Origin of the sequence: Pseudotabrizicola sp. (assembly GCF_030656345.1) — a bacterium.
In the GTDB taxonomy this organism is placed as follows: Bacteria; Pseudomonadota; Alphaproteobacteria; order Rhodobacterales; family Rhodobacteraceae; genus Pseudotabrizicola.
Genome location: NZ_JAUSNR010000015.1, coordinates 340,224 through 396,566 on the forward strand (window position 1 = coordinate 340,224; position 56,343 = coordinate 396,566).

Here is a 56,343-nt window from a genome sequence, read left to right on the forward strand (position 1 = left end):
CCAGATCGGGGTCGGGCAGATCTGCCGTATCCAGCCGCGACCCGATCAGCCGGTCGGTCACCGCATCCGCCGCCAGCCGCCCTTCGGCCACGTCGCGCGCGATGCCCTGCACCACCCGGGTCAGCTCATCGCGGCCGCCGTAATTGATCGCCACAGTCAGGTTCAGCCGCGAAAACGGCGCGGTCCGCGCCTCGATCCCGTCCATCAGCTTGCGCAGTTTCGGGTTCAGCGGGGTGCGGTCGCCGATAAAGCGCATCCGCACGCCCTCAACCGCCAGCCTGTCGGCCTCACGCTCGATATAGCGCGCGAAGATCGACATCAGCCCCACCACCTCTTCGGTGGAGCGTTTCCAGTTTTCGGTGGAAAAGGCATAAATCGTCAGCCAGCGGATGCCCAGATCGGGGGCACAGCGCACGATCTCGCGCACACGTTCTGCGCCTTTGCGATGGCCGACCAGACGCGGCCAGCCGCGGCTTGTCGCCCAGCGACCATTGCCATCCATGATGATGGCGACATGTTCTGCCAGCCGGGGCAGGTTGTGATCTGCCGATATGGTGGAAGCCAAACCCCTGTCCCTTTTCCCGAAACCCGTCCGGACGACCTGTCCGGCTACCAAAACCAACAACGGCCGGTGCCAGAGGCCCCGCCCGTCAGAACTCTTGTGTCAGACCTGCATGATCTCGGCCTGTTTGCCCTCAAGCGTCTGATCGACCAGCTTGATGTACTTGTCTGTCATATCCTGCACTTCGGCTTCCCAGAATTTCACGTCATCTTCCGACAACCCGTCGCTTTTGGCCTTTTTGATCTGGTCCATCCCGTCACGGCGCAGGTTGCGCACCGCTACGCGCGCGTGTTCGGCATAGCCCGCCGCCACCTTGGTCAGTTCCTTGCGGCGCTGCTCGTTCAGCTCGGGGATCGGCAGCATGATGATGGTGCCGTTGGTCTGCGGGTTGATGCCAAGGCCCGACTCCCGGATCGCCTTTTCCACCTTGTTGACCATCGCCTTGTCCCAGACGTTGATCGTCACCATCCGGGGTTCGGGCACGTTGACGGTGCCCAGCTGGTTGACCGGGGTCATCTGGCCATATGCATCGACCTGGATAGGCTCCAGCATAGACCCCGAGGCGCGGCCGGTGCGCAGCGATGCAAATTCGGTGCGCAGGGCGTTGATCGCGCCATCCATGCGGCGGGTCAGATCTTCGGTATCCAGTTCAAAATCGTCAGCCATCGGTTCATTCCTTCGTCAGCGTCCGGCGACCCTTGGGTAAGCCGGGCGTTTTTTACGTTCTATAAGCCATGCCGGGCCATGGGTATAGCCCCGCCAGCGCACGCCGCGCCGCGCGTGTCAGTCGTGCACGATTGTGTAGGTGCCCTGCCCCGCCATGATGCCCTTGAACCCGCCGGGCTCAGAGAGCGCGAACACCACCAGCGGCATACGGTTGTCACGGCACAGGGCGATGGCCGAGGCATCCATCACCTTGAGGTTGCGCTGCAGCACATCGTCATAAGTGATGTCGGCGTAGCGTTTGGCATCGGGGTTCAGCTTGGGGTCACTGTCATAGATGCCATCGACATTCTTGCCCATGAAGATCGCCTCGCAGGCCATTTCGGATGCGCGCAGGGCGGCGGCGGTATCGGTGGTGAAATAAGGGTTGCCGGTGCCGGCGGCGAAAATGCACACCCGCTTTTTCTCAAGGTGGCGCACGGCGCGGCGGCGGATATAGGGCTCACAGACCTGATCCATCGGAATGGCGCTGATGACGCGGGTATACACCCCCAGCGATTCGAGGGCGGCTTGCATCGCAAGCGCGTTCATCACGGTGGCCAGCATCCCCATGTAATCGGCAGTCGTGCGCTCCATCCCTTGCGCAGAGCCTTGCAGGCCCCGGAAGATATTGCCGCCGCCGATCACCATGCAGATCTCGACCCCCAGATCATGCACCGCCTTGATCTCACGCGCGACGCGTTCCACCGTGGGTGGGTGCAGGCCATACGCCTGATCGCCCATCAGCGCCTCACCCGAGATTTTCAGCATCACACGGTCGTATTTCACGCCGCCATCAAGGCTCGCTATGGTCATGGGTGTTCCCCGTGGTTCGTTTTGCAATTGGACTGCGGCGCAAACTGTCGCAAAACGGGGGCGGGTTCAACCTGTGACTGCCCAGGCAGCGGGGGTTTCACACCCGTCGTCAGTGGGCCTGAACCAATGGCGCACCAATGACGACCCCCGTGGGATATTTAAGGACTGAAAATGAGGCTGGCCCAGATTTCCCGCGAGGCACCTGTCCTGATCGCCGGACCGACGGCCAGCGGCAAGTCGGGGCTGGCGATGGACCTGGCGGCGCGCGACGGGCGGGTGATCGTGAATGCCGATGCCTTGCAGGTCTATGGCTGCTGGCGGCTGCTGACCGCGCGGCCATCAGTGGCGGATGAGGCAGCGCTGCCACATGCGCTGTATGGTCATGTCGGGCGCGATCAGCCCTATTCGGTCGGTCACTGGCTGCGCGAGGTGGCGGGCGTGCTGGACCGGCCGGTGGTGATTGTCGGCGGCACCGGCCTGTATTTTCTGGCGCTGACCGAAGGGCTGGCCGAAGTGCCCGCCATTCCGCGTGAGGTGCGGGCCGAGGGGGATGCGCTGCGCGAGGCCGATCTGGCCGCGATGGTGGCTGCGCTCGATGTGCAGACGGCGGCGCGCATCGATCTGGCCAATCCTGCTCGGGTACAGCGCGCATGGGAGGTGTGGCGCGCCACTGGCCGGGGGCTGGCCGACTGGCAGGCCGACACGCCCGCCCCGCTGATCCCGTTGAACCGGGCCGAGGCGCTGGTGCTGCGTCCGCGCGTGGAATGGCTGAATGACCGGATCGACCGGCGATTCGATCAGATGATGGCGCAGGGTGCTTTGGACGAGGCTCGGGCCGAACTGCCGTTCTGGCAACCGCAACGCCCTTCCGCCCGGGCCATCGGTGCGCCGGAACTGATCGCACATCTGCGCGGGCAGATGCCGCTGGAGGCGGCTATGGATGCGGCCAAGCTGGCCAGCCGCCAATATGCCAAACGCCAGCGGACATGGCTGCGCAACCGGATGCGCGATTGGCGGGCGATTGTGCCGGGCTAAAGCCTCTGCCAGCATCGGCAGAATACTGCCGGGCGCGGCAAGTTATCCACAGGCGGGGCTTTGTTCTGTGGACAAGGTCATAATTCTGCTTGGGTTGGGTGCCATGCCCTGTTTATCTGTCCCCAGTCAAAAAAATGAGCAGGACGCCATGAACGATCACCCTGCCCCGCATGCCCTTTTCGCCCCGGGCGCAGAAACGGCCCTGTCGCAGCTGCGTGTTACGGCGATTCCGCGCCTCGCATCCGGTGGGCGCTGGCGGGTGGAGGCGATGCGCGCCATTTCCGAGCCGATGCTGCTGTGGTTCACCAAAGGTCAGGGCCGCATCACCATTGCCGGGGTTACCCGTGGCTATACCGCCCATAATGCCGTCTTCATCCCGCCCGGTGTGATGCACGGCTTTGAGGTCGGGCCGCAGGTCTTTGGCACGGCTGTGTTTTTCGGCCGCGACAGTGGCGTCACCCTGCCCGAGACGGCGCAGCATCTGCGCATCCGCGAGGTACATGCCCAGCAGGAAATCAACGTCATCCTTGATTCGCTGCAACGCGAGATGGACAGCGATATCCCCGCCCATGACCGGGCCACCCGGCATTATCTGGGCCTCTTGGGCGTCTGGCTGGAACGGCAGGCGGTCAAGGCCGCGCCCGAAACCCCCAAACCCGATGCCGCCCGCCGTCTGGTGGCGCGCTATACCACGCTGATGGAGCGTGATTTCCGCACCGGGGCCGGGGTGGGTGACTTTGCCGCCGCCCTTGGCGTCACCCCTACCCATCTGACCCGCTGTTGCCGCATCGCCTGCGGCAGATCTGCCATTGAGGTGTTGCAGGACCGCCGCATTTTTGAAGCGCGCCGCATGCTGGCCGAAACCCGGATGCCCGTGGCACGGATCGGCGAGGCGCTTGGCTTTACCTCTCCGGCGTATTTCACCCGGTCGTTCCAGCACCTGACCGGGCGTTCACCCACCGCCTTCCGGCGTGAGGTCTGAGGCCAAAGCTCTGAATCCCGAAGCGAATTTGGCAGGCCGATGCGATTAATTTCGCGTCGGCGGTCGACATCATGTCGTATTTACGGCACAAAGAGGCGACTTCGGGCGTTGACGCCTGACGCAAAGTATTGCGCAATGGGGCCAATGTCCCGGCGCAGTTGTGCCTGTGCCGGGCAACAACAGACTGGTCACTGCCCCACCGGGGCTTAGTCCGGCGCTACCCTATAAAACCAACAAGATGGCCCCGCCATCAGGGAGACATATGATGACGATCAAGACCGAGATGCTGCATCCGGCCGCGACCATGCTTGCCAGCGACGTGCGCGCAGGCAAGCTCAGCCGCCGTGAATTCCTGAGCCGCGCCACCGCGCTGGGCCTCACCGCCCCGGCTGCCTATGCCCTGCTGGGGCTTGATGCCCCGGCACAGGCGCAGGCCGCTGCCACCGGCGGCACCCTGCGTGTCGGGATGGAGGTAAAGGCCCAGAAAGACCCGCGCACCGCCGACTGGCCGCATATCGCCAACATCTATCGCGGCTGGCTGGAATATCTGGTGCAATACAACCCCGATGGCACCTTTGAAGGCCGCCTGCTGGAAAGCTGGGAGGCGAACGAAGACGCCACCCAATACACGCTGAACGTCCGCCCCGGTGTCACCTGGAACAATGGCGAGGCGTTTACCGCCGATGACGTGGTGCGCATGTTCGAGCGGTGGACCGATGCATCGGTCGAGGGCAATGCCATGGCCTCGCGCTTCCTCGGGCTGGTCGATGACACCACAAAAGCGCTGCGCGACGGTGCGGTGGTCAAGATCGATGACCTGACCGTGCAGCTGGTGATGTCGATGTCGGATGTGGCCGTGATTGCCAACCTGTCCGACTATCCGGCGGCTGTGGTGCATTCGTCCTATGTCGATGGCTCTGACCCCTCGGCCAATCCGATCGGCACCGGCCCTTACCTGCCGCGCGAAGTCTCTGTCGGCCAGCGCGCCATTCTGGCCCGCAATGAAGGCCACAGCTGGTGGGGCGGCACCGTGCCGCTTGATGAGATCCACTACATCGACTTCGGCACCGACCCCGCCGCCATGGTGGCGCTTGCCGGTTCCGACGAGATCGACTGCAACTACGAATCCACCGGCGAATTCATCGACGTGCTCGATGGTCTGGGCTGGAACAAGCTGGAAGCCGTCACCGCATCCACCATTGTGATGCGGATGAACTCGGCAAACGGCGATCTGTACAAGGAGAAGTCGGTACGTCAGGCGATCCAGAAAGCCGTCGATCCGGCGGTCATTCTGGAACTGGGCTACAACGGCCTTGGCACCACGGCAGAAAACCACCACGCCTGCCCGGTCCACCCGGAATATGCCGAAATTCCGGCACAGACCATCGATCCGGCCGGCCTGCGCCCGGCGCTGGAAGCCGCTGGCATGGCTGACACCGAATTCGAGCTGATCTCGCTCGATGATGGCTGGGAAGCCGCCTCGACCGATGCGGTGGCCGCACAGCTGCGCGACGCCGGTGCCAATATCAAGCGCACGGTGATGCCGGGGTCAACCTTCTGGAACGACTGGCAGAAGTACCCGTTTTCGTCGACCACATGGAACCACCGCCCGCTGGCGGTGCAGAACATGGCGCTGGCCTATACCTCTACCGGCTCGTGGAACGAGACCGGCATGGCCGTGCCAGAGTTCGACGCCGCCATGACGCAGGCCCTGTCGCTGGCCGATGCCGATGCCCGGCGTGAAGTGATGGTGACGCTGCAGACCATCCTGCAGGACGAAGGCTATATCATCCAGCCGTTCTGGCGCTCGCTCTACCGCCATGCCCGCGCGGGGGTGAACATCGACATGCACCCGTCGTTCGAGCATCACCATTACAAGTGGTCGCTGGACGCCTGATCCGTACCAAAGGGACTGCGGCACAAGTGCCGCGGTCCGCCTTCTGCTCAAGCCACTCCTTTCGCCGCCGCCCTGCGCCGCCCCCCGCAAGGAAGGATAAAGCCATGCTGCCGTTTCTGCTGCGCCGGGTCGGCGTGATGATTCTGACTGCGCTGACGCTCAGTTTCATCGTGTTCTGCCTGACCAACCTTGCCCCCAATCTGGAAAAGCTGGCCCGCACCGAAGGGTCGGTCCGCATGTCGGATGAGGCGGTGGACTCGTGGATCGTGAACAACGGCCACGGCGGGTTGATGATCACCCGCTACGGCCAATGGCTGGGCGTGGTGCCGGGCTGGACCCGCACCGATGCCGCAGGCGTCACCCGCGGCCGCTGCATCACCCGCTTTGTCACCGCCGAAGAGGCCCCGCGCTTTTGCGGCATCCTGCAGGGCGACTGGGGCACCTCGACCGTGTTCCGCGAGCCGGTGAGCAAAACCATCTCCGACAAGCTGGCCTCCACCGGCTGGCTGATGCTCTGGGTGATGCTGGTGATGGTGCCGGTGTCGCTGATCATCGGTGTCTTGTCAGGCATGCGCGAGGGCAGCCGGACCGACCGGGTGCTGTCCACCTTTGCCATCGCCACCACCGCCACGCCGGAATATGTGTCCGGCGTCATTCTGGTGGTGATCTTCGCCTCGGCCACCACCGGCATCTCGCCGATCCTGGCCGAATGGGGCTGGATCAGCGGGCGCACGCTGTTTCTGGGCACCGCCACATCGGCCATCGACAAGATCACCTTCTGGAACTTCGCCCTGCCGGTGATGACCATCGCCCTGTACGGCATCGGCTACATCGCCCGGATGACGCGGGCGAGCATGACCGAGGTGATGACCCAGCAATACATCCGCACCGCGCGGCTGAAAGGCGTGGCCTTCCATCAGGTGATCCTGAAACACGCGCTGCGCAACGCGTTGATCGCGCCCTTCACGGTGATCATGCTGCAGTTTCCATGGCTGCTGAACGGCGTCGTCATCGTGGAGACGCTGTTCAACTACAAAGGCTTCGGCTGGACACTGGTGCAAGCTGCCGGCAACAACGACATCCAGCTCTTGCTGGCCTGTTCGGTGGTGGCGGTGTTTGTCGTGCTGGTCACCCAGCTGATCTCTGACGTCGGCTATGTCTTCCTGAATCCCCGCATCCGGCTGAGCTGAGGAATAACGCGTATGGAACCCCTCTCCTGGCCGATGATCTTCGTCAAAATGGCCGTGCAGTTCTGGCCGGTCTGGGCCGCGCTGGCCGCAACCGTGGCGATGTCGCTGCAGTTCCGCCGCCGCCTTGGCCTCTATGGCAAGCTGTTTGATTCAAACGTCGGGATCGCCGGTTTCATCATCGTGATGTTCTGGGTGTTCACGGCGATTTTCGCCGACATGATCATCACCTTCAACCCGATCGGCCAGCTCTCGGGGCTCAAGAACGCCCTGCCCGGCACGCCGCTGCCCGATACCGACCAGTGGTACCTGCTGGGCGGCGATCATCTGGCGCGCGATGTGTTCTCCCGCATGGTGATGGGCGCGCGCCGGGTGCTGACCATCGCGCCCGCGGCCACCGTCATCGCCTTCATGGTTGGCATCACCCTTGGCCTGCCCGCCGGATATTTCGGCGGCAGGCTCGATACCGGCCTCAGCTTCATCGCCAATCTGGTCCTCGCTTTCCCGGTGATCTTACTGTTCTACCTGCTGGTCACGCCGGAAATCCGCTCGACCGGCGTGCCGATTGCGCTGGCCGCCGTGCTGTTCCTGTTCCCGGTGATCTTCGTCTCGGTGCTGCTGAACAGCCGCTATTTCACCACGCCTGCGCGCCGTAACCTCTATGTCGGTGTGGCGCTTGCCATCGGCCTCTGGGCCTATTCCGGGCTGGCCTTCAACATGGACCCCACCGGCATCTGGTCGATGGACCCGAACCTGCTGAACGTCTTCGTCTCGGTGGTTTTCGTCAACGCCCCGACCGTGTTCCGCATCGTGCGCGGCATCGTGATGGACCTCAAATCGCGCGATTACGTCGCCGCGGGCCAGACCCGGGGCGAAGGTGCCTGGTACATCATGCTGTGGGAGATCCTGCCCAATGCGCGCGGGCCGCTGATCGTCGATTTCTGCCTGCGGATCGGCTACACCACCATCCTTCTGGGCACGCTGGGCTTTTTCGGCCTTGGCGTCTCGCCTGAATCCCCCGACTGGGGCAGCACCATCGACGATGGCCGCCGCCTGCTGTCGATCTACCCCCACCCCGCCGTCGTCCCCGCACTGGCCCTGATGAGCCTCGTCCTCGGCCTCAACCTCCTCGCCGACGGGTTGCGCGAAGAATCCATGCGCGACTGATCATTATCTGTTCATAAATATCCCGGGGGTCCGGGGGTTGGCCCCCGGTCCCGCAGTTCGACAAAGGAACAACCGATGACCGACTGGGACCCGTCCAAACCCATCCTCGAAATCGAGAACCTCTCGATTTCCTTCTTCACCCGTCTGCGCGAAATCCCTGCGGTGATGGATTTTTCCTGCACCGTTATGCCGGGCGAATCGATGGGGCTGGTGGGCGAATCCGGTTGTGGCAAATCCACCGTGGCGCTTGCCGTCATGCGCGATCTTGGCAAGAACGGCCGCATCGTTTCAGGCTCCATCAAGTTCAAGGGCCGCGATCTGACCCATATGACCGAGGAAGAGTTGCGCCACATCCGTGGCTCGGAAATTGCGATGATCTATCAGGAACCGATGGCCAGCCTGAACCCCGCGATGCGGGTGGGCGATCAGCTGGCCGAGGTGCCGATGATTCATCAGGGCATGAACCGGGCCGACGCCTTGCACCTCGCCCGCCAGATCATCGCCGATGTCCGCCTGCCCGACCCCGACCGCATCTTGCGCGCCTATCCGCACCAGCTGTCGGGCGGTCAGCAGCAGCGCATCGTCATCGCCATGGCGCTGATGGCCAAGCCGGCGCTGCTGATCCTGGACGAACCCACCACCGCGCTGGATGTGACGGTCGAGGCGGGAATCGTCGATCTGGTCAAGGATCTGGGCACGAAATACGGCACCTCGATGCTGTTCATCAGCCACAACCTTGGCCTGATCCTTGATGTCTGCGACCGGCTGTGCGTGATGTATTCCGGTGAGGCGGTAGAGACCGGCAATGTGATCGAAGTGTTCGACAAGATGCGCCACCCCTATACGCAGGCGCTGTTCCGCTCGATCCCGCTGCCGGGGGCGGACAAGAATTCCAGCCCGCTGATCGCCATTCCGGGCAATTTCCCGCTGCCGCATGAACGCCCCCCGGGCTGCAACTTCGGCCCGCGCTGCGACTATTTCCGCGACGGTCTGTGCAACGCGCAAGAGGTGCCGATGGACCCGGTGCCGGGCCATGACCGCCACGCCACCCGCTGCCTGCGCTGGCGCGAGATCGACTGGGACGCGCCGCCAAAGGTCGGCAAGGTGACCGAGAAGCTGCCGCGCGGGCGGCTGGTGCTGAAGATGGAGGACCTGAAGAAATATTACGCGGTGTCGGCCGGAGCCTTTGGCGGCGGTGCGGAAAAGGTGGTGAAAGCCAACGAATCCCTCAGCTTTGAGGCGCATGAGAATGAAACCCTCGCCATCGTTGGCGAATCGGGCTGCGGCAAATCCACCTTTGCCAAGGTGCTGATGGGGTTGGAGACTGCGACCTCTGGCAGCATCATGCTGTTTGACGAAAACGTGCAGGACACACCGATTCAGGCGCGCAACACCGATACGGTGTCAAAGCTGCAGATGGTGTTCCAGAACCCGTTCGACACGCTGAACCCCAGCATGACCGTGGGCCGCCAGATCATCCGCGCGCTGGAGATTTTCCAGAAGGGCACCTCTGACGCCGACCGGGTCGACCGGATGCTGACGCTGCTCGACATGGTGAAACTGCCGCGCGCCTTTGCCGACCGGATGCCGCGCCAACTGTCGGGCGGGCAGAAACAACGCGTCGGCATTGCGCGGGCCTTTGCCGGCGGGGCCAAGGTGGTGGTGGCGGATGAACCCGTCAGCGCTTTGGATGTGTCGGTGCAGGCGGCAGTGACCGACCTGTTGATGGATATTCAGCGCGAGAACCACACCACGTTGTTGTTCATCAGCCACGATCTGTCGATCGTGCGCTATCTGTCAGACCGGGTTATGGTGATGTACCTTGGCCATGTGGTGGAACTCGGCACCACCGATCAGGTTTTCGCCCCGCCATATCACCCCTATACCGAGGCGCTGCTCTCAGCTGTGCCCATCGCCGACACCCGCGTGAAAAAGCGCCGGATCGTGCTGGAGGGCGATATTCCATCGGCCATGAACCCACCCCCCGGCTGCCCGTTCCAGACCCGCTGCCGCTGGAAATCGCAAGTGCCCGGCAATCTGTGCGACACGGTGCTGCCCCCCGTACAGGTGCTGGCGGGCGGGCATCAGATCAAGTGCCATCTGTCGGAAGCGCAATTTGCAGAGATGGAGCCGGTGATCACGATTGCCGCCGAATAGGCGGGTGGCTGGCGTCGGAGCGCGCCGCGCGGGAGTATTTTTGTCAAGATGAACGGCCGGGGCCTCAGCCCTTGACGCTGTGAACCGGCAACAGGGCGGCGGCGATGCGGCGGCCTTCGGACAGCAGCACGTTATAAGTGCGGCAGGCGGCGGGGGAGTTCATCACCTCAACCCCGATGCCCGATGCCTCCAGCAGGGTGCGGAAACCGGCGGGCGGATGCGCGATTTCGGCGCCGGTGCCGACGAACAGCACGTCGATGCGCCCGGCCAGTGACAAGGGCGTTTCGGTGTCGTCAAACCCGCCCCACAGCCCGGCATCCCACGGCGTGATCAGGCAGGCCCCGCGCAGCACATGGCCATCCACACGGAAGAATCCCGGGCCGTAGCCGTCGATGGCTTTTGCCGTGCCATAGCTGATCTCTGTCAGGCGCATCGGATCACGCGTCGATATTGGCGTATTCGTCGGGGGTGCCGTTCTTCTTCGGCTTGTCGGTCCGGTCCAGCCCGATCATCAGCACCAGATTTTTGGCGACATAGACCGAGGAATAGGTGCCGATGACGATGCCAAACGTGATGGCGAACACAAAACCGCGGATCACATCGCCGCCAAAGATCAGCATCGCGATCAGCGCCACCAGCGTGGTGCCGGTGGTCATCAAGGTGCGCGACAGGGTTTCATTGGCCGACAGGTTCATCACCTCGCGCAGGGGCATGGTTTTGTACTTGATCAGGTTTTCCCGCAACCGGTCAAAGATCACCACGGTGTCGTTGATCGAATAGCCGAGGATGGTCAGCAGGGCCGCCACGATGGCCAGATCGAACTTGATCTGGAACAGCGCGAACACCCCGATGGTGATGATGATGTCATGCACCAGGGCCGCCACCGCGCCCACCGCATATTGCCATTCGAAGCGCAGCCAGATGTAGACCAGAATCGCCCCCGACGCGCCGATCACCGCCAGAATGGCGCTGAGGATCAGCTCACCCGAGACCTTGGGCCCCACCGATTCCACCGATGGAAAGGTGATCGACGGGTCCACCGTCTGCAGCGCGGCTTCAACGGCCAGGATGGTTTCGGGCGTCACCGCCTCGGACCCGTCCTGTGCGGCGATGCGGACCTGGGCCACGAACTGGTCGGCGGCAAAGGTCGGGTCGAACACCTCGGTGATCGCAGCATCGCCCTGCTCCAGCCCCGCCATCGCCGCGCGGTAAGCGGCGACATCGACCGGCTGGTTGCTTTCGGTGCGGATCGTGGTGCCGCCCTGAAAATCGATGCCGAAGTTCAGTCCCATCACCGCCCACAACGTCAGTGCCACCACCATCATCACGGCGGAGATGGCCAGCGTCACGCGCTGATAGGCAAAGAAGTTGATATTGGTGTGTTCGGGCGCAAGCCGCAGACGAAAAGCCATGATCTTCTCCCTTACACGATGATGGACTTGGGCCGGCGCCAGCCGATCCAGATTTCGACCAGCACCCGCGTCACGAACAACGCGGTGAAGACCGAGGTGATGATGCCGATGCCAAGCGTGATGGCAAAGCCGCGTACCGGACCGGAGCCTACGGCAAACAGCACGGTTGCGGTGATGAAGGTGGTGATGTTGGCGTCGATGATTGCTGACATCGCCTTTTCATAACCAAGCTGGATTGCACGTGCCGGGTTCTTGGCATTGCGCAACTCCTCACGAATCCGCTCGAACACCAGCACATTGGCGTCCACCGCCATGCCGATGGTCAGCACGATGCCGGCAATGCCGGGCAGCGTCAGCGTGCCACCGATGGTGGACAGCGCGCCGAACAGCAGCGCCACGTTGATGCCAAGCGCCACGGTGGCAAAGGTGCCGAACAGCCCGTAACAGGCGATCATGAAGAACACGACCGCCCCCATCGCGATCAGCGCCGCGGTCTGGCCGGCATCGATGCTGTCCTGTCCCAGTTCGGGGCCGATGGTGCGTTCTTCCAGAAACGTCAGCTCGGCCGGCAAGGCCCCGGCGCGCAGCAAGATCGCCAGTTCGGTGCTTTCCTCGACCGAGAAAGACCCGGTGATGATGCCCGACCCACCGGCAATATGGCTCTGGATCACCGGGGCAGAGATCACCTCGTCATCGAGTACGATGGCGAAGGGCGCGCCGATATTGGCCGCCGTATAATCGCCGAACTTGCGCGCGCCCTGCGGGTTGAAGCGGAAGTTCACGGCGGGGCGGTTGTTCTGGTCAAAGGCGGGCTGGGCATCGACCAGCTCTTCGCCCGTTACCACCGGGGATTCCTCGATGATGTAGTAGGTGCCGGGCTCGTTCATCGACGGCAACAGCAGGTTGCGCGGGCCGGGGCTGGCCCCGGCCTCAGAGGTGCGCCCGATCACCGGGTTGAAGGTCAGTTTCGCGGTGGTGCCGATCAGCGATTTCAGCTCGGCGGCTGACCCGATGCCGGGCACCTGAATCAGGATGCGGTCCGCGCCCTGCCGCTGGATCGTGGGTTCGCGCGTGCCAACCTCATCCACCCGGCGGCGCACGATCTCAAGGCTTTGCTGGATGGTGCGGTCGTCGGTGGCGCTGCGCTCGGCCTGTGACAGCTGGATCACAATCTCCAGCCCTTCGGCGCTGACGTCGATGTCGTTCTGGCCGACGCCGGTCAGGCTGACCACCGGGGTGGCCAGCGCGCGCACGGCCTGCAGTGCGGCAGGCATGCCGGCGGGTTCAGAGATTGCCACCCGCAGGGTGCCGTCCGGGCTGGGCAGGCGGCGCACATTGCCGACCGCCACGCGCTGGTCGCGCAAACGGTCACGCACCTCGGGCCACAGCGCATCCATCCGCGATTTGTACACATCCTCGACCCTGACCTCGGCCAGGAGATGCGCGCCACCGCGCAGATCAAGCCCGAGGTTGACAAGCGAGGACGGCAGCCAGTCCGGCCACAGGTCCAAATCGGCCTGTTGTTCCGGGGTGGCGATGCCGCCTGCGGCTTCCACCGCGGCCCGCGCGTCATTGTGACGCTCGATATTGCTGTAGTTCAGGTTGGGTGCAGCCGCGACGATCCCCCATGCACAAATGACAAGGATTATCACACGCTTCCACAGCGGCATGGCGTTCATCGCTGGCGTCCCCTTCAGGCGGCGGCTGGTTCGGTCTTGTTCATGACCGAGACGATCGTCGCCTTGACGATCTTGACCTTCACGTTATCGGCGATTTCGACCACGATCGTGCCGTCCTCGTTCACATGGGTTACCTTGCCCACGATGCCGCCTTGCGTCAGCACCTGATCACCCCGGCGCAGCGCTTCGACCAGCGCCTTGTGCTCTTTGAGTTTTTTCTGCTGCGGCCGGATCAGCAGGAAATACATGATCCCGAAAATCAGGATCAGCGGCACAAAGCTGGTGAAAGCGGCAGCGCCGCCACCGGCGGCCTGAGCGAAGGCGGGGGTTGCAAACATCGGCATCCTCATCACTGTCGGCGGGGAAAAGCCCCGGATTTCATTGCCGCGCACCCTATCTGCGGGGGCGTGCGGCTGCAAGACGGGCCCGTCTGCGACCCTTGGCCTGCCATATATGCGGGGCGGGCGCAGATTGGTAGGGCCTTGGCGCAGCTTTTCGCACCCCCTTTTTCCGCGTGCCCAATTGGGGCATAAGCGGCGCAGACACAGCAAGAGGCCATCATGCACGACATCAAAGCCATCCGCGAAAATCCCGCAGCCTTCGACGCCGCACTGGCCCGCCGGGGATTGTCCGCGATGTCGTCGGAGATTCTGGCGCTGGATGCGGATCGCCGTGCCAAGATCGTGGCGGCGGAAACCGCGCAGGCCGAACAGAACCGCGCCAGCAAAGAAGTGGGCGCGGCCAAGGCCCGTGGCGATGATGCCGAATTTGAGCGCCTGCGCGCGCTGGTGGCGCAGACCAAGGCCGACATTGCCCGGCTGACCGCCGAGGCCGGAGAACAGGACGTCGCCCTGCGCGACCTGCTGATGGGCATCCCCAACCTGCCGCTGGACGAAGTGCCGGATGGCACGGATGAGGCGGACAACGTCGAGGTGCACCGCTGGGGCACTCCGCGCGCCTTTGACTTCACGCCGAAGGAACACTTCGAGATTGCGGGGGCAAAGCCCGGCCTTGATTTCGCAACGGCCGCCAAACTCTCTGGCACGCGTTTTGTAGTTTTGCGCGGTGCAATGGCCCGCCTGCACCGGGCGTTGGCGCAGTTCATGCTGGACACCCACACAGAAGATCACCAGCTGCAAGAGATGTGGACGCCGGTCCTGGTCAGGGACGATGCGATGTACGGTACCAACCAGCTGCCGAAATTCGCCGAAGACTCGTTTATCGGCGATTGGTATCTGGGACGAGCAGACCGGCTCAGAACCGCGCTTGGCTACAAAACCGAACAGGATATCCAGAAGATTGCGTCCGGCGCGCCGCTTGAGGATGTGGTGGACGACATCCTAGAACGCGCCCCGACAAAGGAAGGCTTCTGGCTGATCCCCACGTCCGAGGTCACGCTGACCAACACGGTCGCCGGGGATATTCTGGACGAAAGCGCGCTGCCGATCCGCATGACCGCCCATACCCAATGCTTCCGCTCCGAGGCCGGGTCGGCGGGCAAGGACACCTCTGGCATGCTGCGCCAGCACCAGTTTGAAAAGGTGGAGATGGTCACCATCTGCACGCCAGACACCCATCTGGCCGAACAGGACCGGATGCGCCGTTGTGCAGAAGCCATTCTGGAAAAACTGAACATCCCCTACCGCACGGTGGTGCTCTGCACCGGCGACATGGGGTTCGGCGCGCAACGCACCTTTGACCTGGAGGCGTGGCTGCCCGGCCAGAACACCTATCGCGAGATTTCCTCTGTCTCCACCTGCGGCCAGTTTCAGGGCCGCCGGATGAACGCGCGCTACCGTGCCCCCAAAACTGAAAGCGGGGGGGGGAAACCCGATTTTGTGGCCACGCTCAACGGCTCTGGCCTCGCCGTGGGCCGCTGCCTGATCGCGGTGCTTGAAAACGGGCAACAGGCCGACGGCTCGGTCGATCTGCCAGCGGTGCTGCACCCTTACCTCGGCGGGCGCACGAAAATCACCGCCAAAGGGCAATTGGCATGAAACCAACACCGCAAGGGCGCGTTTGCCTGATGACATCACAACAAGGCCAGCCATGACCCTTCGCGCCATTCTTCTGATCCTCGCCACGCTTGCTTTTGCCATCGCGCCCTTTGTCACGCCGCCCTTCACCGGCTATGACCCCACAGATTTTCCGGTGCAGATCGCCGATCCGGCCGTGCAACCGGCGGGTTATGCGTTCTCGATCTGGTCGGTGATTTATCTCTGGCTGATTGCGCATGCCATCTACGGCTTCTGGAAACGCGCCCACAGCGCCGACTGGGATGAGGTGCGCCTGCCGCTGCTGGTGTCGCTCCTGATCGGCACGGTCTGGCTGGCCATCGCCAACGCCTTTCCGCTGCTGGCCACTGTCGGCATCCTGTTCATGCTGGCCACCGCGATGGTGGCGTTTCTGCAGGCGGATGAGTTTTACGACCCGTGGATGCTGTCCGCCCCGCTGGCGATCTATGCGGGCTGGCTGTCAGCGGCCTCGGCGGTGTCGGTGGGCGTGGCTCTGGCGGGCTATGGGGTGCTGGGCAACAGCGAAAGCGCGATCGTGATGATCGCGATCGTGGTGGCGGTCGCCGGCATGGTGCAATGGCTGCGGCCCGCGATGCCTGTCTATGGCGCAACCGTGGTCTGGGCGCTGATCGGCATCATTGTCAGCAATGCCGGCACCAATCTGCTGGTGGCCGCCATCGCCGCCGCCGCTGCCGCCGCCATGGCCGCCCTCACCTGGTACGCCTGGCACAAGCGCCGCATCACGCTCTGACGCATCGCCACCGACACGATGCACGCAAACCTGCGGCAACCCCATCGCCAGCGCTTGACCTCTCCCTCGCGCTAGGGCACTCCACGGCGCATGTTACGCATTGAAGATATCACCTATAATGTCGAAGGTCGCCCCCTGTTTGAAGGGGCGTCGGCCACCATTCCCACCGGCCACAAAGTCGGCCTTGTCGGGCGCAACGGCGCGGGCAAGACCACGCTGTTCCGTCTGATCCGGGGCGAGCTGGCGCTGGAGGGCGGCACCATCAGCCTGCCCAACCGCGCCCGCATCGGGGGGGTGGCGCAAGAGGTGCCGTCTTCGTCAACCTCGCTGATCGACACGGTGCTGCAGGCCGATGAAGAACGCACCGCGCTGCTGGCCGAAGCTGAAACGGCGAAAGACCCCAACCGCATCGCCGAAATTCAGGCCCGGCTGTCCGACATCGATGCATGGTCTGCCGAAGGCCGCGCCGCCAGCATCCTCAAGGGACTGGGTTTCGATGCCGAGGCGCAAAAGCGCCCCTGTTCGGATTTCTCGGGCGGGTGGCGGATGCGGGTGGCGCTGGCGGGGGTGCTGTTCGCCCAGCCCGATTACCTGTTGCTGGACGAGCCGACCAACTACCTCGACCTTGAAGGCGCGTTGTGGCTGGAGTCCTACCTGACCAAATACCCCCATACTGTGCTGATCATCAGCCACGACCGGGGCCTGCTGAACCGCGCCGTCACCGGCATCCTGCATCTGGATCAGAAAAAGCTGACATATTGGTCCGGCCCCTATGACCAGTTCGCTCGGCAAGTGGCCGAACGTCGCGCCGTGCTGCAGGCCGAGGCGAAAAAGCAGGAAGCCCGCCGCGCCCATCTGCAATCCTTCGTCGACCGCTTCAAGGCCAAAGCCTCCAAAGCTGTGCAAGCGCAGTCGCGCGTGAAGATGCTGGAGAAGATGGAAACCATCACAGCCCCTGAAGATGCGAAAAAGGTGGTCTTCACCTTCCCCGCACCAGAAGAGCTGTCGCCCCCCATCATCAATATGGAAGGCGCTGCGGTGGGCTATGGCGGCCCGGCGGTCCTGAAAAACCTGTCCCTGCGCATTGATCAGGATGACCGCATCGCGCTTCTGGGCCGCAACGGTGAGGGCAAATCGACGCTGTCGAAACTGCTCGCGGGCAAGCTCGACGCGATGGCGGGCAAGATCACCCGCTCGACCAAGCTGCGCATCGGCTATTTCGCGCAGCATCAGGTCGATGAGCTGTACATCGATGAGACGCCGCTGCAACACCTGCAACGCCAGCGCCCGGCCGAGGGCCAGCCGCGCCTGCGTGCGCGGCTTGCGGGCTTTGGCCTGATGGCCGATCAGGCCGAAACCGTGGTGGGTCGCCTGTCGGGCGGGCAAAAGGCGCGGCTGTCGCTGCTGCTGGCCACGCTGGACGCGCCGCATCTGCTGATCCTGGACGAGCCGACAAACCACCTCGACATCGAATCGCGTGAAGCGCTGGTCGAAGCGCTGACCGAATATTCGGGTGCTGTGATCCTTGTCAGCCACGACATGCACCTGTTGTCGCTCGTGGCCGACCGGCTGTGGCTGGTCAAGGGCGGGGCGGTCACGCCCTATACCGAAGATCTGGAAGCCTATCGCCGCATGCTTCTGGCCGGGGATGAGGTGGAGAAGCCTGCTGCAAAGGTGGTTGAAAAGATCAAGAAAGCCAGCCGGGATGAGGTGCTGGTTCTGCGCGCCGAGGTGCGCAAATGCGAAGAGCGGCTGGCCAAGCTGAACGAGATGCGCGACCGGCTGGCGAAAAAGCTGGCCGACCCCGAGCTGTATGAGGCCGCCCGCATCGGCGAGCTGGAAACCTGGAACAAGAAATACGCCGAGGTGATGAACGCGCTGGACAAGGCCGAGGCGCTGTGGCTGACGGCGCAGGAAAAGCTGGAAAGCGCGGCCTGACCGGATGCCGCGCCGACTTGCCGCCACTCTGCCCCCGGCGCGCGCTGCCAAGTGCAGACCCGGGTGCAGGTCTCGGCATGGGCGGCAGGCGGTTCGGATCATAGGCGAACTTTAACCCATGCCGATGCCATGGACCTATCGGCACGCAACGCGGGAATGGCAGGCCTTTCTGGCCGATGCGCGCGAAGACATGGGCCTGATCAGCGATAATATGGCCTACACGGCGGTCGAAGGCGTGCTGCACGCGTTCCGCGCCCGGCTGACCGTGCAACAGGCGCTGGATTTCGCGCAGATCCTGCCTTCGGTTCTGCGGGCGATCTTTGTGGCGCATTGGCACATCGCCCCGCCCCTGCCCCCCGGCACCCGCGCCGACTGGACGGCACAGGCACAGGCGCTGCGCCCGCACCACAACCTGACGCCGGACACCTGTGTCGCCGCCACCTCCATTGCGCTGCGCAAATGCGTGGCCCGCGCCGATCTGGACCGGGTGCTGGCCGATCTGCCGGCGTTTGCCACCGACTTCTGGTCCACCCCCGGCATCGACCCCGCGACGCTTGGCCCGCGCATCGTCTGACCTCCACGATTTTCTACGAAAAATCGGCGCGCCGCTTTGCAAGTGCTTCGCAGGTCGCTAGCCTGTGTCTATGGAAACCGCCTTCCTCATCACCGCCTTTGCCACGCTGTTCGTGGTGATCGACCCGCCGGGTCTGGTGCCGCTGTTCATCGCGCTGACCCGCGGGATGGACGCGCCACAGCGCCGCGCCATGGCGCAGCGCGCCTGCCTGATCGCGACCGCATTGCTGACCATGTTCGGGCTGGCGGGTGAGGCTATCCTTGGCTTCATCGGCATTTCAATGTCGGCCTTCCGCATTGCGGGCGGCATCCTGCTGTTCCTGACCGCGCTGGACATGCTGTTTGAACGCCGCACCCATCGGCGCGAGGGCCAGACGGTGGACGCGGACCACGACCCGTCTGTGTTCCCCCTCGCCACCCCGCTGATTGCCGGGCCGGGGGCGATTGCCTCGATCATCCTGCTGATCGGTGAAGGCGGCGGCGACTGGGCTGCCACCTTCGCCGTGCTGGGCCTGACCTGGGGGATGATCTTTGTGACCTTCCTGTTCCTGCTGGCCTCGCCGCCGCTGGAGCGGATGCTGGGCCGCACCGGCACCATCGTCATCACCCGGTTGCTGGGCATGCTGCTGGCCGCTTTGTCTGTGCAATTTGTGATCGACGGCATCCGGCAAACCGGCCTGATCTGACCCGCCAGCGATTGCAGCTCCGGCGGCGCATCACTATCTTACCCTTCAGTAAGAGGAGCCCGCATGGACGGCGACATGATCGCACGACTGGCCTATCTGGGCCTTCTGCTGGCGGCGGTTGGCGGCTATATCATTGTGGAATTCCGGGGCCGCATGGGTCAGGCCCTGCGCACCGCCGCCGCCTGGGGGCTGATCGTGATCGGGCTGATGGCGGGGTACGGGCTGTGGCAGGATCTTCGCACCGACATCCTGCCCCGGCAGGCGGTGATCGAGGGCGGCGAGATCCGCCTGCCCCGCGCGCCCGATGGCCATTATTACCTGACCCTTACCATCGGCAGCACGCAAGTGCCCTTCATGGTCGATACCGGAGCCAGTGACATGGTGCTCAGCCTGTCCGATGCCCAGCGTCTGGGGCTGGACCCGTCTTCGCTCGCCTTCATCGGTCAGGCCCGCACGGCCAACGGCATTGTGCGCACCGCGCGCGTGACGCTGTCTGACGTCAGCCTTGGCCCGTACCGCGATGACCGGATCAGCGCGGTGGTGAACGAGGGCGATCTGGATACCTCATTGCTGGGCATGGCCTATCTGGGCCGCTACAGCGTGGAAATCACGGGGGGAGAGATGATCCTGCGGCGCTGACCTACGGCTCTGCGATCCAGTCCACCACTGTGGCCATCATCGGGCGGAAATAGGCGATGATCCGGTCACCCTGCCCCGCCCCGTGCCAGGGTGCCACCCCGTGAACGGTCAGGCGATGCAGCAGCGTGGCTTCGCCAATGCCAGCGGGCAGCTCGACGCGCCGGCAGGTGTCAAACACCTGCGCGCGGGCGGCCTGATAGGCCCGGGTCACATCGATATCCGCCCAGCGTTCTGGTGGGTGTGGGTTCAGGGCCGCGTGCAAAGCCGCCGCCATGACCTTGTGGCTTCCCTCCCAGACCACCAGCGGGCTTGCGCGGATATCGGTCAGCGGCAGGCCCAGAATCCAGCGATGCGGCTCGCGGATCATCCGGCGGCGGTCGGGGCCAATCGGCAGCAACCCATCCAGATGGGCGGCATCGCGGGTCTGGCGAAAGGCGAAGGCGGCGGCTGATTCGTCAGGCGAGGGTTGCGGATAACCGGGGCGGATGACCGACAGCTGACCGGGGTGCAGCGCCACAGGGGCCAGCGGCAGGGCCTTCCAGGGGAAGGCCGCCCCCGCCACCGCGCCATCGGGCCCGTTTGGCAGGGCATCGACGCCGACAAACCATGTGCCACCGCAGCGCCAAGGCTCGCGGCTCTGCGCAATCACCCGCTGTGCCAGCGGCAAGGCCGCCCTGGCCCAGTCCTTGAGGGCGGGATGCGGGCCAATCTGTTGCCAGCCCGGGTCTGCCGGGGCCGTGTCTGCGGTCAATACCCGAAAACCTTGCGCAGCATGTTCAGCGCCACCAGCGTGATGAACACGGCAAACACCCGCTTCAGCGGTTTCGGGTCCATCGCGTGTGCCAATTTCACACCCCAAGGTGTGGTGATCATCGTCATCGCAAAGATCAGCGCAAGCGACGGCAGGTTCACCGCACCCAGCGTAAAGGGCGGCGCGCCTTCCACCGGCAGGAACAGGAACACCAGCACCGACGGCACCGCGATGGTCATGCCAAAACCCGAAGCCGTGGCGACGGCGCGATGGATCGGAATGTTGTAAAGGCTCATCAGCGGTACGCCGAAGCTGCCGCCGCCAATCCCCATCAGCACCGACAGGAAACCGACCGTGCCGCCGAAACCGGCGCGCTTTGCACCCTTTGGCATCTCGGACCCCAGCCGCCAGTCAGACCGGCCAAAGGCCATGTACAACCCGACCATGATCCCCAAAACACCGAATATCGCCTGCAGCGTCACCGATTTCAGCGCCGAGGCGGTGAACACCCCGATCACCGCCCCCACCCCGATATAGGGGGCCCATGTCCGCAGAATCTCCCAGTCCACCGCGCCCTTCTTGTGATGCGCCAGAACCGAGCGGAGTGAAGTCACGACGATGGTGGCGAGCGATGTCGCCAGACAGACCTGCATCAGCTGCGGCCCGCCATAGCCCAGATGACCAAAGGCGTAGAAGAACGCCGGCACCAGCACGATGCCGCCTCCCACCCCCAGCAAGCCAGCAATCACCCCTGCAACAGCCCCGATCACCGCCAGCATGGCGATCATCGGGATCAGAAGACTGGCGTCTGGCATGGAAAACTCCTTGAAGGATCGCGCGGTGCCGGGACCGCCCCATGCTGATAGCGCGCAGGCTTTGCGGGGGCCAGTGTGGGCTACCCAATCTTGCCGGAACGGTGTATTCAAGTCGCACCTATTTCAGACGTGAGTCCTTCCCCATGACACCTTCCTTGCTACGCCCGGCCCTCGTGCTGGGGCTATTGTCCTGCGTCGGTCCTTTTGCCATCGACATGTATCTGCCGGCGATGCCCGATATCGGGGCCGGGCTTGGCACCTCTGTCGCGGCGATGCAGGGCACGATCACCGCGTATTTTATAGCCTTTGGCGTGGCGCAACTGTTTTACGGCCCCTGGGCCGATCAGGCGGGACGCAAACCGCCTCTGTATGCCGGGCTTGGGGTGTTTCTTCTGGGCACGCTGATCTGCGCGCTTGCCCCAAGCATCACCTGGCTGATGGTCGGACGCTTTGTGCAGGGTCTGGGCGGGGCGGCCGTGATGGTGGTGCCGCGCGCCATCATCCGCGACATGGCCACCGGGCATCAGGCGACCCGACTGATGGCGGCGATCATGCTGGTGATCTCGGTCTCACCCATGCTGGCACCGCTTGCCGGCTCCGGCGTCCTGGCCGTGGCAAGCTGGCGCTGGATCTTTGGCGTGCTGGCGATTGCTGCTCTGCTGTCCTTGTTGATGATCCGCTTTGTGCTGGTCGAGACCCTGCCCCAAGCGCAGCGTCAGCGCTTTGTCTGGGGCGACACGATGCGCGGCGCAAAGCGCCTGCTGTCCGACCGGGGGTTCATGGCGCTGACCTTCCTTGGCGGCTTTGCGATGGCGAGTTTCTTTGTCTTCATCGCCTCGGGCCCGTTTGTCTATACGCAGGCCTTTGGCCTGTCGCCGACCGGGTTTTCGCTGGCCTTTGCAGTCAACGCCATCGGGTTCTTCGGTGCCTCACAGCTGGCCGCTGGCTTGGGTCTGCGGTTTGGTGCAGCGCGGGTGGTACGGGTGGCGGTACTGGGGTTCTTTACCAGCACGGTCAGCCTCGCGCTGATCGGTGCGTTTGGGTTTGCCGATCTGCCGGTGGTGATGACCGGGCTGTTCATCGCCAACGCTTTTCTGGGGCTGGTCATCCCCACGGTGATGGTGCTGGCGCTGGAAGAGCATGGCGACATCGCGGGCCTCGCCTCATCACTTGGCGGCACCTTGCAGATGCTGGCAGGCGGGGCGATGATTGCGGTGACGGCACCGTTCTTTGACGGCACCGCCCTGCCAATGCTGCTGGCGATCGCGGTCTGCGGTGCAATTGCGCTGGCGCTGTCGCGTCGTGTGATCCCTCAGGCCGCCGTCGCCTGAACCTGCGCCAGGGCTGCATCCAGCAGGTGCAGCCCTGCGCCGTCGCGCGTGGCCCCTTCGGACAGTACCCGGCGCCAGCCACGCGCGCCGGGGCGGCCCGCGAAAAGGCCCAGCATATGCCGGGTGATCTGGTGCAACCGCCCCCCCGCCGCCAGATGCGCGGCGATATAGGGCTTCATGTCCTGCACAACCTGATGCGCATCGGGGGCATAGCCGTCGCCCCACAGCGCATCTGCGCCAATCAGCGTGGCCGCAGGATCGTGATAGGCCGCGCGCCCGATCATCACCCCGTCCAGCCCCTGATCCAGCAGGTCTTTGGCCTGGGTCAGGGTCGAGACCCCGCCGTTGATGCAGATCGTCAGATCGGGAAAGTCACGCTTGATCTGACATACCAGCGCGTAATCCAGCGGTGGAATCTCTCGGTTTTCCTTTGGGGACAGACCCTGCAACCACGCCTTGCGGGCGTGGATGATGAAATGGCTTACGCCCGCGCGCGAGACCTTGTCGATGAAATGGGGCAAGATTTCATCCGGAATCTGATCATCCACCCCGATGCGGCATTTCACCGTCACCGGCACCGCAGATTCCGCGATCATCGCCGCGACACACTCGGCCACCAGCCCGGGGCGCTCCATCAACACCGCACCGAAACAACCCGACTGCACCCGGTCTGACGGGCAGCCGACATTAAGGTTGATCTCGTCATAGCCCCAGTCGCCAGAAATCCGCACCGCCTGCGCCAGCTCCCCCGGCACCGAGCCGCCCAGTTGCAAGGCCACCGGATGCTCTGCCACGCTGTAATCCAGCAGCTTCGGACGCGGCCCGTGCAGGATCGCTTGGGCAGTTATCATTTCGGTGTACAGCATGGCACGGCGCGTCATCATGCGGTGAAACACCCGGCAATGACGGTCGGTCCAGTCCATCATCGGGGCGACGGACAGCCTATGCGGTCGATTTACATTCATTTTTTAGTATCGACAATCCGTTCACATAAGAGGACCCATCGCCAGACCGCGCCCCGAAACAACGGCGAACCAGCCAAGAACCTTGATCGATCAGGGAATACAGTCTGACCGATTCCATGTCACCACCTGCTCACCGTGACCTCAACGACCTTTGTATAACCGATATGTGTGTCTTAGGGAAACCACCGCTGGCCAAGGCAGAAGAACAATGCCGATTGCGAACCCTGTTGTTCAGTAAGGCGGGTCGCGGGCGTCTTTTGGAGGCCTCTAATTCTCCGGATGAAGCGCCAGCCGGGCGACAGCCCCTGTGCCAAAAGCAGACGAAACCTGGCTTACCTCAACTGAGTATGCTCCCGTGGCGCAGATCAACTCCCTTTGACTCAGCGACAGCAGGAAGCTCGGTTCAGACAGGACTTGTCTAAAAAGAACAGCGCCTTCATTCGATTTGACAACGAAGGAATAAAGTTCGCGCTCCTCACCAAGTGGAACATCGTATCCTTCCCAAGAGTCTCCACCAGTTCTGGTCCGTCTCATCCAATTAAATATGTGGTTGCCATGTTCGTCGACTGAATATCTGAGGTGAGACACAGACAATGGGCGCAACCCAGCACCTCTGAATGTGAGAATGTCGTATTTTACGACATCCGAGCCAATACCTTCACTGGAAAATCCCAGCCGATAATGAAGTTCAATATTCAGATGGTCATCGGCAAGCGAGATCTGACTCAGTGAATCATCGATCAGCACGATTCGACTCCCCGCAGGCCACGACATGGGCATGAACGCATCGGTGCCCGCCAACCCTCTGAGCCGCATAGACAAGGCAAATACGCCGGGAGACAAGAGCTCGGCTGTCATAAACTGAAAAACCTCCCATTGCTCCGGGTCGTCACCACCTATAGCAACAAGATTTTTTCCAGAAAGCAGACCTGTCGCCGACGTCGATTCCAACACACCCGACTGTATTTCAACAATCAGCTGACGCCCACGATCCACGATCCCTGATCGGCATGCATCAAGATCAGAAAGAGTTTTTCCGATGTGTGATGTGCTATAAAATATTTTGTTAACAGAGTAATCAGAATCTTCACTTGCCGACCACAGGACTGCGGGCCCGGTCCAGGGATCAGCCGTGACCGCCAGAAACGGTGCATAGGGAGACTGACTGCCGGTGATCAGGGGCAGATCCAGCCACACCCGTGCGATGGGGCCAACATCACGATACGCAAACCATCTCTGGGGATCGGTCTCCTGCTCTTGAACGGGGTAGATTGACGGTTCAATGCAACTGGCCACAATGGATAGCTTCTGGTCAAACTCAGTGCTGTCAATCCTGTAGATCAGCCCGTCCAGCGAAAGTGTCTCGCCATTCCTTAAGTCTGTCATTGAGGGTGGTAAATCCAGTGTGATCCGATCGCGCGACGCCAAAGATTCAATTAGCCACTTCCGCGCGGTTGCTTTTGCTGTATCTGCTGGCAAGACCAGTTGATACTCAGTCTCGACGACAGCCGGTGAGGACACATCCGAAAGGGCAACCTCTGCCACTGAAGCTTTGAAGCCGCCATCCGCCGAAATATAGGCAAAACGGACCCTCCCCACCGCATCACTGTCGGACAATCGGGTTAACTGCAGGCTGGAAGAGTTATCTCGGGCAACGGTAATCTGGTCTTTGTCCAGCGTCAGACCAGAAGACAATCCACGCGTCTGAAAGCTTAGAATGCCATTCTTGTCAGTGCAGTCAAAGCCATAGGTGACAGAAAGCGGTTGCAGTCTCGACCGCCCGGATTGGTTCTCGGAGACTCCATAACCATAGACCAATCCAAAAAGGTATTGTGTGTCAATGTCTTGCACACCAGAATTCTCACAGACCTCCCTGACTGCGCGATCAAGTGGCACAGAGGTTGCGCGACCGTTCAACCAATGACCCCGGAAATAATTATCCCCATCAGACCAAAGATCTGTCGCGCGGGGAAAGGCCGGATAAGGACGTGCATCCCACGCCCAGGCGTAGGAATGGTCCCTATCGACCATTGACCCAGCAAAAAGCTCTGACGTAGGATTGTGAGCCGGATCCGACCAGAATGCATGTTGCGCCCGAAAATACTGCATCTGAATAAAGTCGTCCCGGGCACCCGTAGACGCGCGAGGAATCGCGGACTCAGATGACTTGCTGTCCAGAAACTTGTTGGGCTCGTTGGTTCCCTTATCAATCGCAGCACAGCCATATTCGGTAAACCGAAACGGCTTCGCCCCGGGAATCCAATCCGTTGGCATCCCCTGACGTATACCATCAATGCGGTTGTGGTGTGGGTTTGACCACCAGGATTTCAAGTCCTTGTACCGGAATATCCAGTCTTCGCCATAGTGAGTATCGCGAATTTCTATACGGTTCTGGGCATCAAAACCTTCTTGGCCGGAATAATACCAATCAAACCCTTCTCCCCCCATAATATTGGATTGGAGATAGTCCAGGTTATAGATCGACAGCCAATCTGAATCGGCGTGAACTTTCGTATCCCGCCAGTCCGAAATCGGCATATAGTTGTCTATGCCAATAAAGTCTATGTGACTGCTGGACCAGAGCGGATCAAGATGAAAGTAGACATTCCCATTAACATGATACCCGAAATACTCACTCCAATCCGCCGCGTAGCTTAGCTTTACATCCGGCCCGACGATGCTGCGCACATCTGCGGCCAGCTGGATCAGTGCCTGCACAGCGGGGAAACTCTGCCCAAGACCCCTGATCTGCGTAAGGCCACGCATTTCAGACCCGATACAGAATGATTCAACACCACCCGCCAGCTTGCACAGATGGGCATAGTGTAGGATGAATCTGCGATACCCCCATTTCGGTTCGCCGTGATAAAAGACTTGGCTGCCTGTGATGGAAAAATCCTCAACGCGCGCGGCCCCAAAGAAAGCAGCAACCTCAGCTTCAGCAGCGGCTGACTCATCCGGGCTGCCATCCCGACCCGGTGCGACAGACACTGTAACCCGACCACGCCAGGGTAGTGCGGGCTGAAATCCGTTCTCTGAGTACGGGTCGTCCAGGGTATTTCCTGTCATCTGATCCATCAGGATGAAGGGATAGAACATCACCGACTGGCCACTCTCGCGCAGAGCGACAATCGCTTCGATGACCGTCGAATCCGCCGGAGTCCCGCCATAGATCGACCGTCCCTCAAGGCGCGGCACTTCGGCGGCTTCATTTCGCCCCACCCCGCCAGACCGCCACAGATTTTGCGCCGCTTCAATATCCTTTTGCTCGACCTTTGGCTGTACCTCACAAGACGCGCAGCGAAGATCATTGCCAAACCAGGACACGACAAGCGCCACCGCTTTGCAGTTGGGCAACTCTTGCTGCAACTGGGTCAGCGAAGTGACCAGATCGGTCTCACCGCTGGGCGTATTGGCATTCAGCGTGCGCGATACGCCAAATCCGCTTTCCACACGCACCTTCTTTGTCCCAAGCGCATATTCGCCGGTGCCTGGAATAAGCGCGACGGCCCTGATCGCATCCTGCAGATCAGAAACCTGCTCTGCCTCGGCCCCCTGCGCCCGGCGCATCACTTCAAAACTGAACTGCGGCACGCGGTTTCCGTAGGCTGAAAGATCAAGCTCCTCGATCACGACATAGGCGATGCCGCGATATGCCGGCGCATGAAGACTGCCCATCCGCGCCTCGATCAGCGGGTCCGGCAGCTGATCTTCGGTTCCGTTATAGGCCCTCAGGTTCAGGGTCGCGGGCGAGATTTCATCGCCATCGGCCCATATCCGGCCGATTCCAAGAATTTCGCCCTCGCACAGCGCGATGGCCAGACTGACAGTATAGGAATACTGAACCGTCCTTGGCGATGGCATCCCTTTGCCGCCCGTTTTTCTGCTGGTCTCCCGGAACGGCGAGGCCCAGATCACTTGACCTGCAAGCCGCATCCGGCCCCAGCATTTGGCAATCGGAGCTCCTTCGCTGGCCCCCATGATATGAAAGCGGTCAAGCTTTCCGACCTCCACGGCGTCAGAGCCAAGGCCCATGATCCGCTGATCCACAGCGCGCCCGATGGTCGCCCCCACGGCTCGGCCAATGACCGCACCGGACAGCCCCAAAACCGTGCCACCCATTCCGGCACCCAAGGCAGCACCTGCAGCCGCAAAAACGATTGTAGCCATTATTCAACCTTTTCAGGAAAACAGTAAACGGCTACGACACGACGCAGCCATGGCCCGGACAGAGAGCTTTCGACAACCCCGTAGCCGGTGTAGGCGTGGATGAACTTCGGTGCGGGCGCGACCGCCGAGACAATTCCCAAGTGTTTGGCAACAGCCCCATTGCGCATGCGGAAAAGAATGACATTCCCCACCGCCAACACCCGATCAGGCTTGCGGCAAAGACATTGCCCCGCAGCCTGCATCAAAACCTCCTCGCCTGAGGGTTCCGACCAGTCCATGGAATAGGCCGGAGGGGTCAGAGGTTCAGGCCCGATCAGAGCGCGCCAGATGCCCCGGATCAGCCCCAGACAATCGGTGCCTGCACCTCGGGTGGTGGCCTGATGGCAATAGGGGGTTCCAAGCCAGCTGCGGGCTTCCTCCACGATCCGGTTGCCGAAATCCGGATCGGTAGAATCGGCGGTCACAAGGGATACCATTCCGCTACCTCCCGACGCTCTTGTCGGGGCTTGACCGCAGCCAATCTTCACCCGGAATATGCGGAAACCCCCTGAAGTTCAGGAAGTTGTTGAACTTCTGCCGACAGGTCGATGCACGACGATCGCAGCCAGCGATAAGCCTGACCTGATCCGGTGCCATTGGCCGCACTGAAAACGTCTGCCACAATTCGATGATCCGCACGTCGCCAACCGTTGAATCTGCTTTGATCCGCCCAACCTGTCCCTTACCGGCACCGGATTGAATCACCGCCTGACCGTCAACAAACCATCCTTCCGCAAAGCTGGGATCAGCCGGAACGTGCAGAATGCGGCCATCGATCACCGCTTGCAGTGGCCCTTCGCGCGTAAAGGCTGCTGCGGACAGATCAATCCGGCACTGGCCATCGCCCAGTACCGCGCCGCATTCCGGATGATACACACGGCCATGTGGCACGTTCAGTTTTTCGGTCAGACCGCGCAGTTCAACCCGGAAGGCACCACCGCTGCGGATCATTTCGCCGAACGTCCCGCGAAACAGAATGGACCGCTCGGTCACATCGGCCCAGTTCACCAGATAGGTGGTCACTTCGGCCCCGTCATACCGCCCGGCCAGAATGTCCTCCTCACGGATCGACGCATCGGACAAGGCACCCATCACCTCGGTATTATCAACCGCCATTCCGGTGCTTTTTTCCAGCACACCAGCGGTCATGCCCGTGCGCGCAGCAAACACCACGCCATCAAAGTTCAGATCACAATCGTGATCGGTAAAGCCATAGGTCTCGCCATCCTTGCGGCGCACAAGCCAGGTCCGGCACACCGTTGTCGAGCCGGATTTCAGATGCTGTTTCAGGGCGTCCTGCATCAGATCCGGACCTCCACCACGGGCACATCGGGAACCTCGCCCGCCTGAAAGGACGCGATCGAAGTCATGATCATGTCAGTGTCAAAACGCACCGGCACATCAAACTCAAAGCCCGCATAGACCGTGACGCCAAGGTCCGGCGGCACCGCAAAGCTCACCTCGCCCAGCGTGGGATCAACCGTGAACTCCAGCCCCTCCACTTTGGGGTCGCGGGCAACCGACACCAGCACGGTTCCGGCCACGGGTTTGGTGATGCGGCGGGCATAGGTCTGGGTGCCGGAGCGATAGGTTTTGCTCAACGAAAACACCGTCTGAACGCCGTCGCCGGTGCCAATCACCTGATCTGTCGGCGTCGGCTGCAATGAGGGCGCACAGGATTTGTAATCCGCCCAGTCCTTCCAGCGAAACCCGTGCATCTTGCCCCGCCGCGCCTCAAAAAAAGCGATCAGGGCATCGATGTCATCCAGCGTCCGCAGGCTCGCCCCGGCTTCATAGCGCCTGCGCGAATGGGCCCAAGGCGTGTTGCGCTCTTCATGGCCATTGACCAATGTCACCACATCGGTGCGCCGCTCTGGCCCGCCGACCGATCCAAAGCTCAGGTTGGCCGGAAATCTGATCTCGTGAAATGCCATGTGCTTATCCTCACCGGTTCCGTTGTCCGCGTGCCAGCGCGCGCGAGGCTTGCGCCGCAATCTGGCTCTGGCTGCGCTGGAAGCCCTGGACATCCGGGGTCTGAATGTTCATCACCACGGTCACCGGGCGACCGCCGCCCGCCGCCTGCACCCCAAGCCGGCCGTCGGCACCGCGTGCCAGCGGCATAATCGCCTCGGGCCCCGCCTCGCCCATCAATCCGCGCCCGCCGCGCATCGGAAAGCTTGTCGGGCTGCTCACCACGCCGCCCTTGGCAAAGGGCATGACGCGGCCCTGCGAAAACGCGCCACCGTCACGGAACGGCATGATGCTGCTCATCGCCGAATTCACGCCCTGCGCAACCAGCCCGCCTAGCGCGTTCTGCACCGGCCGCATCGCCGTGCTGTAGACCCCGTTGATCATCGACTGCGCCACCATCCGCAGCGCATCCGACAGCTTCAGCCCGTCAAAGATCAGCCCGTCAAACGCCCGGCGCAACCCACCGCCGATCCCGTTTGACAGTGTGGCGACCTCGCGCCCGGTAAACACCATCGTGTCCTGCATCTTGGCCAGCTCGCCCTCAAACGCGCTCACCATCGCCGATGATGCGCCCAGTGTGGCCTCCAGCGCCGCCACCTGCTCTTGCAGCTCTTCGATCCGTGCCATCATCCCTCTCCTTTGCTGTATCGGGAAACGCCGCCGCCAGTTCCGCCAGCCGCGCCCGTGTCAGGGGCGGGCCTGCGGCGTCCACCCCCAGCATGATCCTCAGGTCCGCCGGGGTCAGCCGCCAGAAGGCCGCCGGTTCAAGCCCCAGTTGCTGCAACCCCACCCGCATCAGTCCCGGCCAGTCGATGCCGCTCATGTTTCCCCCGGCAGGGCAAAGGCGCGCGCCAGCAGTTCCGCCGCCACACGCGCCGCCTCCATCGGGCCACCACCGATCTCGACACTGCGCAGATCCGCCCCCGTCCCCTGCCAACCCCCACCGCGCAAGCCTGCCACCACCAGTGCCAGAACATCGCGCGAAGAAAACCGCCCGGCCTCAAACCGCTGCACAAGATCAATCAGCGACCCTGCCGCCAGCGTTTCCTCCAACTCGGCCAAGGCACCAAGGGTCAGCTTTGCCACATGGCGCTGCCCGTCCAGAACCACGGCCACTTCCCCCGCCCAAGGGTTCGCCATCACAGCGCCACGAAGCTGAGCGCGCCGGCCGAGGCCAGCGACATCTCATACGTGGCCTCGCCATTGTGGCTGCCGGCATATTCGATCGATGTGATCATGAAAGCCCCTTCCACCACGCCAAAATCGGGAATGATCACCTGAAAGTCCGGCACTTCACCGTCAAAAAAGATCTGGCGCGCCCGTTCGTCGGTATTGGCATCGCGAAACACCCCCGACCCTGAAATCGCCGCTGATTTCACACCAGCTCCGCCTAGCAGCTCGCGCCAGCCGCCCGTGCTTTCCAGACTGGTCACATCCACCGTTTCCGCATTGAAACTGATGCGCGTGGCCCGCAGGCCCGCCACCGTCTCGAAGGTGCCATCTCCTGTCAGATCCACCTTCAGCAGCAGATCCTTACCGCTCTGTACCGCCATCTTTATCTCCAGATATAATTAAAAGTCAGTCTGTTAGATCTCGATCCTCACGCGGAACGTCAGGTCTATCCGCCGCACGTCGCCATCCCCCAACCGCTTTGCGACGGCCCGGGCAAATTGAATGCTGACCACGCGCCCCGTGCTCAGCACTGGCGTGGCGCCGGTCAGACAGTCCGACACCGCAGTGGCCAGAGTTTTCGCCGTCAGAAATCCGGCGGCATCGCTGATGACGCTCACCACGATCCGGTGTTCTGCGCCGTCACCGCTCTTGTCCGACTGGTCCAGCACCTCTTCCGGCCCGATCAGAACAAAGGCCGCCGCCCCAGCCGATGGCGGCATGGCATCCACCACCAAGGCACCGGCCAGCGCCGGGGCCGATGACAACAGGCTGTAAAGGGCGGTCTGTAAGGCCGCCGCTGCGCCATAGCTCATGCCGGTCCCTCCTCATGCGCAAAACAGGTCAGGTACTGCCCCGACGGGTCCCGCTCGGTCACCGCCAGCACCTGAAACACCCGCCCCACCTGGGTCAGCCGCTGGCCGGGCACCGGCCGTTGCGGCGACCCGACGGGTGCCCCCCGCACGGTAATCCGGTACGGCACCCTCGACAGCGTGATCTCTTCGCCCGAGGCTTCGCGCCCCGCACCGGGGGCCACATGCGCCCAAAGCGTGCCGACAGCCTGCCAGCTGGTCGAAAATCCCCCCGCGCCGTCCGGGGTGGACACCGATTGCTCAAGCGTCAGGTGCCGGTTCAGCTGCAGCGGCATCATGCGCTGCCCCCCCCAGGACCCGTACCGTCCGCCAACGCTCGATCAGGGCCTGCACCGTCAGCGGCAGGGCAGGCCCGCCGCTCCCACCTGAATGGCGCGCCTCATAAAACTCTGCGGCCAGCAGCAACACCGCCTGCGCCAGATCTGCCGGAACGGCACCCCAGTCGGCCCCGAACCCGGCCTCAAACACAATCTCGACCGCACCATCCTGCGGAATCTGCGGCAACGCGCCGCCAATCCCTTTCAACCGCGGGCGGGCAATATCCGGTTCCAGCCAAAAACTTTCTCCCGGCAAAACGCGTGCCTCTCCCGACGCCTCCAGCAGCGTCACCGATACCAGCGCCGAGACCGGCGCCATCGGCAGCGCCTGCCCGCCCCTGTCTTCGCGCCAGCGGTTCAGCCGCAGCTGAAACCGGCGCGCCAGCAGCGCCTTTCCGGTCCGCCCCTCAATGGTCGCCAGTGCTGCCCGCAGATGGGCTGCAACCAGACCATCCTGCAGACCATCATCGGCAAATCCGGTCCCCAGCCGCAGGTGATCTTTCATCGCCTGTACGGGCAGTGCCTCCGGCAGAACCGTGGTCAGCTCGGTCAACATCATGAACTCTCTCCGATTGCCCCGTCCCCCGCCAAAGATCGGGCGCGCGCCCCACACCGCTCGGTCAGAGGGGGGGAGCAGCTAGACGGCATGGGTTTTCCTGCGCGCGCCCGAAAGCTGGCCAGCCTGACAGATCAGGCTGGCCGTATTCTCTGGCGTTACGACACCGCGACCTTCAGCAGCTTGATCGCTGCATAATCGGTGATATCGCCACCCACACGCTTGTTGGCATAGAACAGCACATGCGGCTTGGCGCTGAACGGATCGCGCAGAATGCGCAGATCCGGGCGTTCGGCCACGGTATAGCCGGACGCAAAGTCGCCAAAGGCAACCGGATAGGCATTCGCCGCCACATCCGGCATGTCCTCACAGATCAGCACCGTATAGCCCATCAACCGCGGCGGCTCGCCCGCCTGCAGCCCGTCCGACCACATGAAGCGGCCATCGGCGTCCTTCATCTTGCGCACAGCACCTGCGGTCTTTGAGTTCATGACAAAGGCCCCATTGGCCCGGTAATCTGCCCCCAGCGCATAGACCAGACTGACAATGCAATCCGCCGCATTGGTCGATGCAAAATCCGCCGCAGCCCCGGTCGGCACATAACCCAGACTGCCCCAGGTCCAGGCAGCATTCGCAACCTTCGTCGGCAGCAGAATGCCGCGCGGCTTGTCAACGCCATCGCCATTGATGAAGGCTGCGGCCTCGGCCCGGATAAAGCGCGTGGCGATCTTGCCGGCCAGCCAGCCCTCGACATCAAAGGCGCTGTCATCCAGCAGGCGCTGGCTGGCCTTCGGCATCGCCGACAGCTCGTGCAGCTTGATCGAGATCCGCTCGATCGCCGGGGTCGAGGTTTCAGCCTGCGCCGCCGCCTCGGTGGCCCAGCCCGAGCCCACTTCGGTCCGGTCGATCAGCACGTCGAAGGAAATCGCCTCCACCTGAACCACATTGGCAACTGACCGCAGCGATGAGGTCGACACCAGCAGCGACCGGATCGTATCGGCGGTCTGCGGGTCCACCAGATAACCGCCCTCGGCCGCCACGGCGGTGTTCAGCGCCTTGCCTTCCAGCACCAGCCCCCGAAGCCCGTCATCGTCACCTGACCGCAGATAGGCGTCAAACGCCTTCTGATGCGGGGCATCGTGATCGGCGGCTGCCGAAAGGGCCGGGCGGCCATAGCTCATGGTCTTTTGGTTCAACATGGTCAGTCGCTCTTCCTGATGTTGCAGCGATTGTTTCACTTCGGCCTGAAACACTTTGAGTTCATTTATAAATCCGGTCATTGCGGATTTGATCTCCGCTCCCGGAGTCTGGGCCGTGGGCAAATCTTCCCCGGCCCGAGCCTTTCTCTCGGTCATCGTCACTCCTGATGTTTGAACGAAAGCCGGGGCGTTACCGCTCGGCCAGTTGTCGGCGCGCGTCGTCAAAGACCTGCACCATTTGCCGCCAGTGCCAGCCGTCATCCGACTTTGCCTGCACCCGCGCTTCGGAAAGCATCGGAAAGGTCACCAGTGACACCTCCCAAAGCTCCAGCTCTGACAAAAGCCGCCGGCCCTTGCCATCGCGTTCGGCCTTCACCGTGCGGTAGCCGATCGACAGACCGTCAATCGCCCCCGCCGCCAGCAGGGCCGCCGCTTCACGGCCCCGCGCCACCTCGGTCAGGATGCGGCCTTTGACCCACAGGCCGCGCGCATCCTCGCGCACCTCGTCCCAGACCCCGATCGGCTGCGCGGCATCATGCTGCCACAGCATCTTGACCTTGGCCCCGGCACTGGCCAGCCGCTTCAGGCTGCCTGCATAGGCTCCGGCCAGCACCACATCGCCGCCCTGATCCTTCAGGCCGAACAGGCTGGCATAGCCCTCGACCGTTCCACTGCCGGTTACCGTCAAGCCTTGCTCCGGCCGCAGATATTTCCGCTCCGGCGCCCCATATTCAGTCATTCCGTCACCTCATCGCCGCCTGAAGAATGGCCTCGGCCCCCTGCGTCAGCAGAAAGGCCGCAACCCCGTACACGCCCAGCCAGATGCGTTTTTCCAGACGCTCCAGCACGGCATCAATCTGGCCCAGCCGGTACTCCAGCGCCGCCCAACGCTCCTGGGCCACGCGTTCATTCGCCTCGATCCGCGCCGCCGCCGCGTCGAAACTGTCGAACAGAAACCGTGAGCCTTCCGGTTTGCGGATCGTCATGCCTCGTCCGTCACCGCCGGCAGACCCAGCAGGCGGCGCTTTTCAGCTTGCGTCAGAAAATCTGCCGCACCCACCCGGGCCCATTGCTGGTCACGCTCCGCAGCCAGCGCCGGGATCTGGTCCAGATCGACGCGCAACTCGACCTCTTCCGCGGTGAACCCTGCCAGCCAATGGCTCACATCCGCCAGCACCTTCGCCGCCAGCGGCAGCACGGTCAGCCGGTAAAATGCGCGGTTGGCTTCCTGATAATTGGCATAGGTCGCATCCCCCGGAATCCCCAGCAGCATCGGCGGAATGCCAAAGGCGATCGAGATTTCCCGCGCCGCCGCCTCCTTGGTCTGCTGGAACTCCATATCGCTGGGCGAAAAGCCCATCGGCTTCCAGTCCAGGCCCCCTTCCAGCAGCATCGGCCGCCCGGCGTTGCGCGCGCCCTGATGGTTCGCCTCAATCTCGCCGACCAGCCGGTCGTACTGGTCGTTCGACAAAGATCCCTGCCCGTCCACCCCCTTATAGACAATCGCGCCCGAAGGCCGCGCCGCATTGTCCAAAAGCGCCTTGGACCAGAAGCTGGCCGCGTTGTGCACATCAACCGCGACCGCCGCCGCCTGCATCGGCGACAGGCCGTAGTGGTCATCCTGCGGATGAAACGCCTTCAGATGGCAGATCGGCTTGACCTCGCCGCGCACGTCAAACCGATGCGTCCGCCCGCCGACCGTGTAATCATAGGCCACCGGCCAGCCATCCGGCCCCGGCACCAAAGACATCCGGTCCGACCGCAGCACATGCAGCTCGCCGGGCAAAGTGCCCGCCCCCGGCACTGCCTCCAGATAAGCGTTGCCGCTCAGCAGAAAATGCCCGTACACCGCCTCCAGAAACTCGGCCCGGCCCTGCGCGCCGTTGGGCCGGTTGATCACGCACAGCACCGGGTGGCTGTCAAACCGCCGCTCGGCATCCTGACAGACCAGCGGCAGCGCCGCTGCCGCTTCGGCCACCAGCTTCACCGCCCGGAACCCGACCGGATTGGCCAGAAACCCGGTCCGGGTCAAAGACACCGCATCGCGCGGGCTCCATTTCACCCGCCCCGATGATCCCCAGGCCGCCACCCGCCCGGTCGCGCTGGCCTTGGATTCCAGCGCAGCAGACGGCACCGGCAAGGCCTCGGCCCGCCGCAGAAAGTTGAACACCATGTTTTCAGATCTCCGTTTTTCGGGAACACCCCGATGCGCGCTAGCGCCGTTCCAGAGCCCGCATCCGCGGATCGCCGCCATAGGCTTTTGCGGGCGCGAGCATTGCCTCATGCATGGCCCAGACCAGCGCATCCACCCGGTCCGGGCTGCCTTCCCCTTTAAACCCCCGGCTGCTCATCAGGCACATCTGATCCTCCAGCTTGCGAAGTTGACCGCAATGCACCACCTGCCCCTGCTCATACAAAGCTGCCACCGGCTCTGCCCGCAGGATCTTGCCCTTTGTGGCCGACACCCCGCGATAGGCCACCAGCGCGCCTTGCTGGCGGATCATCTGTTCCACCATGTCGCCGCCCTGGTTGATCTCGGCCACCATCCGGTCGGCGTCGTGCCGCTCATAGGCGGCCACCGCCGCCCGCGCCCATTCGGTGGGGGTGCCGCTGATGCTGGCGTCTTCCAGCACCACCGCCCGCCAGTCGCGCGGATTGCCTTCCGTCAGCACCCCCACCACCACGATGCCGCATTCGTCGGATGTGGACTTTGATGTCACCGGCGGGTCCACTGCCACCACCACCCGGCTCAGCCGTTCCGGTGCCGGCCCCCGCGCCGCCTCCAGCATCGCCATGGTCCACAGTGCGCCGTCAATATCCTCGATCAGCTCGCCCTCCAGCTCCTGCCGCCCCAGCCGCTTGCCGCCATAGCGGGTCTGCACTTCCTCCAGGAACGATTTCGCCAGATAGGCCCGGTTCGCATCGGTGGGGGCGTGGGTCATCACCGTTGACGGGTTCTTCAGAATGGCCTTCAACACCGGAATGTTCTGCGGCGTCGTCGTCACCACCTGCTGCGGATTGGGCCCCAGCCGCAGCGCAAACTGCAGCTGGTCCCAGGTTGCTTCGGCCTTGTTCCACTTTGCCAGCTCATCCACCCAGGCCGCATCAAACTGTGGCCCCCGCAGACTGTCGGGATCATAGGCCGAAAATAGCCGCGCGGTCGCCCCGTTGGGCCAGGTCAGCATCCGCCGCGACCCGTTCCATTCGGGGCGACGGTCCGGCGGCGAACAGGCCATGATGCCACTGTCGCCAAACACCATCACCTCGCGCGCCTCATCCAGCGTTTCGGCCACCAGCGCCACACGGCTCGCCCGGCCGGGGTCCGACGGGCGCGCACCTTCCACCTGCGCACGCACCCACTCGGCCCCGGCCCGCGTCTTGCCGGCACCGCGCCCCCCCATGATCACCCAGGACTTCCAGGCACCCTCAGGGGGCAGCTGATGCGGCAGCGCCCAGAACTCGAACATCCACGGCAGCGCCAGCAACGCATCGTTCGACAGCCCGCCGAGAAAATCGTCAATCACCTCCGGCGTCGCGGAGGAGAGCCAGACGCCGCCCGATCTCATCACGCGCGGCTGCAAAGTCGAGCTCGCCGGTTCCGACAGCCCCGGCAAGCGTTTTGCGGAGTTTGTCAACTTTGTTCCTTTCATCCATGAACAGCCGGACAAAGCTGGTCAGATTGTCCGCGACACGTTTCGCCTCGGCCAACTGATCGAACTTCCCGGCCTCCACCTCTTGAATCACCTGATGCAGCCTGACGACCGCGCGCCCCATTTGCTGCTCGGCCACCCGCAACAGGTCCTCAGGCGTTTGGGTCTTGTCCGCTTCCGTCGCAGTGAAGTTGATTGTCATGCTGTGCTGCCACCCGCCTCGCTATCCCTCCGGTCGAGCGACATGAAAAAGAGCGGTCAGGGGTGTTACCCCGCCGCTCTCGACACGTCTTCTAGCATGCCACAAGTGATACATCGGACCGCGCGCCAAGTCAAGCCAAAAACTCAGCCTTATCAATGGCTTGGCGCGCGCAGCGTTTACCGTTTGTTAACCCTGCCCCGGCCGGGGCCTATTCGCCCTGCACCCCGGTCTGGCTTTCCTGCCCGCGCGTCCGCTCAATCTCGCGCCAGCGCGCCACATTGGCGTTATGCTCCTGCAGCGTTACCGCAAAGGCATGGCCGCCGGTGCCATCGGCCACAAAGAAGATGTAATCGGTGGTATCCGGGTTCAGCGCCGCCTCGATGCTCAACCGTCCCGGATTGGCAATCGGGGTCGGCGGCAGCCCGTCGATGACATAGGTGTTATACGGCGTCTCGCGCCGCAACTCGCTTTGCCGGATGCCGCGCCCCAGCACGCCCTGCCCCATGGTCACGCCGTAAATCACTGTGGGGTCGGTCTGCAACCGCATCCCGCGTTCCAGCCGGTTCACGAACACACTCGCCACCTGCCGCCGCTCTTGCGCGACGCCGGTTTCCTTTTCCACGATGGACGCCATGATCAGCGCCTCCTCAGGGGTGGCATAGGGCAACCCATCGACCCGGCTGGCCCAAAGCGCCGCCAGAATCTGCTCCTGCGCCGTGGTCATCCGCGCCAGCAACGCCGCCCGGTCAGACCCTTTGTCGACCTCATAGCTGTCGGGGGCCAGTGACCCCTCACGTGGCACCGCAGCAACCTCGCCGGTCAGGAAATCGGCGCGTTTCAGCGCCTCTGTCACCTGCCAGCTGGTCACACCCTCAGCCAAAGTCACCCGGAACCGGATATCCGACTCTTCGACCACATCAATATATGCCTGCGGCAAAGCCTCGACCGCCGGGTCAAACTTCACCACCTCGACATAGCGGTTGGTCGTCGCATCCAGCTCACGCAGCACCACATCCGCCGCATTCACCCCGATGCGAAAATTCACCTCACGCCCGCAGGTCGACTGCCCGCCTTCGGTCAGCGATGCCAGAACGTCCACCATCGACGCCCCCGGCGGGATCAGATAGCTGCCGAATTTCAGCAGCTGCGCCTTTTCCGAATAATCCGCGCCGATCCGGAAGATCCGCGCATCAGATACCGCGCCCTGCGCCTCCAGCGCCCGGCTGACCTGACTCAGCGATGCCCCCCGCTCCACCCGGAAACAGATCGCATCGGTCAGTGGCCCGGGGCCGGTGTATTCCTCACGCCCCCAGGCCAGAATCCCGGCCGCCACCACCAGCAGCACAATGAACAGCGTCAGCGCGTTCGAGGCTATGGACCGCCACATCGCTCAGCGCACCTTGCCGAGGACAAGGCTGGCATTGGTGCCGCCAAAGCCGAAGGAATTGGACAGCGCCACATCAATCTTGCGATGCCGCGCCGCATTCGGGGCCAGATCCAGCTTTGGCACCACCGCCGGGTTATCAAGGTTGATCGTCGGCGGTGCCACCTGATCGCGGATGGCCAATATGCAGAAAATCGCCTCCACCGCGCCCGCAGCCCCCAGCAGATGGCCGATAGAGGATTTGGTCGAAGACATCGTCGCCCCCGCCGCCGCATCGCCCATCAGCCGTTCCACCGCGCCCAGCTCGATGGTGTCGGCCATGGTGCTGGTGCCATGCGCATTGATGTAATCCACATCCGCAGGCGTCAGGCCCGCGCGTTTCAGCGCCGCCGCCATGCTGCGATAGCCGCCATCGCCGTCCTCGCTTGGGGCGGTGATGTGATAGGCGTCGCCCGACAAACCGTAGCCCAGAACCTCGGCATAGATCTTTGCGCCACGCGCTTTGGCATGTTCGTATTCTTCCAGCACCACACAGCCCGCACCCTCACCCATGACAAAGCCGTCACGGTCGGCGTCATAAGGGCGGCTTGCCTTGGTGGGATCATCGCCGCGCTTGGTGGACAGCGCCTTGCAGGCGTTGAACCCGGCAATCCCGATTTCAGAGATCGGGCTTTCCGCGCCCCCCGCCACCATCACATCGGCATCATCAAGCATGATCAGCCGCGCCGCATCGCCAATCGCATGCGCGCCGGTCGAACAGGCCGTCACCACCGCATGGTTCGGCCCCTTGAAGCCAAAGCGGATGCTGACCTGCCCCGACACCAGATTGATCAGCGACCCCGGAATAAAGAACGGCGAAACCCGCTTGGGCCCCTTCTCCTTGATCAGCACAGCGGTTTCCGCAATCGTCGACAACCCGCCGATGCCCGACCCGATCATCACGCCGGTGCGTTCCTTGTCTTCATCGCTTTCCGGCACCCAGCCGGAATCGCGCACCGCCTGCACTGCTGCTGCCATGCCATACAGGATGAAATCATCCACCTTGCGGCGGTCCTTCGGTTCCATCCAGTCATCAGGGTTGAAGGTGCCGTCGGTGCCATCGCCCAGCGGAATTTCGCAGGCGTATTGCGTCACCACATTGCTGGCATCGAACCGCGTGATCGGCCCGGCCCCGGATTGCCCGGCAATCAGCCGGCTCCAGGTTTCCTCGACCCCGCAGGCCAAAGGTGTCACCATTCCCAGACCCGTCACAACGACACGACGCATACGCTCTCTCCCCAGCTCCAGCAGGCTTTTCCGCCTGATACACGCGGGCTTTGTTCAGCGCAACCGCCGGGGCGGTCACCCGTGGTTGACCGGCGGAATGGGGGGCCAGCCCCCCAGTCCATTGGTCTCTCGACGGCGACACCAATGGACTACCCCCGGGATAGGTTCCGGCTGAACATGATCAGACCGGCAGCACCAGACCACCGCGCATCGCACTTTCCTCTGCCCGGTCCACCAGCCGCTGCAACGCCGCCCCGCACGCAAAGTCCGGCACCGCCGGGGCCTGTCCCCGGATCGCTGCAATAAAGCGCTCATAGATCGACAAGGTCGGCGGGCACTCAACCTCGCGCCAGGTTGCGGTCAGCCGGTCCGGCCCGGTGCAGGCCAGCATGCGGCTGACGTGGTTCTCGGACCGCACCTCCAGCCCGCCCAGATCACCATAGATCCGCAGCCGCAGGTCGTTCATATGGCCGGTGGCAAAGCGCGTCGCATGCACGACACCCAAGGCACCGCCCTCCAGCCGCACCTGCATCGTCACGCTGTCATTGGCGTCCAGGGTGTAATCCCCGATCCGCCCGTCCGGGGCCTTGTCGAAGGTGGCCAGCCGGGCCGAAATATCAACAGCCGCCTCACCGGCGATGAAGCTGGCAAAGTCGAGGATATGGATGCCGACATCGCCCAGCACCCCTTTTGACCCATGCGCGGTAGACAGCCGCCACAGCCATTGCGGCGTGTCGCGCCATTCGCCCCAGGCGGGCTGCGTCAGCCAGCTTTGCAGGTAAGACGCCTCAAAGTGCCGGATCTTGCCAATCAGCCCCCCTGCCACCATCGTGGCCGCCAGTTGCAGCGCGGCACCGTTGCGATAGGTCAGGTTCACCATATTGACCACGCCTGCCGTTGCCGCCGCGACTGCCATCGCCTCGGCATCCGCGGCATTGGTGGCCAGCGGCTTTTCGCACAGCACATGCTTGCCCGCCGCCACCATCGGAATGGTGGTGGCGAAATGCACGCCATCTGGCGTTACATTGGTCACCGCATCAAACTGGCCCCAATCCAATGCTTCAGAAACCGACGCAAAGCCATTGGGAATATTGTGCTTTTCGCAAAATGCGGCGAGCGGTGCAGGCCGCGTATCGACCCCCCCCACCAGTTCCACCCCGTCAATCGCAGCGAACCCTTCGGCATGGTTGTTCGCCATGCCCCCGGTGCCAAGGATCAAAAGCCGGACCGTCACCGGAACCCCTCCTCACCGTCATGGTGCAGGCGTGGCCCGCGCTCCTCAATCGGCTCCAGCGCTTCAGCCACCGGCACGTTGGGTGCCGCCGAAGGCTCTGCCAGCCGCGCCGCAGGGTTATAGGCCCATTTCACCGCGTTCAGGATCACCCGCTGCACATGGGCGTTGTGATAGGTCGGATAGGTTTCATGCCCCGGCCGGAAATAGAACACCGACCCCGCACCGCGTTTGTAGGTCAGGCCCGACCGGAACACCTCGCCGCCCTGAAACCACGACACAAACACCGTCTCCATCGGGTCGGGCACACCAAAGGGCTCGCCATACATTTCCTCATTCTCAAGCTCGAAATGGTCGGGCAGCCCGGCGGCAATCGGGTGGTTGCGGCTGGTCAGCCAGATCCGCTCGCGCTCGCCCGCCTCACGCCATGTCAGGTTGCAGGGGCTTCCCATCAGCCGCTTGAACGGCTTGGCAAAATGCGCCGAGTGCAGGAAAATCGCGCCCATGCCGGACCAGACCGCATCGCAGACCCGCTCCACCACCGCGTCGGCCACATCGCCATGCGCCGCATGGCCCCACCAGATCAGCACATCGGTTTCCGCCAGCTTTTGCGCCGTCAGCCCATGCTCGGGGTCTTGCAGCGTGACGGTCGAGGCTGTCACCCCGGCATCATTGTTCAGCGCATCGGCAATCGCGGCATGCATCCCCGCAGGGTATATCTCTGCCACGATCTTGTTTTTGCGCTCGTGAACATTCTCGCCCCAGACCGTTACCCGGATCGCCATGGCGATTCCCTCCTATGCTTGCGCTGTCACAGGCTGGATAGCACCATCCAAAGCGCTTTGGCAGAGGGGCTTTTTCCGGGCGGCAAAGCCCCGCCGCCCAGGCGTTTAGCCCAGCAGGTTGGGCACAATCGTCACGATCCACGGCGCGAAATACAGCAGCAAAAGCGCGCCCATCTGGATCAGCACAAACGGGATCACCCCGGTATAGATCTGCCGCGTTGTCACCTCTTTCGGGGCCACCCCGCGCAGATAGAACAGCGCAAAGCCGAAGGGGGGCGTCAGGAAACTGGTCTGCAGGTTCACCGTAATCATGATCGTGACCCAGCTCGGGTCAAAGGTGCCGCCATAGATCACCGGCCCGACAATCGGCACCACGATGTAGATGATCTCCAGAAAATCCAGCACGAACCCAAGGATGAACAGCACCAGCATCACGATCAGAAACGCCGTCAGCTCATTGTCGAAACTGCGCAGAAAGCTCTGGATGTAATGCTCGCCACCAAAGCTGATCAGCACAAGGTTCAGGATCTGGCTGCCGATCAGAATGGCAAAGACCATGCTGGTGATCTTCGCCGTCTCGCGCACCACCGATGTCAGCACCGCCCCGCGCCACAGCACCCAGCAGGCATAGAGAATGCCGAACATGGTGAAACTGTACGCCCCCATCGCCACCCAGAACGCGACGATCTGTTCCGTCGTGGTGGTGCCAAGCCCCAGCCGCAGGTCAAAGTTGACGCCCACCAGCAGCATGATCACCAGCGCGAAGGACGCCCCGATGATAAGGCGCGGGCTGCGCCCCTGATCTTTCAGCCTGCGATAGGCTGCCAGCAACAACGCCCCGCCTGCCCCCAACGCCGCCGCCGGTGTCGGGTTGGTAATGCCGCCAAGGATAGACCCCAGCACCGCCACCACCAGCACCAGCGGCGGAAACACCACCCTTATGATGTCGTTCTGCACCAGCATCGGCATCGCCGCCCACAGCGCCCAGACCACCAGCCCGAACGGCAGCGCCAGCCACAGCAGGCTGACCCCCGGCGACATCAGCGGCCCGATGAACAGCGCATCCACCACCAGCCCCAGCGCCACCCCGGCCAGCCCGACCCAGACCGGGCGATGATCCGCCATCGGGGCCAGCCCGCGCGCCGTGGTCAGCGTCAGCGCGGCCAGCAGGAACAGCACCGCCACGCCGGTGCCGACGGGCGCCCGGCTGTCCTCCCGCGCGACCCGTGCCGCAGCGCGTTCCTCCGGCGTCAGCGCACGGGCCTGCACCGCCCCGCCACCTGCGGCAATCGACGCCTGCTCGGCCACCGCCGCATCCCAGCGCTCCTGCCCGTGCAGGGCGATCATGCTGGCCTGGCATTGTTCAGACACATTGGTGCGCAGCGACGCGCCTTGTCCGCCATCGCTGAAACTGTCCACCGTCATGTCCTGCGATCCGATCAGGTTGACCTGCGCCAGCATTAGAAACCCGCCGATCAGCGCCGCCGGCACGATCAGGAACCACATCGTCGCCTCACGCCGGGTGACGATTTGTCCATTGCCTTCGGTCAGCTGAATCGCGGGCGCTTTCCCCGGATTGGCCAGCGCAAAGCCAAAGGCGTAAGCGGCGTACAAAAACGCCAGCATCAACCCCGGCAGAATCGCCGCCTGAAACAGGGTGCCCACCGACACCACCGCCGCCCGGCCCAGATAGGTCAGCGCATCCGAACAGCCCGCGGCCTGCGCCCGCACCTCCTGACCCGAGGCATAAAGATCCCCCGCCATCGTACCCAAGAGCACGATGACAATCGACGGCGGAATGATCTGGCCCAGCGTGCCACTCGCCGCGATCACCCCGGTCGCCAGCTGCGGGCTGTAGCCCGCGCGCAGCATGGTGGGCAGGCTCAGCAGCCCCATCGTCACCACAGTGGCACCCACAATCCCGGTGGATGCGGCCAGAAACGCCCCCACCACCACGACCGAAACCGCCAGCCCCCCCGGCAGCGGGCCAAACACCCGCGCCATGGTGGTCAGCAGGTCATTGGCAATTTTGGACCGTTCCAGCACAATGCCCATCATCACGAACATCAGCACCGCCAGCAGTGTCTCGATCGACGCCCCCGCGATCACCCGCTCGTTCATCCGGTTCACGATGAACGACAGGTTGCGGTCCATCGCCACCTCCCAGCCGCCCGGAAACAGCGACACCTCCACGCGCGGCAGATCCGGATAGCGGAAGGTGGTGATGTCGATCCCCGCCACCCCCTGCGCCTGCAGGGCGCGGTACGCCGCCGACCCGGTATCAATCGCCTGATGGATCAGCACCCCCGCCGAATCCAGCGCTGCAATGATGCCAAAGCCGATGATCCCGGCCCCGCCAATGGCAAAGGCCACCGGAAAGCCGGAAATGATCCCGCCAAACAGGCACAGGAACACGATCAGCAGACCGACCTCAACGCCGTCCAGACCAAAAAGCATAATCTCGTCCGTCCCTTATCGTGATTGCAGGTCCTGGGCACTGCCGCCCGGCGCATCCCGGTCCAGATACCGCGCCTCGGCCTCCGGCCCTTCGATGAATTCCAGATAGGATCGCCAGAAGAAGGCCCAGGCGTGGATGAACACCAGCGCGCAGAAGGCGATCATCAGCAGCTTGAACAGGAAATAGGCGTCAAACCCGTTGGGCGAAAAGGCAATCGTCTCGACATTCCATTTGAAGATCCGCGCCTTGGCCAGCAGCGACTCCAGCTTGTCACTCGCCGAGACCTTGGGCGTGACCAGTGACCGCCACATGAAAAACCACGCATAAAGCCAGGTCAGCACCGCCACCGGCATCATGAACAGCACACAGCCTGCCATGTCGATGACCCGCCGGGTGCGGAAACGCACATTGGCATAGAGAAGATCCACCCGCACATGGCCGCCCTGCACAAAGGTATAGGTGATGCACAGACAGACGATCATGGCGTTGTACAGCTTCAGCTCTTCCGACCACCACGACAGATCGCGCAGAAATGACGGCCCCGGCAGCAGCGGATAGCCAAAGGGTGCAAAGGGCCCGAACTCCAGCGCCGCCACCCGGAAGATGCGCTGCAAAAAGATGATCACGATTTGCTGCAACACCATCAACAGCCCGAACCAGGCCACAAACCGCCCGATCCCGTTGGCAAAGCCTTCCAGCCCGCGCACCAACCCCCACAGAAAGCCGCGCCGGACCATGCCAATCGCGGTCAGCACCAGAAATGTGGTCATCACCACAAAGAAAAACTCGACCGAGGCCCCGTAAAAGATGAACCGCGCCAGCGCCTCCCGGTCCGCCCAGTTCAGCCACAACCCCGGATTGGCCACCGCCACCCCAAGGTTGACAAAGGCCATGCCGATATTGCCGATCACCCACAAAATGCCGTCCAGCACGTCGCCCCCCGTCTCATCCAAACCGCACCCGGCCCCACAATCCGGACCGCCCCCCATTCATCTGTTCATAAATAGCCCAGGGGGGTCCGGGGGGAGGATCCCCCCGGGGTCAGCCACAAACGCAGCGCCAGCAGGAAAACCCCGCCAGCGCACAGCCCTTACCCCAACACGCGGTCGCGCTGCGCGGTATAGGTGCCGTCCGAGATCTTCAGCCAGGACGACGAGGCCTTCATCGAGGCCATCGCAGAGTCGTAGACCTTCTTGTAGATCTCATCGCCCATGTTCTCGTCATGCACCGCCTGACTTGCCGCGCCAAAGGCATCCCAGACCGAATCCGGGAATTCCATCGTGCGCACGCCCGCCGCCTGCAGGCGGGCAAGGGCGGCCCCGTTCTGGGTCAGGAACTGCGCCAGATTCCACTGGTGTCCGTCGCCCGAGACGATCTCGATGATCTTCTGCTGCACCGGGGTCAGGCTCTCGAACACATCGCGGTTGGTGGCCAGTGACAGACCGGCGCCGGGCTCGTGGAAGCCTGCGGGGTAATAAATCTTGGTGATCTCCTGCAGCCCCAGCTTTTCATCGGCCCAAGGCCCGATCCATTCGGTGGCATCAATCGCACCCGATGACAGCGCCTGATAGACCTCGCTGCCCGGGATGTTCTGCACCGACGCGCCCATCTTGCCAAGCGCAAGGCCGCCCAGACCCGGCATGCGGAACTTCAGCCCCTGAAAATCATCGGGTCCGGTGATTTCCTTGCGGAACCAGCCGCCACCCTGTGCGCCGGTGTTGCCGGCCAGAAACGACTTGATGCCAAAGATCTGGCCCAGTTCGTCATGCAGTTCCATGCCGCCATTGTGGTAGTACCAGTTCGCCAGCTCCTGCGCGGTCATCCCGAAAGGCACGGCGGTAAAGAAGGCATAGGCCGGGTGCTGACCGACAAAATAGTAGTCCGCCCCGTGATACATATCAGCCTGACCCGAGGTTACGGCGTCAAACACCTCGAACGCCCCCACCAGCTCGCCTGCGGCTTTCAGGTCCACCGTCAGCTGGCCATCGGTCAGCGCGGTGATCATGTCGGCGCAGCGCTGGGCAGAGTCATGCACCCCCGCCAGCCCGCGGCCCCAGGTGGTGACCAGCGTCAGCGTGCGGTTGCCCTGCGCATACATCGGGGCTGCCAGCGTGGTCGCGGCAGCAGCCGCCCCTCCGCCAAGCGCAGCCTTCGTCAAAAAGGAACGACGGTCCATCGGCACTCTCCTCCCGTTTATTGATTGCCCTGCAAGCGGCCTCCACCACTGCGGTCTGATGACATTATCGTGAGGACGTTGGGCCGGAAATACCGACAACTACGCACAGAGGGGCCAATTCGACAAAAATGTCAGTGACGGATTGCCCGCCCGGATTGCCCCCGGATTGCCCGTTGACCGCGCCCGCATCCCCCCGCACTCTGCCGGTCAGTGTCGGGGGAACAGCATGGCCACAGGCCACAGGGACAACCGCAGGGACAGCCGCAGCGACGGCCACAGGCTCAGCTATGGGCAAAAGGTTTTTCTGTTGGCCACGCTGCCGCTTGTGCTGGCGATGGCGGTGCTGTCGGTTCTGGTCACGCGTGAGGCCCGGCAGATGTCGGAACGCGAAATCGCGGTGCTCGAAACCCAGCTGATCGCCACCAAACAGGCCGAGCTGAAAAACTACCTGTCGATCGCCCGCACCGCCTTTGGTCCGATCTACGGCAATGCCCTGCCCGATGACCAGCGCGCAAAAACCCGCGTGGCGCAAATCCTTGCCGCGATGACCTATGGCACCGACGGGTTTTTCTTCGTCTACGATTACAACGGGCGCAACATCGTCAGCCCGCGCCAGACCTGGCTGATCGAGAAAGACTGGGCCGGGCTGAAAGATACCGAAGGCACCCCCGTCGTCGACCGCCTGATCGAACTGGCACGGGCAGGCTCCGGCTATCACAGCTATGTCTGGCCCAAACCCTCGACCGGGCGCGACGGGCGGATGATCACCTATGTCATCGGGTTGCAGGACTGGCGCTGGGCGGTCGGCACCGGGGTGTTCATCGACGATGTGCTGACATCCGTTGCCGCCGCCCGGGCTGAAACCACCGCCCGCGTCAGCCGCACCTTTGTCTATATCGGGGCCATCACTGCCGCCGCCGTGCTGGCGGTGTTCCTGTCGGGCCTGTTTCTGAACCTGCGCGAACGCCGTCTGGCCGATCAGAAGCTCAAGGCCCTGACCCAGCGTATCTTTGACACGCAGGAAGAAGAGCGCGGCCGCGTCGCGCGCGAATTGCACGACAGCATCAGCCAGATCCTTGTCGGCGTGCGCTACACCCTCGAACTCGCCCGCCGCCGGCTGACCATCGGGGACACCAGTGCCGGCGAAAGCCTTGGCCAGGGCATCGAGAACCTGAACGGCGCGATTCAAGAGGTGCGGCGCATCAGCCGCGACCTGCGCCCCGGCGTGCTGGATGATCTTGGCCTTGGCCCGGCCCTGCAATCGCTGGCCGAAGAATTCGGCCGCCGCACCGGCATCACGGTCGATTATGTCACCAACCCGTTCCGCAACCGTCTCGACCCCGAGGCCAAGATCGCGCTTTACCGCATCGCACAAGAGGCGCTGACCAATATCGAACGCCACTCCGGTGCCACACATGTCAGAATGCTGGTGCGCGGCACCAAGGATGGCGCGGTGGTCCGGATCGAGGACAACGGCAACGGCATGCCACCCGACCGCCGCGACGGGCTTGGCCTGCGCAACATGGCCGAACGGGTGGAACAGCTTGACGGCACCCTGCGCATCCTGTCATCCCGCACCGGCACGCTGATCGAGGCGCAGGTGCCGCTGTCGCACATGCTGCCCCCCACCGGAACCGCAGAGGCATCGCAATGACCAAAACCCGGGTTCTGATCGTGGACGACCACCCGATGGTGGCCGCAGGCATCCGCGCCATTCTGGAAACCTATGACGATATCCATGTCGTCGGCACCCTGTCCAATGGCCGCGATGCCATTGACCGCGTGGCCGAGCTTGACCCCGATGTGATGCTGCTGGATCTGAACATGCCGCAGATCAGCGGGCTGGCCGCGACCGAGATCATCCTCGAACGCCGCCCCGACACCCGCATCCTGATCCTGTCGATGCATGACAGCCCCGAATACATCTCCACCGCGCTCAGCCACGGGGCGATGGGGTATCTGCTGAAGGACGTGCCGACCGAAGAGGTCAAGCTGGCCATCGACACCGTGATGAAAGGCCGCCGCTATCTGTGCACCGGGGCGGCCCAAAGCCTGAAACCCGCAGGCGACAACGCGCGCGAACCGCTGACCAGCCGTGAACAGACCATCCTGCTGGAACTGGCACAGGGCCGGTCCAACAAAGAGGTGGCCATCGCGCTGGATATCTCTGTCCGCACGGTGGAAACCCACCGCAAGAACATCAAACGCAAACTCGGCATCAGCTCCACCGCCGGGCTGACCCGCTACGCCATGGAACACGGGGTGTTGCAAGGCACCGGACAGGGTCGATGAGCGGGGGGCCGGTGACAGCGCCCCCGGCAGCGCTCGGCCTGCACCCCCGGCAGCGCCTGACCGGCGGTCACCGCAACACCGTCTGGCTTTGCGACGGGCCGGACGGCCCCGTCGTCGCCAAATCCACCCGCCGCAGCGAAGACCAGCTGCGCTGGCTCGCACCGCTTCACGCCGCGGCCCGCGCTGCGGGGTTTCATGTGCCCGCCCTGCGCCCCTCCGCCTCGGGCCAGCTGCTGCATCAGGGCTGGACGATTGAGCCATGGGTCAGCGGCCACATCCCCGAACCGGCGGACCTGCAAGCCCTCGCCCCCCGCATCCGCGCGTTTCACGCCGCCTGCCCGCCCCTGCCGCAGCGCCCCGGCTTTTGTGCGCTGCCCGAGTTTGTCACCCATACCCGCAGCGGCGATGTTGACCTCGGCATCCTGCCGCCAGACCTGCTGGCACGTTTGCGCAGCGCATGGGCCGCCGTCGCGGGTCTTCCCGCGCAAGCGATCCATGGCGATCTGGGCGCGGCCAATCTGATCCTGACGGATCAGGGCCCCTGCCTGATCGACTGGGACGAAGCCCGGGTCGATCTGGCCTTTCTGGACCTGATCCATTGCGAAGCGCAGACCGCCACTGCCCAAAATGCCCATCTCGCGCTGGAAATTGCCTCCTGCTGGCAGTCAGAGCCAGACCACGCCCGCGCGCTTCTGGTCCGGTCATGCTTTCACAGCACCAACGGCCCATAAAAGCCGGGCACCTCAAGGAACTTTGCCCGCGGCCCTTGCATTTCCCCATGCCGCACCAAAGTCATGCGGACAAAAGGCCATCGGCCATCAACCACCATCGGGGAAGCCATCTTGACCTACATCCTGTTCTGCATCGGGCTCGTCGCCCTGTTTCTGGGCGGCGAGTATCTGGTGCGCGGCGCATCGAACATCGCCCGCCACTTCAACCTGTCGCCCATGGTCATCGGCCTGACCATCGTGGGCTTCGGCACCTCGGCACCCGAGCTTCTGGTTTCGGTGCAGGCCGCCCTTGCCGGTCAGCCCGCGATTGCCATCGGCAACGTGCTGGGATCAAACATTGCCAATATCCTGCTGATCCTTGGCACCTCGGCCACCATCGCGGCGCTGATGATTCCGCTGCAAAAGGTCTGGCGCGACCTTGGCATCATGGTGCTGGCCACGGCGGCGCTTTGGGTGATGCTGCTGGATGGTGTGATCTCACGCATGGACGGGGTCATCCTGCTGATCGGGCTTGCGATTTTCATGATCATGGCCTTCGTGCTGGGCAAGGAAGAGCCTGATCTGGATGCCATCCCGCCCGCCGGGATGGGGATTTCGGTCGCGCAGACGCTGGGCGGTCTGGTGGTGCTGGTAATCGGTGCGCGGCTCTTGGTCGACAGCGCCACGCTGATCGCCCAATCCTTCGGCGTGTCCGAGGCTGTGATCGCGCTGACCGTGGTAGCCGTCGGCACCAGCCTGCCGGAACTGGCGACATCTGTCATCGCGGCGTTCCGCAAGCAGACCGAAATCGCGGTCGGCAATGTGATCGGATCGAACATCTTCAACATCTTCTCGATCCTCGGCATCACCGCCCTGATCACCCCCATCCCCGCCGACCCGCGCTTTGCCAGTGCCGATATGCCATGGGTCGCCGGCACCGCGGTTGTGCTGGTGTTGTTCGCGGTCCTGCTGAAGGGCATCCCCCGCATGGCAGGCGTGGCACTTCTGGCGGTCTACGCAGGCTATGTCGCGCTGATGATGGCCTGATCCCAGCCCCGCCGCCTGTGCCAGCCACAGGCGGCGGGGGCGACTCAGGGAGGTTTCGAACCCGAAACCCCAGCGAAATTTGCATTAATTTCCGCAGGGCACCCCAAAACGTAAGAAAAAACCAAATTTAGCCGCCCCCTGCGACAGATTATTAGATTTTTTGCGGTTGACGGCCCCGCTGCACCACCATAGTTTGCCCTCCGTAGAGCTTAGAGGGGCGGCAATGCTGCACATTCTCGTACTTGGGGGTTTTGGGTGCATGGGCCGGTAACGGTTGACCATAACAGGTTCCCATGCGCCCCCGGAAACCCCGGGGGCTTTTTGTTGCGACAGATCAGGCCAGACTGGCACAGGCGGAGAGACGGACGATGACAAAGGCAATGGCGGGGACGAATGCGATGACGGGCGCACGGATGGTGGTGCAAGCGCTCAAGGATCAGGGCGTCGATGTGGTCTTTGGCTACCCCGGCGGCGCTGTCCTTCCGATCTATGACGAGATCTTTCAGCAAAACGACATCCGCCACATTCTGGTGCGCCATGAACAGGGCGCGATCCACATGGCCGAAGGCTATGCCCGGTCGACCGGCAAGGTCGGCGTGGCGCTGGTCACATCAGGCCCCGGGGCGACCAATGCGGTGACAGGTCTGGTCGATGCGCTAATGGACTCCATCCCCATCGTGGTGCTGACTGGCCAGGTGCCGACCTTTGCCATCGGCACCGATGCGTTTCAGGAAGCCGATACCGTCGGCATCACCCGGCCCTGCACCAAGATGAACTGGCTGGTGAAAGACACCGCCAAACTGTCGGAAACCATCCACCTTGCGTTCCACGTCGCCCGTTCGGGACGCCCCGGCCCGGTGCTGATCGACATCCCCAAGGATGTGCAGTTCGCCGATGCCGATTATGTGCCACGTGAGAAAATCAAGCCAAGCCATTACCAGCCCAAGGTAAAAGGCGATATCGACCAGATCACCCGTCTGGTCGAGATGATCGAAACGGCAGAGCGTCCGGTGTTCTACACCGGCGGCGGTGTCATAAACTCCGGCCCCGCCGCCAGCCAGCTGCTGCGCGAACTGGCCGAAGCCACCGGCTTTCCCGTCACCTCGACCCTGATGGGTCTGGGGGCCTATCCGGCGTCTGGCAAGAACTGGTTGGGCATGCTGGGGATGCACGGGCTGTACGAGGCGAACCTTGCGATGCACGGCTGCGATCTGATGATCAATATCGGCGCGCGGTTTGACGACCGCATCACCGGACGGATCAAGGACTTCAGCCCCAACTCGCGCAAGGCGCACATCGACATCGATGCGTCATCCATCAACAAGGTGGTGCGTGTCGATGTGCCGATCCTCGGCGATGTCGGCCATGTGCTGGAAGACCTGCTGCGGATCTGGAAATCGCGGGGCCGCAAGGTCAACAAGGCCGGGCTGGCCGCGTGGTGGAAGCAGATCAACGAATGGCGGGCGGTGAAATGCCTGACCTACAACCCCTCCACCAGCATCATCAAACCGCAATACGCGCTGGAACGGCTGGAAGCGCTGACCAAGGGGATGGACCGCTATATCACCACCGAAGTCGGCCAGCATCAGATGTGGGCCGCGCAGTTTCTGGGCTTTGAAGCCCCCAACCGCTGGATGACCTCTGGCGGCCTTGGCACCATGGGCTATGGACTGCCCGCATCCATCGGCGTGCAGATCGCCCACCCCGACGCGCTGGTGATCAATGTCGCGGGTGAGGCATCATGGCTGATGAACATGCAGGAAATGGGCACGGCGATGCAGTTCCGCGCGCCGGTCAAGCAGTTCATCCTGAACAACGAACGCCTTGGCATGGTGCGCCAGTGGCAGGAATTGCTGCATGGCGAGCGCTATTCGCAGTCATGGTCGGAATCCCTGCCCGATTTCGTCAAACTGGCCGAAGCCTTTGGCTGCAAGGGCATCAAGGTCAGCGACCCCAAGGATCTGGACGACGCCATCATGGAGATGATCCGCTATGACGGCCCGGTGATCTTTGATTGTCTGGTCGAAAAGCACGAAAACTGCTTCCCCATGATCCCGTCGGGCAAACCTCACAACGAAATGCTGCTTGGGGACGCCGATACCAAGAATGCGATCGGGGCACGGGGTGCCGTGCTGGTGTGATGTCTTGCTGATAACCCCGGGGGCTTTGCCCCCGGACCCCCAGAGTATTTTTGTCAAGATGAAAGGGCAGGCTCATGTCGCCGCTCAATATCAAACAAGGCTCCAGCAGCCATTCCGCCTATGACCTGCGCGATCCCAATGCCGAGGTGATCGAGGCCCATACCCTTGCCGTGATCGTGGACAACGAGGCCGGGGTTCTGGCCCGGGTGATCGGGTTGTTTTCGGGGCGGGGCTACAACATCGACAGCCTGACCGTGGCCGAGGTCGACCACACCGGGCATCTGAGCCGGATCACCATTGTCACCCGGGGCACGCCGCAGGTGATCGCGCAGATCAAGGCGCAGCTGGGCCGCATGGTCCCGGTGCATGATGTGCATGACCTGACCGAGGAAGGCCCCTCGGTGCAGCGCGAGCTGGCGCTGTTCAAGGTGGCGGGCAAGGGTGAACACCGGATCGAGGCGCTGCGGCTGGCCGAGATCTTCCGCGGCCATGTGGTGGATTCGACGCTGGAATCCTTCGTGTTCGAGATGACCGGCACGCCCGAGAAGATCGACAGCTTTGCCGAGCTGATGCGCCCGCTTGGCCTGCGCGAGATTGCGCGGACCGGGGTGGCGGCCCTGTCACGCGGGGTCTGACGACCCCGCATCGGCGCGGGTGCCGGGGTAGAGATATTCCCGCACCCGCGGCACCGCGCCGGGGTGCTGTGCTATCTGCATCTGGAACAGCACCATGCCCATATGGGTAAAGCTGACCTCGGCCGCGACCAGATACCACCACCACATGCGGATAAAGCGGTCGTCGAACATCGCCCTGACCTGCGGCTCCTGCGCGCGGAACCGGGTTTGCCAGTGGCGCAGGGTGCGTTCGTAATGGCCGCGCCAGACCTCCAGATCGGTGACAACAAGGTTTGCGCGTTCCACCCGTGGGATCACCTCGGAAAACGCGGGCGCATAGCCGCCGGGGAAGATGTATTTCTGAAACCACGGCGACAGCACGCGTGGCGGGGTGTGGCGCCCGATGAAATGGATCAGCCCGATGCCATCCTCAGTGAGCACCGCGCGGATCTTGTCGAAATAGGCCTGATACTGCGGCACGCCGACATGCTCCATCATGCCCACAGACACCACCCGGTCAAAGCGGTCGGGCACATCGCGGTAGTCCTGCAGCCGGAACGCCACCTTGTCTAACAGCCCCAGCGCCGCCGCGCGGGCCTGTGCCGCTGCCAGCTGCACCGGCGACAGGGTGATCCCTGTCACATGCACCCCGTGCCGTTGCGCCAGATAGAACGCGAGGCCCCCCCAGCCGCAGCCGATGTCCAGCACCCGCTGCCCCGGCTGCAGGCACAGCTTGGCGGCGATATGGTCCATCTTGGCGGCCTGCGCCGCCTTCAGCGTCATGCCATCGTCGCGAAAATATGCGCAGGTGTATTGCAGGTCTTCGTCCAGAAACAGCGCGTAGAACGCTTGCGGTATGTCGTAATGATGCCGGACGCGGCGGCGTGACACACCCAGCGGGTTCCACTGCATCAGCGGTTTGGCCGCGATCCGGCGCAGCCGGTGCGCCAGCCGCATCGGCAGGGGCAGCGCCCCGCCCACCGCATTCTGCCCCGCGATCTGCAGAAACCGGCGCAGGTCTTCGTCGGTGGGAAAGTGCAAGGCTCCGTCCATATACCCCTCCCCCAACGCCAGCTGCGGGTTCAGCACGATGCGCCGGGGCAGGTCAGGGTCGGTGAGCGTCATCTGCGCAGGCACGCCGGGGCCGGGGCCATATTGCCCGATGCTGCCATCCGGAAACTGCACCTGCAGGCACCCGGTCCGGATGCCCCTGTTCAGAATGGCTTGCAAGACCCTGATCCACATGCCCCACCCCCGCGCCGCCTGTGTCTGGTGACATCCAGCGTAATCAGGGCAGACCGGGTTTGGGAAGCGTTTTCAGCGCCCCTCGAACGCGGGCGGACGTTTGTCGAGGAAGGCCACCACCCCTTCCATGAAGTCACGGGTCTTGCCACATTCCCCCTGCAACCGCGCCTCCAGCGCCAGTTGCGTGTCCAGATCGTTGCTGGAACTTTGCCGCAGCGCCTGTTTCACGCCGCGGTAAGCCACCGTCGGGCCAGCGGCCAGCGCGCCCGCCCGTGCGGCGACAAGGGCTGTGAACCCGTCATCCGGCACCGCTTCCCAGATCATGCCCCAGTCGGCGGCCTGACGCGCGCTGATCTTGTCGGCAAACAGCATCGCCCCCATGGCACGGGCAAAGCCCACCTGACGTGGCAGCCAATAGGTGCCGCCTGCATCGGGCATCAGACCAATGCGGGTGAACGCCTGAATGAAGCTGGCGCTTTCCGCCGCGATCACCACATCGCAGGCAAGCGCCAGATTGGCCCCTGCCCCGGCAGCAGCCCCGTTCACGGCGGCGATCACCGGCACCGGGCAATCCATGATCGCGCGCAGCAGCGGTTCATATTCGTCGCGCAGCGTGCGTTCCAGATCGATCTCGGCAATCTTGGCCCGGTCCCCCAGATCCTGACCCGAGCAGAAGGCGCGCCCGGTCCCGGTCAGCACGATGACCCGCGCGGTTTTACCGGCATGGCGCACCGCATCCAGCAGTTCCGCCCGCATCCGGCTGGACAGGGCGTTCATCACTTCGGGCC

At 63.3% G+C, this 56,343-nt stretch carries 55 protein-coding genes (2 of these 55 running past the window's edge); 19 read left to right on the forward strand and 36 right to left on the reverse strand.

Annotation, left to right across the window (positions count from 1 at the left end):
• The 3 genes from uppS to pyrH all read right to left on the reverse strand — a co-directional run.
• On the reverse strand, positions 1–502 hold the 5' portion of the coding sequence (gene uppS / locus Q7J44_RS09540; RefSeq protein WP_370692983.1) for a polyprenyl diphosphate synthase. 176 nt of this gene lie to the left of the window's left edge; 502 of the gene's 678 nt are visible here — the first part of the coding sequence; it begins with the start codon at positions 500–502; its stop codon lies off the left edge, out of view.
• Between the two features lie 162 nt (positions 503–664).
• A complete protein-coding gene (gene frr / locus Q7J44_RS09545; protein WP_304879234.1) occupies positions 665–1,228 on the reverse strand; it encodes a ribosome recycling factor in 564 nt (187 codons plus the stop codon).
• A 117-nt stretch (positions 1,229–1,345) separates the two neighbouring features.
• On the reverse strand, positions 1,346–2,080 hold the full coding sequence (pyrH, locus tag Q7J44_RS09550; protein ID WP_304879236.1) for a UMP kinase: 735 nt from the start codon (positions 2,078–2,080) through the stop codon (positions 1,346–1,348).
• A 171-nt stretch (positions 2,081–2,251) separates the two neighbouring features.
• Between pyrH and miaA the strand changes: the two genes are divergently transcribed.
• From miaA to Q7J44_RS09580, 6 genes are all read left to right on the forward strand, one after another.
• Positions 2,252–3,115, forward strand: a complete 864-nt coding sequence (gene miaA / locus Q7J44_RS09555; protein WP_304879238.1) for a tRNA (adenosine(37)-N6)-dimethylallyltransferase MiaA — start codon at positions 2,252–2,254, stop codon at positions 3,113–3,115.
• Between the two features lie 148 nt (positions 3,116–3,263).
• A complete protein-coding gene (locus tag Q7J44_RS09560) occupies positions 3,264–4,097 on the forward strand; it encodes an AraC family transcriptional regulator (protein ID WP_304879240.1) in 834 nt (277 codons plus the stop codon).
• Positions 4,098–4,362: 265 nt separating this feature from the next.
• The gene (locus Q7J44_RS09565; RefSeq protein WP_304879242.1) at positions 4,363–5,994 is read left to right on the forward strand and encodes an ABC transporter substrate-binding protein; all 1,632 of its coding nucleotides are present in this window, start codon (positions 4,363–4,365) and stop codon (positions 5,992–5,994) included.
• Between the two features lie 104 nt (positions 5,995–6,098).
• Complete coding sequence (locus Q7J44_RS09570) at positions 6,099–7,184, forward strand: ABC transporter permease (protein WP_304879244.1); 1,086 nt, start codon at positions 6,099–6,101, stop codon at positions 7,182–7,184.
• Between the two features lie 12 nt (positions 7,185–7,196).
• Positions 7,197–8,348 carry an ABC transporter permease gene (locus Q7J44_RS09575; protein WP_304879246.1) on the forward strand — a complete coding sequence of 384 codons (1,152 nt, stop codon included), beginning with the start codon at positions 7,197–7,199 and terminating at the stop codon, positions 8,346–8,348.
• 75 nt (positions 8,349–8,423) lie between these two features.
• On the forward strand, positions 8,424–10,505 hold the full coding sequence (locus tag Q7J44_RS09580) for an ABC transporter ATP-binding protein (RefSeq protein ID WP_304879248.1): 2,082 nt from the start codon (positions 8,424–8,426) through the stop codon (positions 10,503–10,505).
• A gap of 64 nt (positions 10,506–10,569) precedes the next feature.
• On the opposite strand, the gene Q7J44_RS09585 is transcribed toward Q7J44_RS09580, so the two are convergent.
• From Q7J44_RS09585 to yajC, 4 genes are read right to left on the reverse strand one after another with little or no spacing between them, the layout of a single operon-like run.
• On the reverse strand, positions 10,570–10,938 hold the full coding sequence (locus Q7J44_RS09585) for an Mth938-like domain-containing protein (protein WP_304879251.1): 369 nt from the start codon (positions 10,936–10,938) through the stop codon (positions 10,570–10,572).
• A 4-nt stretch (positions 10,939–10,942) separates the two neighbouring features.
• Entirely contained in the window at positions 10,943–11,917 is a 975-nt protein-coding gene (secF, locus tag Q7J44_RS09590) for a protein translocase subunit SecF (protein WP_304879253.1), read from the reverse strand.
• 11 nt (positions 11,918–11,928) lie between these two features.
• Positions 11,929–13,596 carry a protein translocase subunit SecD gene (gene secD, locus Q7J44_RS09595; protein ID WP_304879255.1) on the reverse strand — a complete coding sequence of 556 codons (1,668 nt, stop codon included), beginning with the start codon at positions 13,594–13,596 and terminating at the stop codon, positions 11,929–11,931.
• Positions 13,597–13,610: 14 nt separating this feature from the next.
• A complete protein-coding gene (gene yajC, locus Q7J44_RS09600) occupies positions 13,611–13,934 on the reverse strand; it encodes a preprotein translocase subunit YajC (RefSeq protein ID WP_118155198.1) in 324 nt (107 codons plus the stop codon).
• 222 nt (positions 13,935–14,156) lie between these two features.
• Here yajC and Q7J44_RS09605 point away from each other — a divergent pair, with 222 nt between their 5' ends.
• From Q7J44_RS09605 to Q7J44_RS09630, 6 genes are all read left to right on the forward strand, one after another.
• Positions 14,157–15,593 (forward strand): serine--tRNA ligase, encoded by a 1,437-nt coding sequence (locus tag Q7J44_RS09605; protein ID WP_304879261.1) that lies wholly within the window; start codon positions 14,157–14,159, stop codon positions 15,591–15,593.
• Between the two features lie 52 nt (positions 15,594–15,645).
• Positions 15,646–16,362 carry a tryptophan-rich sensory protein gene (locus tag Q7J44_RS09610; RefSeq protein ID WP_304879263.1) on the forward strand — a complete coding sequence of 239 codons (717 nt, stop codon included), beginning with the start codon at positions 15,646–15,648 and terminating at the stop codon, positions 16,360–16,362.
• Between the two features lie 90 nt (positions 16,363–16,452).
• Complete coding sequence (locus Q7J44_RS09615) at positions 16,453–18,300, forward strand: ABC-F family ATP-binding cassette domain-containing protein (RefSeq protein ID WP_304879264.1); 1,848 nt, start codon at positions 16,453–16,455, stop codon at positions 18,298–18,300.
• Positions 18,301–18,418: 118 nt separating this feature from the next.
• Positions 18,419–18,874 carry a DUF2267 domain-containing protein gene (locus tag Q7J44_RS09620; RefSeq protein ID WP_304879265.1) on the forward strand — a complete coding sequence of 152 codons (456 nt, stop codon included), beginning with the start codon at positions 18,419–18,421 and terminating at the stop codon, positions 18,872–18,874.
• Positions 18,875–18,944: 70 nt separating this feature from the next.
• Positions 18,945–19,559: a MarC family protein gene (locus Q7J44_RS09625; RefSeq protein ID WP_304879267.1), complete on the forward strand. Its 615-nt coding sequence runs from the start codon at positions 18,945–18,947 to the stop codon at positions 19,557–19,559.
• Positions 19,560–19,622: 63 nt separating this feature from the next.
• On the forward strand, positions 19,623–20,198 hold the full coding sequence (locus tag Q7J44_RS09630) for a TIGR02281 family clan AA aspartic protease (RefSeq protein ID WP_304879269.1): 576 nt from the start codon (positions 19,623–19,625) through the stop codon (positions 20,196–20,198).
• A gap of 1 nt (position 20,199) precedes the next feature.
• On the opposite strand, the gene Q7J44_RS09635 is transcribed toward Q7J44_RS09630, so the two are convergent.
• Together Q7J44_RS09635 and Q7J44_RS09640 are read right to left on the reverse strand one after the other, a co-directional pair.
• Positions 20,200–20,949: a hypothetical protein gene (locus tag Q7J44_RS09635; RefSeq protein WP_304879271.1), complete on the reverse strand. Its 750-nt coding sequence runs from the start codon at positions 20,947–20,949 to the stop codon at positions 20,200–20,202.
• The gene (locus Q7J44_RS09640) at positions 20,946–21,764 is read right to left on the reverse strand and encodes a sulfite exporter TauE/SafE family protein (protein WP_304879273.1); all 819 of its coding nucleotides are present in this window, start codon (positions 21,762–21,764) and stop codon (positions 20,946–20,948) included. The genes Q7J44_RS09635 and Q7J44_RS09640 overlap by 4 nt, the downstream gene beginning before the upstream one ends.
• Positions 21,765–21,907: 143 nt before the next feature.
• On the opposite strand from Q7J44_RS09640, the gene Q7J44_RS09645 reads away from it, so the two are divergent.
• Complete coding sequence (locus Q7J44_RS09645; RefSeq protein WP_304879276.1) at positions 21,908–23,095, forward strand: multidrug effflux MFS transporter; 1,188 nt, start codon at positions 21,908–21,910, stop codon at positions 23,093–23,095.
• Here Q7J44_RS09645 and dusA read toward each other — a convergent pair.
• The 25 genes from dusA to Q7J44_RS09770 form a co-directional block, all read right to left on the reverse strand.
• Positions 23,077–24,060, reverse strand: coding sequence for a tRNA dihydrouridine(20/20a) synthase DusA (dusA, locus tag Q7J44_RS09650; protein ID WP_304879278.1), 984 nt, complete (start codon positions 24,058–24,060; stop codon positions 23,077–23,079). The genes Q7J44_RS09645 and dusA overlap by 19 nt on opposite strands.
• Before the next feature lie 267 nt (positions 24,061–24,327).
• Positions 24,328–28,230 carry a glycoside hydrolase/phage tail family protein gene (locus Q7J44_RS09655; protein ID WP_304879280.1) on the reverse strand — a complete coding sequence of 1,301 codons (3,903 nt, stop codon included), beginning with the start codon at positions 28,228–28,230 and terminating at the stop codon, positions 24,328–24,330.
• Positions 28,230–28,706, reverse strand: a complete 477-nt coding sequence (locus Q7J44_RS09660) for a peptidase (protein WP_304879281.1) — start codon at positions 28,704–28,706, stop codon at positions 28,230–28,232. Before Q7J44_RS09660 ends, Q7J44_RS09655 begins: the two co-directional genes overlap by 1 nt.
• Before the next feature lie 4 nt (positions 28,707–28,710).
• Complete coding sequence (locus Q7J44_RS09665) at positions 28,711–29,571, reverse strand: DUF2163 domain-containing protein (protein WP_304879283.1); 861 nt, start codon at positions 29,569–29,571, stop codon at positions 28,711–28,713.
• Positions 29,571–30,203: a DUF2460 domain-containing protein gene (locus Q7J44_RS09670; protein WP_304879284.1), complete on the reverse strand. Its 633-nt coding sequence runs from the start codon at positions 30,201–30,203 to the stop codon at positions 29,571–29,573. The genes Q7J44_RS09665 and Q7J44_RS09670 overlap by 1 nt, the downstream gene beginning before the upstream one ends.
• A gap of 10 nt (positions 30,204–30,213) precedes the next feature.
• Positions 30,214–30,867 carry a phage tail tape measure protein gene (locus tag Q7J44_RS09675; protein ID WP_304879285.1) on the reverse strand — a complete coding sequence of 218 codons (654 nt, stop codon included), beginning with the start codon at positions 30,865–30,867 and terminating at the stop codon, positions 30,214–30,216.
• Positions 30,782–31,063 carry a rcc01693 family protein gene (locus Q7J44_RS09680; RefSeq protein WP_370692980.1) on the reverse strand — a complete coding sequence of 94 codons (282 nt, stop codon included), beginning with the start codon at positions 31,061–31,063 and terminating at the stop codon, positions 30,782–30,784. The genes Q7J44_RS09675 and Q7J44_RS09680 overlap by 86 nt, the downstream gene beginning before the upstream one ends.
• Positions 31,060–31,380 (reverse strand): gene transfer agent family protein, encoded by a 321-nt coding sequence (locus tag Q7J44_RS09685; protein ID WP_304879287.1) that lies wholly within the window; start codon positions 31,378–31,380, stop codon positions 31,060–31,062. The genes Q7J44_RS09680 and Q7J44_RS09685 overlap by 4 nt, the downstream gene beginning before the upstream one ends.
• Positions 31,380–31,793: a phage major tail protein, TP901-1 family gene (locus Q7J44_RS09690; protein ID WP_135512711.1), complete on the reverse strand. Its 414-nt coding sequence runs from the start codon at positions 31,791–31,793 to the stop codon at positions 31,380–31,382. The genes Q7J44_RS09685 and Q7J44_RS09690 overlap by 1 nt, the downstream gene beginning before the upstream one ends.
• Positions 31,794–31,826: 33 nt before the next feature.
• Positions 31,827–32,225, reverse strand: coding sequence for a DUF3168 domain-containing protein (locus Q7J44_RS09695; protein ID WP_304879290.1), 399 nt, complete (start codon positions 32,223–32,225; stop codon positions 31,827–31,829).
• Positions 32,222–32,560 carry a head-tail adaptor protein gene (locus Q7J44_RS09700; RefSeq protein ID WP_370692981.1) on the reverse strand — a complete coding sequence of 113 codons (339 nt, stop codon included), beginning with the start codon at positions 32,558–32,560 and terminating at the stop codon, positions 32,222–32,224. Before Q7J44_RS09700 ends, Q7J44_RS09695 begins: the two co-directional genes overlap by 4 nt.
• A complete protein-coding gene (locus Q7J44_RS09705) occupies positions 32,523–33,158 on the reverse strand; it encodes a hypothetical protein (protein ID WP_304879291.1) in 636 nt (211 codons plus the stop codon). Before Q7J44_RS09705 ends, Q7J44_RS09700 begins: the two co-directional genes overlap by 38 nt.
• Before the next feature lie 155 nt (positions 33,159–33,313).
• Positions 33,314–34,510 (reverse strand): phage major capsid protein, encoded by a 1,197-nt coding sequence (locus Q7J44_RS09710; RefSeq protein ID WP_304879294.1) that lies wholly within the window; start codon positions 34,508–34,510, stop codon positions 33,314–33,316.
• A 34-nt stretch (positions 34,511–34,544) separates the two neighbouring features.
• A complete protein-coding gene (locus Q7J44_RS09715) occupies positions 34,545–35,093 on the reverse strand; it encodes an HK97 family phage prohead protease (protein ID WP_304879296.1) in 549 nt (182 codons plus the stop codon).
• A 4-nt stretch (positions 35,094–35,097) separates the two neighbouring features.
• Entirely contained in the window at positions 35,098–35,340 is a 243-nt protein-coding gene (locus Q7J44_RS09720; protein WP_304879298.1) for a hypothetical protein, read from the reverse strand.
• On the reverse strand, positions 35,337–36,527 hold the full coding sequence (locus Q7J44_RS09725; protein WP_304879299.1) for a phage portal protein: 1,191 nt from the start codon (positions 36,525–36,527) through the stop codon (positions 35,337–35,339). Before Q7J44_RS09725 ends, Q7J44_RS09720 begins: the two co-directional genes overlap by 4 nt.
• A 40-nt stretch (positions 36,528–36,567) precedes the next feature.
• Positions 36,568–37,920 (reverse strand): DNA-packaging protein, encoded by a 1,353-nt coding sequence (locus Q7J44_RS09730; RefSeq protein WP_304879301.1) that lies wholly within the window; start codon positions 37,918–37,920, stop codon positions 36,568–36,570.
• On the reverse strand, positions 37,871–38,206 hold the full coding sequence (locus tag Q7J44_RS09735) for a hypothetical protein (protein ID WP_304879303.1): 336 nt from the start codon (positions 38,204–38,206) through the stop codon (positions 37,871–37,873). The genes Q7J44_RS09730 and Q7J44_RS09735 overlap by 50 nt, the downstream gene beginning before the upstream one ends.
• Before the next feature lie 208 nt (positions 38,207–38,414).
• Positions 38,415–39,593 carry an endolytic transglycosylase MltG gene (gene mltG, locus Q7J44_RS09740; protein WP_304879305.1) on the reverse strand — a complete coding sequence of 393 codons (1,179 nt, stop codon included), beginning with the start codon at positions 39,591–39,593 and terminating at the stop codon, positions 38,415–38,417.
• A gap of 3 nt (positions 39,594–39,596) precedes the next feature.
• Positions 39,597–40,856: a beta-ketoacyl-ACP synthase II gene (gene fabF, locus Q7J44_RS09745; RefSeq protein ID WP_304879307.1), complete on the reverse strand. Its 1,260-nt coding sequence runs from the start codon at positions 40,854–40,856 to the stop codon at positions 39,597–39,599.
• 181 nt (positions 40,857–41,037) lie between these two features.
• Positions 41,038–42,090, reverse strand: coding sequence for a Gfo/Idh/MocA family protein (locus Q7J44_RS09750; protein ID WP_304879310.1), 1,053 nt, complete (start codon positions 42,088–42,090; stop codon positions 41,038–41,040).
• A complete protein-coding gene (locus Q7J44_RS09755; protein ID WP_304879313.1) occupies positions 42,087–42,872 on the reverse strand; it encodes a ThuA domain-containing protein in 786 nt (261 codons plus the stop codon). Before Q7J44_RS09755 ends, Q7J44_RS09750 begins: the two co-directional genes overlap by 4 nt.
• A 105-nt stretch (positions 42,873–42,977) precedes the next feature.
• Positions 42,978–45,329, reverse strand: coding sequence for a TRAP transporter large permease subunit (locus Q7J44_RS09760; RefSeq protein ID WP_304879315.1), 2,352 nt, complete (start codon positions 45,327–45,329; stop codon positions 42,978–42,980).
• Positions 45,330–45,344: 15 nt separating this feature from the next.
• Positions 45,345–46,223 (reverse strand): TRAP transporter small permease subunit, encoded by an 879-nt coding sequence (locus Q7J44_RS09765; protein ID WP_304879364.1) that lies wholly within the window; start codon positions 46,221–46,223, stop codon positions 45,345–45,347.
• A gap of 197 nt (positions 46,224–46,420) precedes the next feature.
• A complete protein-coding gene (locus Q7J44_RS09770) occupies positions 46,421–47,506 on the reverse strand; it encodes a TRAP transporter substrate-binding protein (RefSeq protein WP_304879317.1) in 1,086 nt (361 codons plus the stop codon).
• 226 nt (positions 47,507–47,732) lie between these two features.
• On the opposite strand from Q7J44_RS09770, the gene Q7J44_RS09775 reads away from it, so the two are divergent.
• The 6 genes from Q7J44_RS09775 to ilvN all read left to right on the forward strand — a co-directional run bounded on the left by Q7J44_RS09775 (position 47,733) and on the right by ilvN (position 54,331).
• The gene (locus Q7J44_RS09775; RefSeq protein WP_304879319.1) at positions 47,733–49,160 is read left to right on the forward strand and encodes a cache domain-containing protein; all 1,428 of its coding nucleotides are present in this window, start codon (positions 47,733–47,735) and stop codon (positions 49,158–49,160) included.
• Entirely contained in the window at positions 49,157–49,798 is a 642-nt protein-coding gene (locus tag Q7J44_RS09780; RefSeq protein ID WP_304879321.1) for a response regulator transcription factor, read from the forward strand. The genes Q7J44_RS09775 and Q7J44_RS09780 overlap by 4 nt, the downstream gene beginning before the upstream one ends.
• A complete protein-coding gene (locus tag Q7J44_RS09785) occupies positions 49,795–50,529 on the forward strand; it encodes a phosphotransferase enzyme family protein (protein WP_304879323.1) in 735 nt (244 codons plus the stop codon). Before Q7J44_RS09780 ends, Q7J44_RS09785 begins: the two co-directional genes overlap by 4 nt.
• A gap of 111 nt (positions 50,530–50,640) precedes the next feature.
• Positions 50,641–51,555, forward strand: coding sequence for a calcium/sodium antiporter (locus Q7J44_RS09790; RefSeq protein ID WP_304879325.1), 915 nt, complete (start codon positions 50,641–50,643; stop codon positions 51,553–51,555).
• A gap of 368 nt (positions 51,556–51,923) precedes the next feature.
• Complete coding sequence (locus tag Q7J44_RS09795) at positions 51,924–53,696, forward strand: acetolactate synthase 3 large subunit (protein ID WP_304879328.1); 1,773 nt, start codon at positions 51,924–51,926, stop codon at positions 53,694–53,696.
• Positions 53,697–53,770: 74 nt separating this feature from the next.
• A complete protein-coding gene (gene ilvN, locus Q7J44_RS09800; RefSeq protein WP_304879330.1) occupies positions 53,771–54,331 on the forward strand; it encodes an acetolactate synthase small subunit in 561 nt (186 codons plus the stop codon).
• On the opposite strand, the gene Q7J44_RS09805 is transcribed toward ilvN, so the two are convergent.
• Positions 54,317–55,555, reverse strand: coding sequence for a cyclopropane-fatty-acyl-phospholipid synthase family protein (locus Q7J44_RS09805; RefSeq protein WP_304879332.1), 1,239 nt, complete (start codon positions 55,553–55,555; stop codon positions 54,317–54,319). The two genes, ilvN and Q7J44_RS09805, sit on opposite strands and share 15 nt — an antisense overlap.
• A gap of 72 nt (positions 55,556–55,627) precedes the next feature.
• Positions 55,628–56,343: the 3' portion of an enoyl-CoA hydratase-related protein gene (locus Q7J44_RS09810; protein WP_304879335.1), read on the reverse strand. Its footprint extends 61 nt past the window's final position; 716 of the gene's 777 nt are visible here — the last part of the coding sequence; the start codon falls outside the window, past its right edge — the gene reads right to left on this strand; its stop codon occupies positions 55,628–55,630.

Excerpts from the sequence above, each read along its gene's own strand:
- Q7J44_RS09565 (WP_304879242.1), top strand. The coding sequence starts at position 4,363 with ATGACGATCAAGACCGAGATGCTGCATCCGGCCGCGACCATGCTTGCC.
- Q7J44_RS09765 (WP_304879364.1), bottom strand. The coding sequence starts at position 46,223 with ATGGCCTTTGTCAACCTTGGGGTGGCGGTGGCCAATCCGGGGTTGTGG.
- Q7J44_RS09670 (WP_304879284.1), bottom strand. The coding sequence starts at position 30,203 with ATGGCATTTCACGAGATCAGATTTCCGGCCAACCTGAGCTTTGGATCG.
- Q7J44_RS09610 (WP_304879263.1), top strand. The coding sequence starts at position 15,646 with ATGACCCTTCGCGCCATTCTTCTGATCCTCGCCACGCTTGCTTTTGCC.
- Q7J44_RS09715 (WP_304879296.1), bottom strand. The coding sequence starts at position 35,093 with ATGACTGAATATGGGGCGCCGGAGCGGAAATATCTGCGGCCGGAGCAA.
- Q7J44_RS09725 (WP_304879299.1), bottom strand. The coding sequence starts at position 36,527 with ATGGTGTTCAACTTTCTGCGGCGGGCCGAGGCCTTGCCGGTGCCGTCT.
- Q7J44_RS09605 (WP_304879261.1), top strand. The coding sequence starts at position 14,157 with ATGCACGACATCAAAGCCATCCGCGAAAATCCCGCAGCCTTCGACGCC.
- secF (WP_304879253.1), bottom strand. The coding sequence starts at position 11,917 with ATGGCTTTTCGTCTGCGGCTTGCGCCCGAACACACCAATATCAACTTC.
- Q7J44_RS09720 (WP_304879298.1), bottom strand. The coding sequence starts at position 35,340 with ATGACGATCCGCAAACCGGAAGGCTCACGGTTTCTGTTCGACAGTTTC.
- Q7J44_RS09690 (WP_135512711.1), bottom strand. The coding sequence starts at position 31,793 with ATGGCGGTACAGAGCGGTAAGGATCTGCTGCTGAAGGTGGATCTGACA.
- Q7J44_RS09570 (WP_304879244.1), top strand. The coding sequence starts at position 6,099 with ATGCTGCCGTTTCTGCTGCGCCGGGTCGGCGTGATGATTCTGACTGCG.
- Q7J44_RS09770 (WP_304879317.1), bottom strand. The coding sequence starts at position 47,506 with ATGGACCGTCGTTCCTTTTTGACGAAGGCTGCGCTTGGCGGAGGGGCG.
- Q7J44_RS09585 (WP_304879251.1), bottom strand. The coding sequence starts at position 10,938 with ATGCGCCTGACAGAGATCAGCTATGGCACGGCAAAAGCCATCGACGGC.
- Q7J44_RS09680 (WP_370692980.1), bottom strand. The coding sequence starts at position 31,063 with ATGAGCGGCATCGACTGGCCGGGACTGATGCGGGTGGGGTTGCAGCAA.
- ilvN (WP_304879330.1), top strand. The coding sequence starts at position 53,771 with ATGTCGCCGCTCAATATCAAACAAGGCTCCAGCAGCCATTCCGCCTAT.
- frr (WP_304879234.1), bottom strand. The coding sequence starts at position 1,228 with ATGGCTGACGATTTTGAACTGGATACCGAAGATCTGACCCGCCGCATG.
- miaA (WP_304879238.1), top strand. The coding sequence starts at position 2,252 with ATGAGGCTGGCCCAGATTTCCCGCGAGGCACCTGTCCTGATCGCCGGA.
- Q7J44_RS09625 (WP_304879267.1), top strand. The coding sequence starts at position 18,945 with ATGGAAACCGCCTTCCTCATCACCGCCTTTGCCACGCTGTTCGTGGTG.
- Q7J44_RS09755 (WP_304879313.1), bottom strand. The coding sequence starts at position 42,872 with ATGGCGATCCGGGTAACGGTCTGGGGCGAGAATGTTCACGAGCGCAAA.
- Q7J44_RS09795 (WP_304879328.1), top strand. The coding sequence starts at position 51,924 with ATGACAAAGGCAATGGCGGGGACGAATGCGATGACGGGCGCACGGATG.
- Q7J44_RS09575 (WP_304879246.1), top strand. The coding sequence starts at position 7,197 with ATGGAACCCCTCTCCTGGCCGATGATCTTCGTCAAAATGGCCGTGCAG.
- Q7J44_RS09645 (WP_304879276.1), top strand. The coding sequence starts at position 21,908 with ATGACACCTTCCTTGCTACGCCCGGCCCTCGTGCTGGGGCTATTGTCC.
- Q7J44_RS09735 (WP_304879303.1), bottom strand. The coding sequence starts at position 38,206 with ATGACAATCAACTTCACTGCGACGGAAGCGGACAAGACCCAAACGCCT.
- Q7J44_RS09560 (WP_304879240.1), top strand. The coding sequence starts at position 3,264 with ATGAACGATCACCCTGCCCCGCATGCCCTTTTCGCCCCGGGCGCAGAA.
- Q7J44_RS09655 (WP_304879280.1), bottom strand. The coding sequence starts at position 28,230 with ATGGCTACAATCGTTTTTGCGGCTGCAGGTGCTGCCTTGGGTGCCGGA.
- Q7J44_RS09695 (WP_304879290.1), bottom strand. The coding sequence starts at position 32,225 with ATGAGCTATGGCGCAGCGGCGGCCTTACAGACCGCCCTTTACAGCCTG.
- Q7J44_RS09660 (WP_304879281.1), bottom strand. The coding sequence starts at position 28,706 with ATGGTATCCCTTGTGACCGCCGATTCTACCGATCCGGATTTCGGCAAC.
- Q7J44_RS09620 (WP_304879265.1), top strand. The coding sequence starts at position 18,419 with ATGCCGATGCCATGGACCTATCGGCACGCAACGCGGGAATGGCAGGCC.
- fabF (WP_304879307.1), bottom strand. The coding sequence starts at position 40,856 with ATGCGTCGTGTCGTTGTGACGGGTCTGGGAATGGTGACACCTTTGGCC.
- secD (WP_304879255.1), bottom strand. The coding sequence starts at position 13,596 with ATGAACGCCATGCCGCTGTGGAAGCGTGTGATAATCCTTGTCATTTGT.
- Q7J44_RS09710 (WP_304879294.1), bottom strand. The coding sequence starts at position 34,510 with ATGACCGAGAGAAAGGCTCGGGCCGGGGAAGATTTGCCCACGGCCCAG.
- Q7J44_RS09805 (WP_304879332.1), bottom strand. The coding sequence starts at position 55,555 with ATGTGGATCAGGGTCTTGCAAGCCATTCTGAACAGGGGCATCCGGACC.
- Q7J44_RS09730 (WP_304879301.1), bottom strand. The coding sequence starts at position 37,920 with ATGAGATCGGGCGGCGTCTGGCTCTCCTCCGCGACGCCGGAGGTGATT.
- pyrH (WP_304879236.1), bottom strand. The coding sequence starts at position 2,080 with ATGACCATAGCGAGCCTTGATGGCGGCGTGAAATACGACCGTGTGATG.
- Q7J44_RS09675 (WP_304879285.1), bottom strand. The coding sequence starts at position 30,867 with ATGGCACGGATCGAAGAGCTGCAAGAGCAGGTGGCGGCGCTGGAGGCC.
- Q7J44_RS09775 (WP_304879319.1), top strand. The coding sequence starts at position 47,733 with ATGGCCACAGGCCACAGGGACAACCGCAGGGACAGCCGCAGCGACGGC.
- Q7J44_RS09700 (WP_370692981.1), bottom strand. The coding sequence starts at position 32,560 with ATGATGCCGCTGCAGCTGAACCGGCACCTGACGCTTGAGCAATCGGTG.
- Q7J44_RS09705 (WP_304879291.1), bottom strand. The coding sequence starts at position 33,158 with ATGATGTTGACCGAGCTGACCACGGTTCTGCCGGAGGCACTGCCCGTA.
- Q7J44_RS09630 (WP_304879269.1), top strand. The coding sequence starts at position 19,623 with ATGGACGGCGACATGATCGCACGACTGGCCTATCTGGGCCTTCTGCTG.
- Q7J44_RS09785 (WP_304879323.1), top strand. The coding sequence starts at position 49,795 with ATGAGCGGGGGGCCGGTGACAGCGCCCCCGGCAGCGCTCGGCCTGCAC.
- Q7J44_RS09760 (WP_304879315.1), bottom strand. The coding sequence starts at position 45,329 with ATGCTTTTTGGTCTGGACGGCGTTGAGGTCGGTCTGCTGATCGTGTTC.
- Q7J44_RS09580 (WP_304879248.1), top strand. The coding sequence starts at position 8,424 with ATGACCGACTGGGACCCGTCCAAACCCATCCTCGAAATCGAGAACCTC.
- dusA (WP_304879278.1), bottom strand. The coding sequence starts at position 24,060 with ATGAATGTAAATCGACCGCATAGGCTGTCCGTCGCCCCGATGATGGAC.
- Q7J44_RS09665 (WP_304879283.1), bottom strand. The coding sequence starts at position 29,571 with ATGCAGGACGCCCTGAAACAGCATCTGAAATCCGGCTCGACAACGGTG.
- yajC (WP_118155198.1), bottom strand. The coding sequence starts at position 13,934 with ATGTTTGCAACCCCCGCCTTCGCTCAGGCCGCCGGTGGCGGCGCTGCC.
- mltG (WP_304879305.1), bottom strand. The coding sequence starts at position 39,593 with ATGTGGCGGTCCATAGCCTCGAACGCGCTGACGCTGTTCATTGTGCTG.
- Q7J44_RS09685 (WP_304879287.1), bottom strand. The coding sequence starts at position 31,380 with ATGGCGAACCCTTGGGCGGGGGAAGTGGCCGTGGTTCTGGACGGGCAG.
- Q7J44_RS09640 (WP_304879273.1), bottom strand. The coding sequence starts at position 21,764 with ATGCCAGACGCCAGTCTTCTGATCCCGATGATCGCCATGCTGGCGGTG.
- Q7J44_RS09780 (WP_304879321.1), top strand. The coding sequence starts at position 49,157 with ATGACCAAAACCCGGGTTCTGATCGTGGACGACCACCCGATGGTGGCC.
- Q7J44_RS09615 (WP_304879264.1), top strand. The coding sequence starts at position 16,453 with ATGTTACGCATTGAAGATATCACCTATAATGTCGAAGGTCGCCCCCTG.